60 protein-coding genes (2 of these 60 cut by a window edge) are annotated in these 57,671 nt (G+C 35.3%); 33 read left to right on the forward strand and 27 right to left on the reverse strand.

The features are described 5' to 3' along the window. Positions 1–725: the 5' portion of an alkaline phosphatase PhoX gene (locus tag ACJJVJ_RS14425; RefSeq protein WP_405371124.1), read on the reverse strand. 742 nt of this gene lie to the left of the window's left edge; the window shows 725 of its 1,467 coding nt (coding positions 1–725); it begins with the start codon at positions 723–725; its stop codon lies beyond the left edge, outside the window. Between the two features lie 263 nt (positions 726–988). Between ACJJVJ_RS14425 and ACJJVJ_RS14430 the strand changes: the two genes are divergently transcribed. The 4 genes from ACJJVJ_RS14430 to ACJJVJ_RS14445 all read left to right on the forward strand — a co-directional run bounded on the left by ACJJVJ_RS14430 (position 989) and on the right by ACJJVJ_RS14445 (position 5,038). Further along, a complete protein-coding gene (locus ACJJVJ_RS14430) occupies positions 989–1,789 on the forward strand; it encodes an MBL fold metallo-hydrolase (RefSeq protein ID WP_405371125.1) in 801 nt (266 codons plus the stop codon). Positions 1,790–2,134: 345 nt separating this feature from the next. Then, positions 2,135–2,842, forward strand: a complete 708-nt coding sequence (locus ACJJVJ_RS14435) for a DUF547 domain-containing protein (protein ID WP_405371126.1) — start codon at positions 2,135–2,137, stop codon at positions 2,840–2,842. Positions 2,843–2,846: 4 nt separating this feature from the next. After that, entirely contained in the window at positions 2,847–3,761 is a 915-nt protein-coding gene (locus ACJJVJ_RS14440; RefSeq protein ID WP_405371127.1) for a hypothetical protein, read from the forward strand. An 11-nt stretch (positions 3,762–3,772) separates the two neighbouring features. Next, the gene (locus ACJJVJ_RS14445; RefSeq protein ID WP_405371128.1) at positions 3,773–5,038 is read left to right on the forward strand and encodes an outer membrane protein assembly factor; all 1,266 of its coding nucleotides are present in this window, start codon (positions 3,773–3,775) and stop codon (positions 5,036–5,038) included. A gap of 53 nt (positions 5,039–5,091) precedes the next feature. Here the strand turns inward: ACJJVJ_RS14445 and ACJJVJ_RS14450 are convergent, their stop codons facing one another. The 5 genes from ACJJVJ_RS14450 to trmD all read right to left on the reverse strand — a co-directional run bounded on the left by ACJJVJ_RS14450 (position 5,092) and on the right by trmD (position 9,851). Beyond that, on the reverse strand, positions 5,092–5,496 hold the full coding sequence (locus tag ACJJVJ_RS14450) for a DUF2306 domain-containing protein (RefSeq protein WP_405371129.1): 405 nt from the start codon (positions 5,494–5,496) through the stop codon (positions 5,092–5,094). Between the two features lie 173 nt (positions 5,497–5,669). After that, on the reverse strand, positions 5,670–7,889 hold the full coding sequence (locus ACJJVJ_RS14455) for an NADP-dependent isocitrate dehydrogenase (protein WP_405371130.1): 2,220 nt from the start codon (positions 7,887–7,889) through the stop codon (positions 5,670–5,672). 386 nt (positions 7,890–8,275) lie between these two features. Further along, complete coding sequence (rplS, locus tag ACJJVJ_RS14460; RefSeq protein WP_104516642.1) at positions 8,276–8,629, reverse strand: 50S ribosomal protein L19; 354 nt, start codon at positions 8,627–8,629, stop codon at positions 8,276–8,278. Between the two features lie 131 nt (positions 8,630–8,760). Continuing rightward, positions 8,761–9,123 carry a T9SS type A sorting domain-containing protein gene (locus ACJJVJ_RS14465; protein WP_405371131.1) on the reverse strand — a complete coding sequence of 121 codons (363 nt, stop codon included), beginning with the start codon at positions 9,121–9,123 and terminating at the stop codon, positions 8,761–8,763. A gap of 47 nt (positions 9,124–9,170) precedes the next feature. After that, a complete protein-coding gene (trmD, locus tag ACJJVJ_RS14470; RefSeq protein ID WP_348116903.1) occupies positions 9,171–9,851 on the reverse strand; it encodes a tRNA (guanosine(37)-N1)-methyltransferase TrmD in 681 nt (226 codons plus the stop codon). A 180-nt stretch (positions 9,852–10,031) separates the two neighbouring features. Between trmD and ACJJVJ_RS14475 the strand changes: the two genes are divergently transcribed. The 11 genes from ACJJVJ_RS14475 to ACJJVJ_RS14525 all read left to right on the forward strand — a co-directional run bounded on the left by ACJJVJ_RS14475 (position 10,032) and on the right by ACJJVJ_RS14525 (position 18,741). After that, positions 10,032–10,391: a BlaI/MecI/CopY family transcriptional regulator gene (locus ACJJVJ_RS14475; RefSeq protein ID WP_405371132.1), complete on the forward strand. Its 360-nt coding sequence runs from the start codon at positions 10,032–10,034 to the stop codon at positions 10,389–10,391. A 1-nt stretch (position 10,392) separates the two neighbouring features. Continuing rightward, complete coding sequence (locus tag ACJJVJ_RS14480) at positions 10,393–12,816, forward strand: M56 family metallopeptidase (protein WP_405371133.1); 2,424 nt, start codon at positions 10,393–10,395, stop codon at positions 12,814–12,816. A 103-nt stretch (positions 12,817–12,919) separates the two neighbouring features. Beyond that, the gene (locus tag ACJJVJ_RS14485) at positions 12,920–13,072 is read left to right on the forward strand and encodes an SsrA-binding protein (RefSeq protein ID WP_104516637.1); all 153 of its coding nucleotides are present in this window, start codon (positions 12,920–12,922) and stop codon (positions 13,070–13,072) included. Beyond that, on the forward strand, positions 13,072–13,908 hold the full coding sequence (locus ACJJVJ_RS14490; protein ID WP_405371134.1) for an ABC transporter substrate-binding protein: 837 nt from the start codon (positions 13,072–13,074) through the stop codon (positions 13,906–13,908). The genes ACJJVJ_RS14485 and ACJJVJ_RS14490 overlap by 1 nt, the downstream gene beginning before the upstream one ends. A gap of 69 nt (positions 13,909–13,977) precedes the next feature. Beyond that, the gene (locus ACJJVJ_RS14495; RefSeq protein WP_104516635.1) at positions 13,978–14,589 is read left to right on the forward strand and encodes a LemA family protein; all 612 of its coding nucleotides are present in this window, start codon (positions 13,978–13,980) and stop codon (positions 14,587–14,589) included. 2 nt (positions 14,590–14,591) lie between these two features. Next, on the forward strand, positions 14,592–15,029 hold the full coding sequence (locus tag ACJJVJ_RS14500; RefSeq protein ID WP_104516634.1) for a TPM domain-containing protein: 438 nt from the start codon (positions 14,592–14,594) through the stop codon (positions 15,027–15,029). Then, entirely contained in the window at positions 15,029–15,817 is a 789-nt protein-coding gene (locus tag ACJJVJ_RS14505; protein WP_405371135.1) for a TPM domain-containing protein, read from the forward strand. Before ACJJVJ_RS14500 ends, ACJJVJ_RS14505 begins: the two co-directional genes overlap by 1 nt. A 144-nt stretch (positions 15,818–15,961) precedes the next feature. Beyond that, positions 15,962–16,141 (forward strand): CAL67264 family membrane protein, encoded by a 180-nt coding sequence (locus tag ACJJVJ_RS14510; RefSeq protein WP_104516632.1) that lies wholly within the window; start codon positions 15,962–15,964, stop codon positions 16,139–16,141. Continuing rightward, positions 16,142–16,561, forward strand: coding sequence for a hypothetical protein (locus tag ACJJVJ_RS14515; RefSeq protein WP_104516631.1), 420 nt, complete (start codon positions 16,142–16,144; stop codon positions 16,559–16,561). Continuing rightward, the gene (gene ettA / locus ACJJVJ_RS14520) at positions 16,548–18,239 is read left to right on the forward strand and encodes an energy-dependent translational throttle protein EttA (protein WP_104516630.1); all 1,692 of its coding nucleotides are present in this window, start codon (positions 16,548–16,550) and stop codon (positions 18,237–18,239) included. Before ACJJVJ_RS14515 ends, ettA begins: the two co-directional genes overlap by 14 nt. Before the next feature lie 136 nt (positions 18,240–18,375). Continuing rightward, complete coding sequence (locus ACJJVJ_RS14525; protein ID WP_405371136.1) at positions 18,376–18,741, forward strand: hypothetical protein; 366 nt, start codon at positions 18,376–18,378, stop codon at positions 18,739–18,741. Between the two features lie 69 nt (positions 18,742–18,810). On the opposite strand, the gene ACJJVJ_RS14530 is transcribed toward ACJJVJ_RS14525, so the two are convergent. Beyond that, on the reverse strand, positions 18,811–19,611 hold the full coding sequence (locus ACJJVJ_RS14530; RefSeq protein ID WP_405371138.1) for a zinc-dependent peptidase: 801 nt from the start codon (positions 19,609–19,611) through the stop codon (positions 18,811–18,813). Positions 19,612–19,663: 52 nt separating this feature from the next. Further along, positions 19,664–20,395 (reverse strand): Bax inhibitor-1 family protein, encoded by a 732-nt coding sequence (locus ACJJVJ_RS14535; RefSeq protein ID WP_405371139.1) that lies wholly within the window; start codon positions 20,393–20,395, stop codon positions 19,664–19,666. 111 nt (positions 20,396–20,506) lie between these two features. Here ACJJVJ_RS14535 and ACJJVJ_RS14540 point away from each other — a divergent pair, with 111 nt between their 5' ends. The 4 genes from ACJJVJ_RS14540 to ACJJVJ_RS14555 all read left to right on the forward strand — a co-directional run bounded on the left by ACJJVJ_RS14540 (position 20,507) and on the right by ACJJVJ_RS14555 (position 22,538). Then, positions 20,507–21,055, forward strand: a complete 549-nt coding sequence (locus tag ACJJVJ_RS14540; RefSeq protein WP_104516626.1) for an RNA polymerase sigma factor — start codon at positions 20,507–20,509, stop codon at positions 21,053–21,055. A 30-nt stretch (positions 21,056–21,085) separates the two neighbouring features. Further along, positions 21,086–21,601, forward strand: coding sequence for a hypothetical protein (locus tag ACJJVJ_RS14545; protein ID WP_405371140.1), 516 nt, complete (start codon positions 21,086–21,088; stop codon positions 21,599–21,601). Continuing rightward, positions 21,598–22,068 (forward strand): hypothetical protein, encoded by a 471-nt coding sequence (locus ACJJVJ_RS14550; protein ID WP_405371141.1) that lies wholly within the window; start codon positions 21,598–21,600, stop codon positions 22,066–22,068. Before ACJJVJ_RS14545 ends, ACJJVJ_RS14550 begins: the two co-directional genes overlap by 4 nt. 134 nt (positions 22,069–22,202) lie before the next feature. After that, the gene (locus ACJJVJ_RS14555; protein WP_405371142.1) at positions 22,203–22,538 is read left to right on the forward strand and encodes a hypothetical protein; all 336 of its coding nucleotides are present in this window, start codon (positions 22,203–22,205) and stop codon (positions 22,536–22,538) included. Between the two features lie 6 nt (positions 22,539–22,544). Here the strand turns inward: ACJJVJ_RS14555 and ACJJVJ_RS14560 are convergent, their stop codons facing one another. The 6 genes from ACJJVJ_RS14560 to alaS form a co-directional block, all read right to left on the reverse strand. Then, complete coding sequence (locus ACJJVJ_RS14560) at positions 22,545–23,168, reverse strand: DUF4230 domain-containing protein (RefSeq protein WP_405371143.1); 624 nt, start codon at positions 23,166–23,168, stop codon at positions 22,545–22,547. After that, positions 23,168–24,085: a GSCFA domain-containing protein gene (locus tag ACJJVJ_RS14565; RefSeq protein ID WP_405371144.1), complete on the reverse strand. Its 918-nt coding sequence runs from the start codon at positions 24,083–24,085 to the stop codon at positions 23,168–23,170. Before ACJJVJ_RS14565 ends, ACJJVJ_RS14560 begins: the two co-directional genes overlap by 1 nt. 47 nt (positions 24,086–24,132) lie before the next feature. After that, positions 24,133–24,411: a hypothetical protein gene (locus ACJJVJ_RS14570; RefSeq protein ID WP_405371145.1), complete on the reverse strand. Its 279-nt coding sequence runs from the start codon at positions 24,409–24,411 to the stop codon at positions 24,133–24,135. Positions 24,412–24,422: 11 nt separating this feature from the next. After that, on the reverse strand, positions 24,423–24,716 hold the full coding sequence (locus tag ACJJVJ_RS14575; protein WP_405371146.1) for a hypothetical protein: 294 nt from the start codon (positions 24,714–24,716) through the stop codon (positions 24,423–24,425). Between the two features lie 89 nt (positions 24,717–24,805). Further along, a complete protein-coding gene (locus ACJJVJ_RS14580) occupies positions 24,806–25,327 on the reverse strand; it encodes a YcxB family protein (protein WP_405371147.1) in 522 nt (173 codons plus the stop codon). A gap of 21 nt (positions 25,328–25,348) precedes the next feature. Then, positions 25,349–27,970, reverse strand: a complete 2,622-nt coding sequence (alaS, locus tag ACJJVJ_RS14585) for an alanine--tRNA ligase (protein ID WP_405371148.1) — start codon at positions 27,968–27,970, stop codon at positions 25,349–25,351. Between the two features lie 154 nt (positions 27,971–28,124). On the opposite strand from alaS, the gene ACJJVJ_RS14590 reads away from it, so the two are divergent. The 5 genes from ACJJVJ_RS14590 to ACJJVJ_RS14610 all read left to right on the forward strand — a co-directional run bounded on the left by ACJJVJ_RS14590 (position 28,125) and on the right by ACJJVJ_RS14610 (position 33,358). Beyond that, positions 28,125–29,105 carry a M23 family metallopeptidase gene (locus tag ACJJVJ_RS14590; RefSeq protein ID WP_405371149.1) on the forward strand — a complete coding sequence of 327 codons (981 nt, stop codon included), beginning with the start codon at positions 28,125–28,127 and terminating at the stop codon, positions 29,103–29,105. Between the two features lie 35 nt (positions 29,106–29,140). Continuing rightward, the gene (locus ACJJVJ_RS14595) at positions 29,141–29,467 is read left to right on the forward strand and encodes a MerR family transcriptional regulator (RefSeq protein WP_104516615.1); all 327 of its coding nucleotides are present in this window, start codon (positions 29,141–29,143) and stop codon (positions 29,465–29,467) included. 84 nt (positions 29,468–29,551) lie between these two features. After that, entirely contained in the window at positions 29,552–30,925 is a 1,374-nt protein-coding gene (locus ACJJVJ_RS14600) for an O-antigen ligase family protein (protein ID WP_405371150.1), read from the forward strand. Then, positions 30,925–31,938, forward strand: coding sequence for a glycosyltransferase family 4 protein (locus ACJJVJ_RS14605; RefSeq protein ID WP_405371151.1), 1,014 nt, complete (start codon positions 30,925–30,927; stop codon positions 31,936–31,938). Before ACJJVJ_RS14600 ends, ACJJVJ_RS14605 begins: the two co-directional genes overlap by 1 nt. 58 nt (positions 31,939–31,996) lie before the next feature. Further along, positions 31,997–33,358: a sugar transferase gene (locus ACJJVJ_RS14610; protein WP_405371152.1), complete on the forward strand. Its 1,362-nt coding sequence runs from the start codon at positions 31,997–31,999 to the stop codon at positions 33,356–33,358. Here ACJJVJ_RS14610 and lnt read toward each other — a convergent pair whose 3' ends face one another. Together lnt and ACJJVJ_RS14620 are read right to left on the reverse strand one after the other, a co-directional pair. Further along, positions 33,359–34,984 (reverse strand): apolipoprotein N-acyltransferase, encoded by a 1,626-nt coding sequence (gene lnt / locus ACJJVJ_RS14615; protein ID WP_405371153.1) that lies wholly within the window; start codon positions 34,982–34,984, stop codon positions 33,359–33,361. It abuts the gene before it with no gap. A 69-nt stretch (positions 34,985–35,053) separates the two neighbouring features. Continuing rightward, positions 35,054–36,124: a PorV/PorQ family protein gene (locus ACJJVJ_RS14620; protein ID WP_405371155.1), complete on the reverse strand. Its 1,071-nt coding sequence runs from the start codon at positions 36,122–36,124 to the stop codon at positions 35,054–35,056. A 117-nt stretch (positions 36,125–36,241) separates the two neighbouring features. On the opposite strand from ACJJVJ_RS14620, the gene ACJJVJ_RS14625 reads away from it, so the two are divergent. Continuing rightward, entirely contained in the window at positions 36,242–36,994 is a 753-nt protein-coding gene (locus ACJJVJ_RS14625; protein WP_405371157.1) for a CDP-alcohol phosphatidyltransferase family protein, read from the forward strand. Positions 36,995–37,279: 285 nt separating this feature from the next. On the opposite strand, the gene lptB is transcribed toward ACJJVJ_RS14625, so the two are convergent. Continuing rightward, positions 37,280–38,026, reverse strand: coding sequence for an LPS export ABC transporter ATP-binding protein (gene lptB / locus ACJJVJ_RS14630; RefSeq protein ID WP_104516607.1), 747 nt, complete (start codon positions 38,024–38,026; stop codon positions 37,280–37,282). Between the two features lie 142 nt (positions 38,027–38,168). Here lptB and ACJJVJ_RS14635 point away from each other — a divergent pair, with 142 nt between their 5' ends. From ACJJVJ_RS14635 to ACJJVJ_RS14660, 6 genes are all read left to right on the forward strand, one after another. Beyond that, entirely contained in the window at positions 38,169–38,396 is a 228-nt protein-coding gene (locus ACJJVJ_RS14635) for a hypothetical protein (protein WP_104516606.1), read from the forward strand. Continuing rightward, a complete protein-coding gene (locus ACJJVJ_RS14640; RefSeq protein ID WP_405371159.1) occupies positions 38,397–38,975 on the forward strand; it encodes a phosphatase PAP2 family protein in 579 nt (192 codons plus the stop codon). Between the two features lie 6 nt (positions 38,976–38,981). Next, entirely contained in the window at positions 38,982–39,431 is a 450-nt protein-coding gene (locus ACJJVJ_RS14645) for an OsmC family protein (RefSeq protein WP_104516604.1), read from the forward strand. 94 nt (positions 39,432–39,525) lie between these two features. Then, positions 39,526–40,383: a YHYH protein gene (locus ACJJVJ_RS14650; protein ID WP_405371161.1), complete on the forward strand. Its 858-nt coding sequence runs from the start codon at positions 39,526–39,528 to the stop codon at positions 40,381–40,383. Between the two features lie 52 nt (positions 40,384–40,435). Next, positions 40,436–40,957, forward strand: coding sequence for a toxin-antitoxin system YwqK family antitoxin (locus ACJJVJ_RS14655; protein ID WP_405371163.1), 522 nt, complete (start codon positions 40,436–40,438; stop codon positions 40,955–40,957). Further along, positions 40,866–41,609 (forward strand): SCO family protein, encoded by a 744-nt coding sequence (locus ACJJVJ_RS14660; protein WP_405371165.1) that lies wholly within the window; start codon positions 40,866–40,868, stop codon positions 41,607–41,609. Before ACJJVJ_RS14655 ends, ACJJVJ_RS14660 begins: the two co-directional genes overlap by 92 nt. 76 nt (positions 41,610–41,685) lie before the next feature. On the opposite strand, the gene ACJJVJ_RS14665 is transcribed toward ACJJVJ_RS14660, so the two are convergent. The 6 genes from ACJJVJ_RS14665 to meaB form a co-directional block, all read right to left on the reverse strand. Beyond that, on the reverse strand, positions 41,686–43,986 hold the full coding sequence (locus ACJJVJ_RS14665) for an acyl-CoA dehydrogenase (RefSeq protein WP_405371167.1): 2,301 nt from the start codon (positions 43,984–43,986) through the stop codon (positions 41,686–41,688). Positions 43,987–44,623: 637 nt separating this feature from the next. Beyond that, positions 44,624–46,477: a M1 family metallopeptidase gene (locus ACJJVJ_RS14670; protein ID WP_405371169.1), complete on the reverse strand. Its 1,854-nt coding sequence runs from the start codon at positions 46,475–46,477 to the stop codon at positions 44,624–44,626. Positions 46,478–46,551: 74 nt separating this feature from the next. After that, positions 46,552–48,123 (reverse strand): RNA-directed DNA polymerase, encoded by a 1,572-nt coding sequence (locus ACJJVJ_RS14675; protein ID WP_405371171.1) that lies wholly within the window; start codon positions 48,121–48,123, stop codon positions 46,552–46,554. 182 nt (positions 48,124–48,305) lie between these two features. Further along, on the reverse strand, positions 48,306–48,503 hold the full coding sequence (locus tag ACJJVJ_RS14680) for a hypothetical protein (RefSeq protein WP_405371173.1): 198 nt from the start codon (positions 48,501–48,503) through the stop codon (positions 48,306–48,308). Continuing rightward, the gene (locus ACJJVJ_RS14685; protein WP_405371174.1) at positions 48,500–49,018 is read right to left on the reverse strand and encodes a hypothetical protein; all 519 of its coding nucleotides are present in this window, start codon (positions 49,016–49,018) and stop codon (positions 48,500–48,502) included. Before ACJJVJ_RS14685 ends, ACJJVJ_RS14680 begins: the two co-directional genes overlap by 4 nt. Positions 49,019–49,036: 18 nt before the next feature. Then, a complete protein-coding gene (meaB, locus tag ACJJVJ_RS14690; RefSeq protein WP_405371176.1) occupies positions 49,037–50,047 on the reverse strand; it encodes a methylmalonyl Co-A mutase-associated GTPase MeaB in 1,011 nt (336 codons plus the stop codon). A 224-nt stretch (positions 50,048–50,271) separates the two neighbouring features. Here meaB and ACJJVJ_RS14695 point away from each other — a divergent pair, with 224 nt between their 5' ends. Then, the gene (locus ACJJVJ_RS14695; protein ID WP_405371177.1) at positions 50,272–50,862 is read left to right on the forward strand and encodes an HD domain-containing protein; all 591 of its coding nucleotides are present in this window, start codon (positions 50,272–50,274) and stop codon (positions 50,860–50,862) included. Positions 50,863–50,961: 99 nt separating this feature from the next. On the opposite strand, the gene ACJJVJ_RS14700 is transcribed toward ACJJVJ_RS14695, so the two are convergent. From ACJJVJ_RS14700 to ACJJVJ_RS14710, 3 genes are all read right to left on the reverse strand, one after another. After that, on the reverse strand, positions 50,962–51,378 hold the full coding sequence (locus ACJJVJ_RS14700; protein ID WP_405371179.1) for a hypothetical protein: 417 nt from the start codon (positions 51,376–51,378) through the stop codon (positions 50,962–50,964). Positions 51,379–51,661: 283 nt separating this feature from the next. Further along, positions 51,662–52,012, reverse strand: a complete 351-nt coding sequence (locus ACJJVJ_RS14705) for an endonuclease domain-containing protein (protein ID WP_405371181.1) — start codon at positions 52,010–52,012, stop codon at positions 51,662–51,664. Positions 52,013–53,187: 1,175 nt separating this feature from the next. Continuing rightward, positions 53,188–53,559 (reverse strand): endonuclease domain-containing protein, encoded by a 372-nt coding sequence (locus tag ACJJVJ_RS14710; RefSeq protein ID WP_405371183.1) that lies wholly within the window; start codon positions 53,557–53,559, stop codon positions 53,188–53,190. Positions 53,560–54,398: 839 nt separating this feature from the next. Here ACJJVJ_RS14710 and ACJJVJ_RS14715 point away from each other — a divergent pair. Continuing rightward, entirely contained in the window at positions 54,399–54,800 is a 402-nt protein-coding gene (locus tag ACJJVJ_RS14715) for a DoxX family protein (protein WP_405371185.1), read from the forward strand. A gap of 101 nt (positions 54,801–54,901) precedes the next feature. Here the strand turns inward: ACJJVJ_RS14715 and secA are convergent, their stop codons facing one another. Beyond that, a protein-coding gene (gene secA, locus ACJJVJ_RS14720) for a preprotein translocase subunit SecA (protein WP_104516767.1) crosses the window boundary here: on the reverse strand, positions 54,902–57,671 show its 3' portion. 599 nt of this gene lie beyond the right edge of the window; only the last 2,770 of its 3,369 coding nucleotides appear in the window; the start codon falls outside the window, past its right edge — the gene reads right to left on this strand; it ends in the stop codon at positions 54,902–54,904.

The raw sequence follows: 57,671 nt of genomic DNA on the forward strand, positions 1-57,671 counted from the left end.
ACTTTTAAACCATAAACACTACCATTGTATAAATCACCACGATCACCTACATACATACCTAACTGTCCAGATGGTGTGTTGTTATCTGAGTGGTCATCACCTATAAATACTACAGTTTTATCATCATAAGCATCTTTACCTATTGCTACTGCGTTTTCTGTACTCCACTGTCCCATTGCGGTAAGCATTTCTGGAAACATTCTAGAAGAAGTGTGTTTAGTGATTTCAGTTGCAAAAACACCTTTTGATGCGCCACCCCATTCTCCACCAGAAAGGTAAAGAGGACCGAAACCATGCTCATCTACTGTAATTAAAGAACCAGAGCATTGTGCTGTAGAACCTGTTGCTTCTTCATTTAATATATATTCTCCAGCAACTGGTTTAAATGTGTTATCTAATGTTATACGTGCTATAGAATAGTCAGCTTCTATATTGTTAATTAGAGTGTAGTCTTGCTGGTCTGCATTATAAATTAATCCTAGACCGTCTGCCATAGAACCGTAAACAAATTCTGGAGTTTCTGTTAGTTGATCTTCACTGGAAAGTATAGGGTAAACATTTACAGAAGAAAAATCTGAAGTAGTTTTTAAGAAATTAGGTGTAATTGAGTGTGCTCTTAATTCTACGTTTTCAGCTTGTGGATTGATAGCTTGATTATCGTCATCATTACATGCTGTTAGTCCTATTATTCCTGCAGCAGCAAAAAGTAAAGATTTTGTTTTCATTTTATTAGTTGTTTTTTAGTTGGCCAAATTTATTTTTAACTGATTTAAAACATGAGAACTCAAGATGAAGCTTGTTTTACAAATTTGTTATCGATCGCCCTGTTTAAAGTTATAGAATGGTTATTCATTTTAATTTAAGGTTTATAGAATGTGTTTATCTTACTTAATCTTAAAGTGTTAGTTGTTGAATCAATCATTTTAGTTTTTTTTATGTAAAACCAATTGTACTGTTCTTAAATTTGATTTACTTAAAAAAAGAAACGATGAAAAAAGTATGGATCACATTAACAGCTGTTTCTATAATGGCAATCTCTTGTAAAGAAAACAAGGAAGAAACAATTATAGAAGACGCAACTTCTACGATGGAGCAAGTAGATATGAAGGATGCTGTTAAGACTAATGATGTAAAAGTGACACCTGTATCACACGCTACATTTGTACTGGACTGGAATGGGCAAATTATTTATATAGACCCAATAGGTGGCGCTGCTGCCTTTGAAGGAATGCCTGCCGCAGACCTTGTTCTAGTAACAGATATACATGGAGATCATCTCAATGCAGAAACTCTAGCGGCAGTAAGAACTGACGGTACAGAGCTAGTTGTGCCTAGCGCTGTAAATGAAAAGATTAAAGAAGATCAGGTTGCATTTGTACTTAATAATGGTGATACTACTACGGTTAATGAATTAACTATAGAAGCGATACCTATGTATAACCTTACTGAAGGTCGATTAGATAAACATGTAAAAGGTAGAGGTAATGGATATGTGCTAGAGAAAAACGGATACCGTATCTATATATCTGGCGATACGGAAGATATTCCAGAAATGAGAGCTTTGAAAAATATAGACAAAGCTTTTGTATGTATGAATTTACCATACACTATGGACATAGATCAGGCGGCAAATGCTGTTTTAGAATTTCAGCCTAAAGAAGTAGTGCCATATCACTACCGCGGTACAGACGGTTTTCAAGATGTAGAAAAATTTAAACAAATGATTAATGATACCAACAGTGATATAGAGGTAACTCTTCTAGACTGGTATCCTGCAGCTACAGAATAGTTTAGGATTTTTAAGCTTTAAAATAAAAGGGAAATGCTCTAGTGGTGTTTCCCTTTTTTTTATGTCTTAATATGTGATATTGATAGTGTTGTTCTCGCTTTCGCGAAAGCGTGTATCTTAAAATTACATAGTCATAAACCATTAAACGGGAAAAATATAGCATCGTAAAGGCATAATATGTCAAATAGCAACCGGTATATGAAACTATGTTTGCAGTGTAATCTAACGTTATAAGTAAGGTGGTAACTAACTGTTATACTCTTGTGATAATACTTGAAGTTTAAATGATAACTTAAAGAACGCTAATTATAACAAACAAGTCTAATTTTGATAAAAATTAAAAACATGAAAAATCAACTATATAGTTTCTTAATAATACTGCTCATAGCAAGTACGGGAACCGCACAGAATTTAAGTTCTTTTCACAATAAACTAGATTCCTTTTTAGGGAAACATGTAAAAAGTGGTAAAGTAGATTATAGCGCTATACATGCTGATAGAAGTGAATTAGATCAATTAGTTTCTTTATCTCAGGAGATAAGAGTTAAGACATCTAGTGCGAGTGATTTTCAAGCATTCTGGATTAATGCTTATAATCTACATGTAATAAAAGGTCTGGTAGATAATTATCCTATTTCTTCGCCACTAGATAAGTCTGGTTTTTTTGATAAGACAAAGTACTCCATCGCTGGTGAGAACATTACTTTAAATGATATTGAGAATAAGATGCTGCGTGCAAAATTTAAGGATGCAAGATTTCATTTTGTATTAGTTTGTGGCGCTGTAGGTTGTCCACCTCTAATATCTAAGGCTTATTTGCCGGCTACACTAAATGCACAATTAGAGCAACAGACTAAGCTTGCAATTAATAACGATAAATTTATAAAGCCAGGTAAGAAAGTAGCAGTATCTCAAATATTTGAATGGTACAAGGCAGACTTTGAGCAAGATGGCAAAACTCTAGATTTTATAAATAAGTATAGAAAAGAGCCTTTTGCCGCTAAAACAAAAATCACATATTACCCATATAACTGGAAAATCAATAAAAAATAAAACCATGAAAATTCAAACAACCAACTTATGGCTGCTTGCAGCATTTGTAATTTCTTTATGTGTAAATGTACAGGCACAAGAGAGTAGTGAAGAAGAAGGGTCTGTAATACAGACACTAACACCATCAAAGTTGATAGGTAAAGGACAATATGATATAAAGTGGTTCAATAACCTTTATACTCAGACAGAAAGTACCTTCAGTGATGGGAGAGAAGCAAGACAGACATTTTTTACTTCTACTCTAGAGGCATATACCGGAGTAGGTAATAATAAGAAATGGAATGTAGGTGTAATTCTAGAATTGCGTAGTAATGTAATAAGAGATAAATGGCCGTTAGAAACTTTACGTTTTCAGAATATAGAAGGTGAGCGAGCATCTGGTCTTACTGCATTTGCACCTTCTGTAAAATTCGTTCCTTTTGAATCTATAAATAATTTTTCTATTCAGAGTTCTGTGTTTATACCGCTCGTTAAAGATGAGGTAAAGGATGGTGTTTTTCTAGCTCAGAAAAGTTTCCGTATTCAGAATAGATTTTTCTACGATTACACTTTCCCAAGTAAAGACTGGCAAATATTTGCTGAGTTGAATTCTGAATTCAGCTTAGGTAAAGATGCAGAGTTTAATAGCGATGGCGTACAAGTAGATGGTAGTTTTGCAAATAATAGTTTAAACTTAACACCAGGTATATTCTTGAGTTATTTCCCGTCTTCTAAATTTACTATTCTCGCACTAGCACAACACTCACAACGTATCGATTTAGGAAATAATTTTGAACAGGATTTTACGGCATTAGGTGGTGGTATTAAATATCAATTAACTAAAGAGCTTAATGTAGAGACACTTTATACTAACTTTGTAAGAGGTAATAATACAGGACTAGGAGAGACTTTTAATTTAGGTTTGCGACTTGTACTTTAAAAATAGAAACATTGTTTCATAAAGAATTTAAGACATTTATCACTCTAGCGATGCTAGTGGTAAGTGTCTTTTCTTATAGTCAGACTATCCAAGAAATAGTAATACAGGATAATAAAAAGACTAAAACACCTTATATAAAATCTATCATTAATTTAAAGATAGGACAGCAACTAGATAGCACACTATTAGAAAATGATATTATAAGATTAAAACGTGAAGCTGGGATTGCACATGCTTATTATCAAGTGCATAAAGTAGATAGTGATTATAAAATAGTTTACGGTGTACAAGAGAATTTTACCATTATCCCATATTTTAATTTTTATACCACAGATGAAGATGAGGTAGCTTACCGATTAGGTGTTACCGAGTTCAATACATTTGGCAAAGGTGTAGCCGTAGGTATTTTTTATCAAAAAGACATCTTTGATTCTTATGGTCTTAATATAAGAGCACCTTATTTAATTAATAAAAAGTGGGGATTATCCTTTATGGCGCAATCGCTCACAACTGAAGAGCCTGTTTTTTTTAATAATCAGGTAGCGCAGTATAAATATAATAATGTCTCTTTTACCGCTGGTGTTTTACATCAGTTAAGTTTAAATCATCGTGCCGAAATAGCGTTGAGCACCTTTACTGAGAAATACACTTATTTAAGTGGTGCCACATCTACTGCGGTCCCACAAAACTTAGAGGTAAGTAAATTTTTAGCTAAGTTAATTTATGAATACAATGGTGTAAATAGTTACTACCAGTATCATGAAGGATTTAAGAGTCTCTTTAATTTACAATATGTAGATAGTTCTGATAGTGCGTTGCCTAGTTTTACTATATGGCGAAATGATTTCACCTATTTTCATAGAATAGGAGAGCGTGGTAACTGGGCAAATCGTTTAAGAGTAGGTTTTTCTACTAATGACGATTCTCCTTTTGCGCCATTTGCGGTAGATAATAATTTGAATATACGCGGTGTCGGTAATACCATCGATAGAGGTACGGCGGCTATAGTTTTAAATACAGAATACCGTCATTCTTTTATAGATAAGGACTGGTTTGTACTGCAAGGAAATGCCTTTGTAGATGCTGGGACGTGGAGAAATCCAGGAGGAGAATTAACCGATTTTGGTGAGTCTCAAAACATAAGAGTATATCCAGGTATAGGTTTGCGTTTTATTCATAAACGTATCTTCAATACTATTTTTAGAATAGATTATGGTGTAGGAGTCACGCCTGACGCTACGCAGGGTTTTGTCTTTGGGATAGGGCAGTATTTTTAATAGGATAATGATGTTTATTCCGCTTTCGCGAAAGCGAGATCCACAAAATCATACTACCCAAAAAAGGCTTCGTACATAAAACGACCAGGTATGAATGTAAAGCCGCCTGCTATGATTAATGCACCTATGTAAAGAAAAACCATTTTTAATTTATGCTTTTTAACCTGTCCTTTTCTAATTGCGATGTAGGCAGTAGGAACCGACCATAGAGTAAGAAGGCTGAATAAGTGAATGTAACCAAAGTGGTTTAAGAATTGCGGTCCTACCATGGCAGGCATAAGAAGAGAAACTATCGCGGTTACCATCATAGAGATCATGTAATACTTACCTAAATTTCTGTGCCAGGTAGTCCCTTTACTGAATAGTAGAAGGTAGGCGCCTATAAATACACATGGGATTACCGTGATTAAATGTATGTACATTAAAGTGTAATATAACGTGGTGTAGTGGTTTTCCATGTTGGTAGATTTTTTATCAAATATAAATGTATGGAGTAGCTTTGATATTTAATAATTACCTGACTTGTATAAATAGATTACTGAATTGTCATATCGAGAGATAAAAAAAATCCTCAAGCAAAGCTTGAGGATTTTTAAAACTGATAATTAAAAAAGCTTTTATACTTTTATAATTAGTCTATGATAGCATTTAATGTAGCACTAGGTCTCATTGCAGCTTCTTCTTTTTCTGAATTAGGTAAGTAATAACCACCTATGTCCATAGGTTTTCCTTGTACAGCGATTAACTCACTTGTAATCGTTTCTTCATTCTCAACAAGTTTATTTGCAAGAGGAGAGAATTGTGCAGCAAGTTCTTCGTCTAGATCTTGGTCTGCTAGTTCTTGTGCCCAGTAAGTTGCAAGGTAATAATGAGAACCTCTATTATCTAGCTCGTTTACTTTACGAGATGGAGATTTTCTATTAGTTAAGAATTTTTCAGTGGCTCTATCTAGTGCGTCAGCAATAATTTGTGCTTTTTCATTTTTATTAGAAATAGCAAGGTGTTCTAAAGAAACCGCTAGTGCAAGAAATTCTCCTAAAGAATCCCAACGTAAGTGATTTTCTTGTTCAAACTGCTGTACGTGCTTAGGAGCACTACCACCAGCACCAGTTTCAAAAAGACCACCACCATTCATTAATGGTACGATAGAAAGCATTTTTGCACTAGTACCTACTTCTAGAATAGGGAATAAATCTGTATTATAATCTCTTAATACATTACCAGTTACAGAGATTGTGTTTTCACCATCTTTCATTCTTCTTAAAGTACGCTCTGTTGCTTTAATAGGAGATGCGATAGTTATGTCTAGTCCTTCTGTATCGTGATCTTTAAGATAAAGATTTACTTTTTTAATGATTTCAGCATCGTGAGCTCTATTTTCATCTAACCAGAAAATAGCAGGATCATTAGTCGCGCGAGCTCTAGAAACAGCTAGCTTTACCCAGTCTTGTATAGGTGCGTCCTTAGTCTGGCATGCTCTCCATATATCTCCAGCCTCTACATCGTGCTCTAGGTATACAGTACCATCTGCGTCTACTACTTGTACTTTACCACCGTAACCTATTTCAAACGTCTTATCATGAGAACCGTATTCTTCAGCTTTTTGAGCCATAAGCCCTACGTTAGGTACTGTTCCCATAGTTACAGGGTCAAATGCACCGTTCTTTTTACAAAATTCGATAGTTGCGTCATAAATACCAGCATAAGAGCTATCTGGAATAACGGCTTTAGTATCTTGAGACTTACCTTCTTTATTCCACATCTGACCAGAGTTTCTAATCATTGCTGGCATAGAAGCATCAATAATTACATCACTAGGTACGTGTAGGTTAGTAATACCATGGTCACTATTTACCATAGCAAGAGATGGTCTGTGTTCTAATACTTTACGTATTTCGTCTTGAATCTCTTCTCTTTCTAATTCAGGTAATTCATGAAGTTTACTTAATAGATCACCAAATCCATTATTTACGTCAACTCCTAATTTATTGAATACTGTAGCATATTTTTCAAACAACGGCTTGAAGAATACTTTTACTGCGTGACCAAAGATGATAGGGTCAGAGACCTTCATCATAGTTGCTTTCATGTGTAGAGAGAAAAGTATATCTTTCTCTAAAGAGTCATCTATTTGTTCTTCTAGAAATTCTATTAAAGCATCTTTACTCATAAAGGTACCATCTAGAATCTCGCCTTCTAATAATTCAAGGCCTTCTTTAAGTACGTGAGTTCTGTTTGCTTTATCTACCAATTGTATATTTACAGTAGTAGCTTTGCTAGTTGTAAAACTTTTTTCATTGTGTGCAAAATCCCCTGCTGTCATAGTAGAAACATGAGATTTAGAATCACTACTCCAGGCACCCATAGAGTGTGGATTATTTCTTGCGTATTGCTTCACTGGCTTAGGAGCGCGACGGTCAGAGTTTCCTTCACGTAATACTGGATTTACCGCACTACCTTTTATTTTATCATAACGAGACTTAGCATCTTTCTCCTCGTCAGTTTGTGGATCTTCAGGATAGTTAGGAATATCATATCCTTTTGCCTGCAGTTCTTCTATAGCATCGTTAAGTTGAGGTACCGATGCAGATATGTTAGGCAATTTGATAACATTAGCATCAGGTTGCTTAACTAGGTCACCTAATTCTGCTAGAGCGTTATCGTGTTTTTGATCTTCCTTTAATCTTTCTGGGAAAACAGCAAGTATTCTACCAGCAAGTGAGATATCTCTAGTCTCAATATCAATTCCTGCAGGAGCGATAAATTTTTTAATGATAGGTAAGAAAGAAGCAGTTGCTAGTGCTGGTGCTTCATCTGTTTTTGTATATATGATCTTAGGTTGATCTGCCATGTTGTATAGGGTTAAGGTTAAAAATTAATGTAGCATATTCAATCGTTTGCGATGTAAATATGCGGTACACAAATATAAGGTTTTGACTAGGTTTTTAAAACAGATTTAGCTTATCCTTAGCATAGTAAACTGGATTGCGAAATTGATAAATTAAATACCTTTATTTTATTAATTTGAAAATAAGAGCGGTTTAATTCTATATATATTATCGATGTGTGATTATATAGGTTTTTTACCGTGAGAATAAATTAAATAGATGGTTTGTTTTAGAGTATAACAGCATCTTGCCACAGTTAAAATTGGCGATAAGATTTCTATATTTGAATTTATTACACAAAAAAAAGCTGCCCGATGTGGACAGCTTTTTAATATATATGGTAGAAAGATTACTTTCTGCGCGCTTCTTTGATACGTGCTTTCTTTCCAGTAAGTTCTCTGAAGTAGAAGATACGCTTTCTACGTACAGCTCCATACTTGTTCACTTCGATTTTCTGAATAGCTGGTAAGTTTAATGGGAAGATACGCTCTACACCTATGTTACCAGACATTTTTCTAATTGTAAAAGTTTTTGTAGCTCCAGTACCTCTTAATTGAAGAACAACTCCACGGAAGAACTGAGTACGACTTTTTTCACCTTCTTTAATCTCATAGTATACAGTGATAGTATCTCCAGCTGAGAATTTAGGTAAATCTTTTTTTTCTACGAATTCGTCTTGTACGAATTTTATTAACTTTTCCATGTAAATAGGAATTAATTAGATTGAGTAATGAATAACATGCACGATTATCGTCAGAGGTTAATTTTTACGAGCTGCAAAAATACAAACTTGTTATAAACTGACAAATAAAAACAAGAGTTTTTAAATATCAATTATCGTATGATCAGCTTTTTCACAAAGTTAGAAGAAGAAGTACTCACTCTTAAGAAGTATATACCAGCAGTAAGCTTAGATACATCAAAGGTTTGTACATCGCTGTTTACACCTCTTTTTGCATTATATACTTGTTTTCCTAGAGAGTTAATTATAGTAAGAGTAATATCATTACTTTGAGCACTAGTAAAAGTTATTTTTAAATAGCCATCCTTTACAGGATTAGTAAGAACGGTTAATTTTTCTTTTTCCTTATCTGTTTTCACAGTAATAGTAGAGTCATTACTGTCTTTTTGCAAAGTAGCAGTGCTCTGTGATAACGTAAAAACGCTTAATAAAATAAAGAGTAAAATTCTATTCATAATAATATTGTATCGTAAAGTTAAAACTTTTTAACCGATTTTTGATACTAATCCTCATTTAAAAGGTCAGGTCTTCGTTCACGTGTTCTTTCAAAGGCTTTTTCTTCTCTCCATTCTTCTATCGCTTTTAAATGACCGCTTAATAAAATATCCGGCACTTTATGTCCTTTATAATCGGCAGGACGCGTGTAAACCGGTGGAGCAAGTAAACCATCTTGAAAACTATCGGTTAATGCACTAGTCTCATCACTAATCACGCCAGGAATTAATCTTATCAATGCATCGCATAAAACGGCTGCACCTAACTCACCACCAGACAGTACATAATCACCTATAGAAATCTCTCTGGTAATATAAAGATCTCTCACACGTTGATCGATTCCTTTATAATGACCACAAATAATCATGATGTTCTCTTTAAGGGATAAATGGTTTGCCATTCCTTGATTAAGAGTCACACCATCTGGTGTCATATAGATAACCTCGTCATATTCACGACCTTCTTTAAGCTCATGTATTAATTTATCCAGTGGCTCAATCATCATTACCATACCAGCGCCACCACCATATTGATAGTCGTCTACTTGATTGTATTTATTAAGTCCGTATTTTCTTAAATCATGCATGTGCACTTCTACAAGACCTTTTTCTATACCACGTTTTAAAATGGATGCTTCAAAGGGACTTCTTATTAATTCTGGTAATACGGTTATAATGTCTATGCGCACGATACTTGATTTTAATGCAAAGTTAAAGGAATTGTAAGTTGTTAAAAGAAAAATAAACAGTCAATAACAACAATTAACTATGCGATTAGTTTAATAACTACATAAATAGTTTGATAACTATAACAATAGTTATATGTTTGTTTCATCAATAAAAGTAGTTTCAAAGTAAATCATATAGAAATGGAAAAATTAACGCAAAAAGAAGAAGAGGTAATGCAGGCGCTTTGGCATCTAGAAAAAGCCTTTGTAAAAGAAATAGTACCTCATTTAAAAGGGACTAATCATTATAATACGGTTTCTACTATTGTGCGCAAGCTAGAAGAGAAGAAGTATGTGGGTTATGAGGCATTCGGTAAAACACATCGTTATTTTCCAGTGATAAAAAAAGATGACTATCGCAACAAGTTTGTAAATAATGCCATGACTAGTTACTTTAACGACTCTTATAAAAACATGGTTTCCTTTTTTGCTAAAGAAGAGAAAATAAGCGCGACAGAGTTGAGAGAGATTTTAGAAATGATAGAATCTAAAGAAAAATAAGATGGAAACAGCTATAGAATATCTTTTAAAAAGCGCTGGAGTACTTAGCATATTTGTACTTGTTTATCATTTCTTACTACGCAGGCTTACATTTTTTAACGCAAACAGATGGTTTTTACTGGCAGGTATAGCAGCAAGTATATTGTTTCCGCTAGTAGAAATTACCCAAACCGTTTATGTAGAGCAACCAGAACAAGTGGTCTATTTGCCCCAACAACTAGCGACACCTATGGCATCTGTTTTACAGCAGCCTACTGTAGAAGAAACTGCAGTAGCCTTTGACTATGCCATGCTATTCTTTTATCTATACGTCGCTATTTCTATATTTTTTATAGGTAAAATGATAGTAGAATTAAGTTCTCTGCGCAGCTTAATAAGCTCTGGTGATAAAAAGAGATCTGGTAAGTTTGTTATAGTTACGCTTTCGCGAAAGCTGACACCTTTCAGTTTCTTTAACTATATATGTTACTCTACGTCAGACCAGCAATCGCCAGAACTAGATTTAATTCTAGAACACGAGAAAGTCCACGCTAGAGAGTGGCATTCTATAGATTTAATTGCGTCGCATCTTTTTAAAGCCCTATTCTGGATCAATCCACTAGTGTGGTTGTTAAAGAGACAGATAGGTGAAAACCTAGAATTTATTGCCGACTCAAAAGCCAAAGTTAAAAACACTACAGGAATAAGCTACGAGCGCACTTTATTAAGTGCTGCTGCAAGTCATATGCAACCAGCACTGGCTAATAATTTTTTCACACCATTCATCAAAAAACGAATTGTTATGTTACAAAAAGAAGCGTCTGCCAACTGGAATGCCTATAAATATGCGTTGATACTACCAGTTATCGTACTTTTTCTCTACAGTTTTAATGTGGTGGAAGAAATAGAGTATGTTAAAAATGAAAATGCTCTACAAATGGATTCTGTCACAAATAATAATGATGAATCCTCTATTATTGATACAATTGAAAATGCAACAACTACTTCAGAAGAAGAGATAGGAATAGCACAAGAACTGTGGAGTGAAGATCCTATTATAGATTTTGACCACACCATAAACTTCTCAATAGAACCTACTTCTACAAAAGAATATCTTGATGAAAAGAAGACTTATTTAAAGAAAGAATACAATGTAGATTTTAATTACAGTAAGTTAAAAATCAAAAGAGGGAAAATAGTAAGAATCAAGATTTCTATAGATGACAATAACGGTTACAAAGGTTCTCAGGAATACAGTGCTACAAGTGGTATAAAATCCATTTGTGTAAAAGGAGAGATTGAGGGAGATTCTAAGTCGTGGAGTATGGGAGACTGTACAGGTGTAGCAAATAAAAACTCTTATTCTACCATTACCTCATCTTACACGTATACATCAGATTCTGATTCTTTAGTGAAAAGTGGTGACAGCTTAATAACAATAGCACAAATGGAAGAGCTGATTGCTCGAGAAGAAGCAAGGAATGCAGTTATTTTTTCAATGATGGAATCTACTAATGGCAAAAATATAGATAGCTTGTTAAACAGTGATTCATTTCAGTTTAATGATATAGATTCTCTTAAGAATATGATACAAGCACGATTGAAAAACGTTCATTTGGACTCTTTAAATGTTATCTATTTTGATTCTCCAAAAACTGTGCACACGAGTAAGAACGGTGTTTCTACTACTATAACAAAAAACGTCAGTATTGAAAAGTTAGATCTAGGTGAAAATTCAGCTTTAATGATAGTTAATGGAAAAGAGACCAATGCAGAAATTGCAAATCTTATCGACCCTAAGCTTATTGAGAGTGTTTCTGTTCTTAAAAATAAAGAAGCTACTTCTCTTTATGGTGAGAAAGCAACAAATGGTGTCGTTCTTATTACCACTAAAAATGCTGATATGGATAATCGTCAAGCCTTGATAATGTCTAAAAAACAAGAAATGCTTCAAAAACGCGAAGAAATGAAAGCTGGCTATGCTGCTCGTAGAGATTCCTTAATAAGTATAAGGACAGAAGTTAAAGAAGGAAGAAGGTCACAATACCAGCAAAGAAGAGATTCTTTAATTAATAAAAAGACAGAAATCAAAGAAGCGAGACGTGCAGAATTGCTGGAAAAGATAGGTTCTAAAAGAGTAAGTAGAGTTGGGTATGGAGATACAAATGTTGTTTATGTTTACCCAAGCGATAATATCGAATCAGAATTCCACTTTGATGATATGTCAGAAGAGCGTTTTGAAAAGCTGAGAGAAAGACTTGAAGATGCTGGGCATACTTTTAAACTAAAAACACATCGCATGAAAAACGATCGCTTAGTGAAATTAAAGTTTGATATCGATGGTTCTCAATATGCATATCAATCTACTGCTGGCTATAAAGAATTAAAAATTGTCTTTAAAGAAGGATCAGACTCGCCATCTATAAGCATGGTGCCGTTTAAGTAATTAAAACTTCATTTGGATTACCTGTAAAACCCATTCTAGCCTTTAGAATGGGTTTTACTATTTAATACTTAAGTAAAGGCTTACAAAACCTTACATTTGGTGTATGAAGAAAGATGTGTTCAAAATACTAGCTCGATTAAATAAAGCGGTTTTACCCAGCTTTACAAAAAAGCGATTAGATCTAGCTAAAGCAAGTAAATTGCAAATGGCAATTTTTGGATACAAATTATGGGTAACTAAAAATGCACTAGATTAATGTTTTGTAAAATACCAGATCAATTAGGTAGAATGATCGAGTTAGATCAGCTACCACAACGTATTATATCACTAGTACCATCTCAGACAGAATTACTTATAGACTTAGGTCTAGCAGACAGGCTGGTAGGTGTGACTCGTTACTGCATACACCCAGCAGGATTAATAGATGAGAAAACCGTAGTAGGTGGAACTAAAAAAATAGTAGAATCTCGCATTATAGAATTACAGCCAGATCTTATTATTTGTAATAGAGAAGAAAATAATCAGAAGATCGTTGAATTTTGTGATCACATAGCACCTACCTATGTTTCTGACATTGACACTCTAGAACAAGCTCTAGAGATGATAGCAGATGTAGGAGAAATAACAGGAACTAAGTTTAAAGCAAAATCCCTGATACGCAATATTTCTAGCGCATTTAAAACATTGCCTAAGCCAGAAGTAAATCATAAAGCTCTTTACCTTATCTGGAAAAAGCCATACATGGCAGTCGGTACAGGTACATTTATTAATGACATGCTGGCAAGAGCAGGTTTTTCTAATGCGGCTCAAGAACTTACCAGATATCCAGAACTTGATATGGAGGCGATGATTAAGTTACAGCCAGATGCTGTTTTCTTATCTTCAGAACCTTATCCATTTACTACAGACGATATTGCTGAGATGAAACTAGCCTTTCTAACAGCACCGTCTCAAGACCTTATAAAACCTAACGTTACACCAGATTTTAAGGTGGTAGATGGTGAGTTGTTCTCTTGGTACGGTTCTAGACTGTTAAAAACGCCAGAGTATTTACAAAGTTTACAACCTAAAAATACTGACTTAACTATTTAAGAAAAACAGATTTCTAATTTTCATGTAACTTTGATTTTAGAATTAACAAAAGAATTAAAAAATATATAGATGCAAAAAATAGGTGGTGGATTAGGTCTAGCTGGAATAATACTAGGATTAATAGTTATTTATGGTATTTACTGGTACAATAGTGCAGTAAGTTTAAGTGAAGGTGTAGGCGGCGCATGGGCAAATGTAGAGAGTAGTTATCAACGTCGTAACGACTTAATTCCTAACATTGTTTCTACAGCTAAGAAATATGCAGAGTTTGAGCAGGAAACTTTAATAGGTGTTATAGAAGCAAGAGCTAAAGCTACTCAAGTAGCTATAGATGTAGACGCAACTAATCTTACTGAAGAAAACCTTGCGGCATTCTCACAGGCGCAGAGTCAGGTAAGTTCTGGTTTAGGAAGATTACTTGCTACTTATGAGAACTATCCAGATTTAAAAGCAAATGAAAATTTCTTTGAATTGATCAATGAATTAGAGCGCACAGAAAACCGCATTAACGTAGAGCGCAATCGCTATAATGGCGCTGTAGGATCTTATAATATTCACATTAAAAAATTCCCTGGTAATTTACTAGCAGGCATTTTTGATTTTAATCCTTCAGGATTCTATCAGGCAGACGCAGGTTCAGAAAAAGCTCCAGATGTAGGTGACTTATTTGGCGACGATTAATCATGTCAGTTAAAGTAGAAGATTTCCTTACAGCATCACAAGAAAAAGCAATAGTAGATGCCATACGTAAAGCAGAGTCGCTAACTAGTGGTGAGATACGTGTGCATCTAGAATCGCACTGTGATGAGCCTATCACTCGCGCACAAGAATTGTTTCATTTATTAAAAATGGATAATACTAAAGAAGAGAATGGAATTCTTTTCTATGTAGCCGTGGATGATAAGAAATTTGCCCTCATAGGTGATAAAGGAATACACGCTAGAGTAGGTGATGACTTCTGGACGTCTGTTAGAGATGTTGTATTGTCTCGCTTTCGCGAAAGCGAATTCCAAAACGGACTTGTTCAAGGAATAGAGCTCGTGGGTGAAAAACTTGCGACCTATTTTCCATGGGATGTAAATGATGTTAATGAATTGCCTGACGAAATATCTGTAAGTTAATGAGGTATTTATTCCAAATCTTAATCGTATTCATAGGATTTTCAAATCTTGCTTTTGGACAATTCACCATTCCAGCAAAGCCAGGTAGCAGTTCACAAACACCATATGTTTATGATGCTGGCCAGGTGCTTACACCTGTTCAAAGAACATCTCTCAATAATAAACTGAAACGCTATGCAGACACCACATCTACTCAACTAGTTTTTGCAACCATAAAATCATCAAATGGTGAAGAGCTAGATCGTTTAGGCGCTAGATGGGGACAAGAATGGGGTATAGGTCAGAAAGGAAAGGATAATGGTATATTACTCATTCTAGCTATAAATGATAGACAGGTAGATATCAATACAGGTTATGGTATAGAATCTATAATGTCAGATAGAGATGCAGAGCGTATAGTAAATAGAGTTTTAATTCCTAATTTTAAGAATAGCAATTATTACAACGGTTTAAACCTAGGTGCAGACGCTATTTTTGAAACCCTACAAGGCGAGTTTCAAGGTACAGCTGGCAGTGGACAACCATTTCCATGGAGTGTTTTGTTAATATTTGCAGTGTTTTTATTTTTCATTATTATGAATGTTAAAAACAAAGGAAATGACAATAATGGAGGTAGAGGTGGTTCTGGTGGTTCATTACTCGACATTATTATTTTAAGTAATATGGGGCGCGGCGGTTTTGGCGGCGGTAGCTTCGGTGGTGGTTCTTCAGGTGGCTTTGGCGGTGGTGGTTTTGGCGGCTTCGGCGGCGGTGGTTTTGGCGGCGGTGGTGCTGGTGGTAGCTGGTAAATTTATTTTACATCTACATTTCTAATAAAACCTCAAAACAAGTTTAAGGTATTTCTATCTATCCATATAAAGTACCGTTTAACGATTGCTTAAAAGGCCTAAAGCTTTAGTTTACTGTGTATATTTGCAAACTAATTTTGAACTATGGCATTGAACAAGAATGGGGTATTAGGTTGGGCTACGTTAGTCATGATAATTATAGGAATAGGTTTAATAGCATTAGGCGCATACCGTTATACAGATGTAGGATTTGGTTTTGCAGCAATAGGACTAGGTTTCTTTGCAATAGCCTGGGTTTTTAATGCACTTAAAGGTAGAGTGTAGGTGAGAGAAGTTATTCATTTTAAAGATTTAAACACCTTGCGTCATAAAGTTATATTAGGGCTAGCCTTTATAATGCTTATTTGCGCTGCGGTATTCTTCTTTAATGACTTAAGAATGTACAGTTCTATAACAGCACTTATAGCAGTAACTTTATTTTACTTTCTTAATTTTGATGGTTTTACCACACGCAATTCTGTTTCTTACAGTCTTAAATCGATTACGGTAAAATTAATAGGTAGAAAAACTTTTGGTTTTACCTTTAAAGAATTAGAACAACTGGATCTTTCTGAAAAAGGTCTTTATATTAAATCTAAAGGGATGGATGCGGTTACGCTTTCGCGAAAGCGATATCAAGACAATTCCTTAACCCAATTACATAAAATATTACAAGAAAAAAGCACATCAAATGAGCGACGATAAACAAGTAATTTTTTCCATGTCAGGTCTTTCAAAGACCTATCAAAGTACTGGAAAACAAGTTTTAAAAAATATTCACCTTAGTTTTTTCTATGGTGCAAAAATAGGTATTCTAGGACTGAACGGTTCTGGTAAATCTACACTGATGAAGATTATCGCTGGGATAGAAAAGAACTATCAAGGTGATATTAATTTCTTGCCAGGTTATAATGTAGGTTATCTAGAACAAGAACCACAACTAGACGAGACTAAAACCGTAATGGAAATAGTACGTGAAGGTGTGGCAGAGACTGTTGCTGTACTAGATGAGTATAATAAAATCAACGACGACTTCGGTCTAGAAGAGGTTTATACTGATGCAGATAAAATGGAGAAACTGATGAATCGTCAGGCTGTTCTTCAAGATAAAATAGATGCATTAAACGCATGGGAACTAGATACTAAACTAGAAATAGCCATGGATGCATTGCGTACTCCACCTGGAGATGCAGAAATTAAAAACCTGTCTGGTGGTGAACGACGTCGTGTAGCACTTTGTAGATTATTATTACAACAACCAGAAATTCTATTACTGGATGAGCCTACTAACCACCTTGATGCAGAATCTGTATTATGGTTAGAACAACACCTTGCTCAATATAAAGGAACTGTAATTGCGGTAACTCACGATAGATATTTCTTAGATAACGTAGCAGGATGGATTCTAGAACTGGACCGTGGAGAAGGTATTCCATGGAAAGGGAATTATTCTAGCTGGTTAGAGCAAAAAGGAGACCGTCTTGCAAAAGAAGAAAAGTCAGAGTCTAAAAGACAAAAAACTCTTAAACGAGAACTGGACTGGGTGCGTCAGGGAGCTAAAGGTCGCCAGACGAAACAAAAAGCACGTCTAAGTAATTATGATAAGCTTTTAAATGAAGATCAAAAAGTTAAAGAAGAAAAGCTAGAGATCTATATTCCTAATGGACCACGTTTAGGTACAAATGTTATTGAGGCAAATGGAGTGAGTAAAGCCTTTGGCGATAAATTGCTTTATGAAGACTTGAACTTTGTATTACCACAAAATGGTATAGTAGGTATTATAGGACCTAACGGTGCTGGTAAAACGACCATTTTCAAAATGATCATGGATCAAGAACAACCAGACAAAGGTTCTTTTACTGTAGGAGAAACAGTACAACTGGCTTATGTAGATCAATCGCACTCTAATATAGATGCAAATAAATCTATTTGGGAAAACTTTTCTGATGGTCAGGACATGATCATGATGGGTGGTAAAATGGTTAATTCTAGAGCATATTTAAGTCGTTTTAATTTCTCAGGTAGTGAGCAAAACAAAAAGGTAGCAACGCTTTCTGGTGGAGAGCGCAACCGTTTACACCTAGCCATGACGCTTAAAGAAGAAGGAAATGTTTTACTTCTTGATGAGCCTACAAACGATCTAGATGTAAACACTTTGAGAGCACTAGAAGAAGGTCTTGATAACTTTGCTGGTTGTGCAGTAATTATATCGCATGATAGATGGTTCTTAGATAGAGTTTGTACGCATATCATTGCATTTGAAGGAGATTCTCAAATCTATTCTTTTGAAGGTAGTTTTACAGAATATGAAGAGAATAAGAAAAAACGTTTAGGTGATCACGCTCCTAAAAGAATACGTTACAAGAAATTAACTAGAGACTAGTTCTTTTCTTAGTTGTTATATAACTACCCCAAAGGTTTTTAAAACCTTTGGGGTTTTTTAATGCGACTATTTGACATTAATATTAAACTAGATTCTCTATTAATAAGTTAGATTTACTCCTTAAATAGTTTAAATAATGGTTGATAAGTATACCGATATATCTGTGCAGATAGAACATTATGCAAAAGAAATTTCTGAAAAGAGAATGGATTTTTCAAAATTGCGTAGGATACTAAAAGAACAAGGGACAGATCAAAAAGATATTGCACACATAGTTAAAAGAGTAGATAAAAGAGCTATACGTCTAGATCAATTAAAAGGCCTGCATAGTAGAGGTAAAGCATTATTTTATGGAGGTATAGTAGCTGTTGTCCTAGGTTTATTATTACCAGTTGCATCTCTGTTATTAAGTAGCGGTCTGAGTATATGGTTTATTAGTACACCTATTATAGCAGGTCTAGGCGCTATCTTTTTAGGTCGTAATGATATGCGTCGATATTAGGTGATCTTTTATAAATAGAGTAAGTCTACTCGGTCGATTTTTTTACAATCTTGATATTTTAAATGCCTATTAAGAAATAATCCATTCTTCTTCATAAAGAAGTGCCTTAGTTAGATGACTATACATTAATGGAAATTGTTCTTTAAAATCTTTATTAGATTCAAAGTAGTACTCTATAAGAACAGCCATGAATTCGTACTGATTTGTAAAAGCATAATCCCTAAAAAACTTTGTGTTGTCTAGTTTGCTGCGCACTGCCGGCTTCATGAGTTCTCTAAGAATATTGCGTGTAAATTTTTTAAAACGTAAAGCATCTATCTCACTACTGCGCTCACTTTCTATATGAAGTACGTGTGTAAATTCATGCAGGCCTAAGTGCAGGTTATCATTTACGATATCCATTCCTTCTTTAAAATCGGGCCATGAAAAAGCTAGAACCTTTGCTATAGGATTGTATTCACCTTTATGGTATTCTTGTGTAGCAGGACTTTTAAACGGTTCTGGAAAAAGTAATAAAGTATTTAACCTGGGAAAAAGATAATTGCGCCTACCGAAGGTTAAACGACATGCAACACAAGCTACTAAAACCACTTGTTCATCAGTTACCGTGTCTTGATACCTGTGTTTAAAATCTTTCTGTTTTATAAAGGTGGCCACCCTATGTTCAAATTGCCTTTTATATTTTTCAGAGAGATGGATGTAAAAAGGATATGTTTCTAGGACTCGCTTTCGCGAAAGCGGTAACCGTGCATTGCTCCATAACTGTCTGTACCATATAAAGTCGCGCTTTCTTTGAAGAACACGTAGACTTAAATGAATTATTACTAGAACTAGCCCTATTATCATACCAGCTATGACATAAGGTCCCATCCATAATGTTTCACTATTAGGATTTGCCTGTAGCGATATGAGGTGTAAGAAATTAATCGCGAGACATAAAAATTCTTAAGATGTACCAAAAAAGTAACATCAAAGAAGAGAATAAACCTAAGGCTGCACCTACGTACTGATCTGTGTGGTATTTATGTACCAGATTAGATGTCTGATAAAGTATTGAACCAGCAGCAAGAAGTACCATAGCACCGCTAAAGAAAAGTCCTAAATCAAATCCGAAAATCATTCCTGCGATAATTAATCCTATTGCGATAATAAAACCTACAGATAAAATACTTTTAAGGAATGAAAAGTCTTTTTTAGTAATTAAAACTACAGCGCTTAACGCTACAAAAAGAGCCAATGTAAGGATGGCTGCCTGACTTAATAAATTGCTTTCTCCACCTTGTAGAGCTGCCTGATATTGCAATGCAATAGCTATTAGCGGTAGGAATATAACAGCCTCTGCAACTACAAATAATAACAGGCCTAGATACTGTTGCGTACGGTCATGTGATTTATGCGCCATCTTTTCTGCATAAGAGGTAGCCATCATAAATGCACCTAATACTAGCAACCATGTCCAGCCCTGTGTTAGACTAAACATAAAATTAACTAGGGGTTCTATGCGCAATAAAATTGCTTCTATAATCACAAATAGTAATGTAGCGATAGCAACATGTCCATAGGTCTTTTTATAAAAAAGGGCTCTTGCCTCGTCATTCACTATAGATAGTGGCTGGAAAGAGGTGTCGTAATGTGGTGTGTGGTCTCGATTCATAGTTATATTAAAACGTGAAGATAATTATTATGTTTTATCCTAATGTTAATGAATGATTTAAATTATTTTTATAGTTGTTAAACCTTTACACTTTGCGCGAGTCTTAGATATATGAGTAAAACACCAGACCAAGAAATAATTTCTTTGATCCTTAATGAGGCTACGGCTAATAAAGGGTTCAGACTGCTGGTATCTCAATACCAAGAACAGTTATACTGGCAGGTGAGAAAAATGGTAGTAGTCCATGATGACGCTGACGATGTGTTGCAAAATGTGTTTATTAAAATCTTTAAAGGAGTAAAAAACTTTAAAGGTGATAGTAAATTATCTACATGGATGTTTAGGATAGCCTATAATGAAAGCATGACTTTTTTAACTAAGAAAGGAAAGACTTTACAAATATCTTCTCAAGAACTGCAAGATCATTTAACTGAAAAACTAGAGGCAGATGTTTATTTTACTAGCGACGAGATAGAACTAGCTCTTAAAAAAGCACTTGCACAATTACCAGATAGACAGCGAGAGGTATTTAACTATAGATACTACGACGATCTTAAATTTAAAGATATTGCGACGATACTGGATTTAAGTGAAGGTGCTGTAAAAAGTACGTACCACATAGCAGCAAAGAAAGTGGAACAATTTATTAAAGTGAATTAAACTAATTGACTTAAACACAGTCATAAGGATATGAAAAACAATAATCAACATACACAAGCAGGGTTTAAAGTGCCAGAAGGTTACTTTGATTCACTTACAGATCGTGTGTTAGAAAACACACAAAAAGACGAGATCGTAGAACACGCTGGTTTTAGTGTTCCTAAAGATTATTTTTCTACTCTTGAAGATCGTATTTTAAAAGAAGTTCAAGAAGATAAAAAAGAGGTGAAAGTTGTAACTCTTCAAACTTCAAAAAATAATACATGGTTATACCCATTGTTAGCAATGGCAGCTATATTTATAGGTTTTGTAACTATTAATGGTCTGTTTACTACAGACGAAGTTACTTTTGCAGACCTTAACGATCAAGAGTTGAGAGATTATATAGTAGACGTTAATTTTTTACAAGATGAAGAGTCTGTAGAGATATTATATGCAGATAATAGCATACTTAACGATACTGAAATAGAACAAGAATTTACAGATAACGAGTTGTTAGACTACCTTATGGAAGACGCAACATTAGATCAAATTATAAGAGAATGAAAAATTTAATAATAGTATTCGTACTGCTTTTTTCCTTTGTGGTAAAAGCACAAGGCCCAGAAGGAGGTCGTGATAATCACAGCAATAAAGAAATGCATGATAAGATTAAGAGTCTTGCCATAGCACACATTAATAAGGAGTTAAATCTATCTTCTGAAGAAGCAGAAAAATTCTGGCCTTTATATAATGAGGTAAAAGATGAACGCTCTCGTCTAGAAAAAGTAAAGAAAAATCTTATCAAAAAACTAGAAGGAGAATTTGATACCATGACAGAGAAGCAAGCAGTTGCTTATGTGGATGAGATGGTTCAGTTAGATCAAAAAATAGGTGCTACTAATTTAGATTACAAGCACAATGAAATAATACAAGTAATAGGCGCAAAGCGATTTCTTAAATTAAAAAAGGCCGAATTAGATTTCAGGCGTAAAATGATTAGAGAATACAAAGAGCGCAGACGTAATAAATAATTTGGTTTGGTTAGTTTAGAAAATCCCTTTCTGTTAATTCAGAAAGGGATTTTCGCTTTTGGGACCTATTTTATGCAATTCTAATTTTGATAAAAAATAACAACTCTTTATTTTTAACGCATAAAACTATACCTATGAAAAGAGTTCTTATCATTCTTTGTATTGCATTATTTGCTAGTTGCAACACAACACCATCAGATTCTCAAACTGATACACAAGATCCTATAAAAAGCAGTGAAACGTACCAGTTATATGTACAGGCATACAACAATTATGCAGCGTGTAAACAAGAACGCCCGCAATTAACTACAGACTTTATGGATAAGAAAATTACTCAAGAAGAGTTTTCTACCGCATTAGAGAGCAATGGTAAGTTGTGTAATATTAAAAAAGAGATCTATAATAAATATTACCAGTTACTAGAAGCAGAATTTGATAAAGCTGCAGAGGCTTATGAGATCAAAGAATAATACGATCTAGAATAAGATAGTATTCATTTCTTTTGTGCTGTTAATTTCTGTGTCATTGTAGACCATTTTCCAGCCCATAGAACTGCTCAATATATAAATATTGCTCAATTCAGTTAATAATCTGTTTTGAGCATTTTTTATAACTTCATCTTTTAGAATATCTTCTTTAAGTTGAGTCTCTATCTGTCTGTTTATCTTATTGATATCCTTAGCTTCAAATTTATTTAAGATACCGTCATCCATTTTAAAATAATCTAAATGGGGATTAACCTTAATTTCTGGTTGAGGTATGTAAGTAATAAAAATAGTTTTTGATTCAGGATCTAGTTCATGTTTTAACTTCTTAAGGTCATATGATATTTGAGCCTCGGCATTTGAAATTATTATCGCGCTTTTTTGACTTCTAAAAAAGTCCCAACCATAGGATTTTGTACCTTCATAGGTAAATACCTTAGCATATTTCATTTCTGTGACCACCAGTTTACTCGTATTCTTAATCTCCTTTTGTATCAGTGCCGTTTGTGCTAGTAATAACTCACGATCTTTATTTCTATCTAGCAATCTAGAGCCCAAATAAAATATAGAAACCGCTATTAAACCACTTATGATGTATTTAAATATGTCTTTCATTATAATTTTATATCAGGATATTGCGCACTTATTTTAGCATGCATCTGTTGCATTTGCAGTTGATGTGCCTCTGTATCTGTAGCACGATGTTGAGATAGTTTTCTATATTTCTCTACCGCTTTTTGTTGTGTTAGGGTGTTGTTATTAAGTCTGCTTTCGCGAAAGCGAGACCATATAAAATCCACACCTATTTCATTAAGATGTACCATATCACGAGCATAGAATCTATAGTCTCTCAACTCGTCCATAGCAATTTCATAAGCAGGGAAATAAGTGGCGTTAGTTAAATCGACCTGAGTCTGTATCGCGTCGTGCAATCTCGATTTACTACGTGTGTTTTCTATAAAACCGTCTTTAATATGACGCACTGGCGATAGGGTGTAGGTGATGTTTATTTCTGGATTTACCTTCTTTACCGATTCCTGAATACTCGTTAGATCCTTATTTATGGTTTCTGTATCGAGCAGTTCTTTAATAAACAATTGTTGCGGTTGTTTATGACAGTTGGCAACTATTATATCTTTTTCTATATGACGATAAACCCACGCAGTACCTAGAGTTATAAATAGATGAGAAGCCTGTTTTAAATCTGTTTCTAGTTTTTTTAAAGCGGTGTTTAATTGATCTAATAGTAGATTTTGATCTTTGTTATTAAGATCAGAATGCACTAGATAAGAATAATCACCTTCTATATCTTCTCGTGTAAACGGATTATGGTGAATAGCTCGATTTACTAGAACTCTTAAACTAGTAGAATTAAAAATAATCCCAAAAGGATTTATACTCGTATCAAAGCCATAATAGGATAGCTTAGAACCTATGTTCTCGGTAAAACAGCTGCCTAGTAGAACCACTTTAGAGTTGTAATCTATAGGGCTAGATAGTTTTAAAACAGGAACAGGTGTGCTAAGTTTCATGGGGTATTAAGATCAATTCATTCAAAGGTACGATCTTAATTTAAGGTTTAAACAAATGTAAATAGATAGAGTTTTATAAGTCCATATATCAAAATAGGGACTAATACTATGGTAAGGAGTAGTACTATAAGTGTTTTCTTTTTCTCTGCTTTTACCTGCAATTGAAAGGCATCTTTTGCGGCCTGTATTTGTTCTTGTGAAAAGTCTTTTTTATTAATATTTCCTTTGTAGATGCCAGTGTCAGCATCTAGTCCTTTAAATTTAGACCTAGATTTTAACTGTTTTGCATTAGTTTTTATGGCTGTAATAAATGCTAGCGATCCCATATTCTATAATTTTAAAAGTCAAACATGAATAGAAATAAATAACCTAGATAAAAGCACACTGGTGTTAGGATTATGGTTAAGATCCAGATGATTTTGTGTTTTATTCTACTTTTTTGTAATTTCTGTTGGTATAGTTCTTTGGCAGCTGCTACTTCTTGTGGAGTAAAAACCTTGCATGTGCCAGCTGTCTTATACAAAGATGCAGTAGCAAAACGTGCGTCATGTATACGGTCTGCTCTACGCTGGTCGCCCTTTGCACGTATGCGGTCTATTTTATCTAGTAAATGTTTAGTGGCTACTCCCATATAATATTAGTAGCTTTTAATGAAGAAATGTTACAGTCTGTGACGTGAAATAACAAATGGTCCATTTAAATTTAAATAGACCATTTGTTTTATAGGTTGTTGTTTACCTGAGCTTTATTAAGAATTTGTTTCAAGGTTTTTATTTTTTCAGAACTCACAAACCTCATAGGAATAGAAGCGCAAAGTTGTTTAGAAAAATATATATCTAACATTTCTTTTTGTTGAATAATTTTATGGATAGCGCTCCAATCTTTTCTTCCTTCTGAAGAGGCAGACTTTCCAAAATAACCGTTCTCATCCATAACGACCTTTACGTCTTGCTGAAAGTCTGCGGTATTATCGTATACTTTTTTAAACTGATACCTTAAATACAGAACAATCAGAATGGGCACAATAATAAGTGGTAAAACACTAATCATTATCGAGATGAAACCTTGCTCAGGAGCCACATTTTGCCCTGGACTAATAAGTGGTACAATAAATTTGAATGATAGTAAGAGTATTATAAAAAAACCGAAAATTATGATATTTCTTGGTTTTAAGAGCATGCGCATCCTATGATTAACAAACTCCTTTTTTTCAACTCTATAATTTATCTCTACTTCTTTCATTTTGTAATAATAAAAAGAAAATTAGATCAACCCTTCAGCAGCAACAAGTGCCGCATCTATTCCAGCAGCATTTTTACCACCAGCAGTGGCAAAATGAGACTGGCCACCGCCACCACCTTGAATATGTTTACCTAGTTCTCTAACTATTTTACCAGCGTCTAGTGATTTTTCTTCTACTAGATTCTTACTTAGGATTACGGTTAGGGTTGCTTTATCTCCGTTTGCTGCTCCTATGATTAAGAAAAGATTTTCCATTTCTTTCTCGATATTAAAAGCAAGCTCTTTAACAGACTTTGCATCTAGATCAGTTTTTGTAGCGATAAAGTTCACTCCATTAATGCTTTTTGCACTTGCTATTAAATCACCTTTTAGGTTTCCAGCTTTTGCTTTAAGAAGTTGCTCTATTTCTTTTTTCAAAGAAGCATTTTCATCTTGTAGCGCAGCAATAGATTCTGCTGGGTTTTTAGTAGGGTTCTTTAAAACGGCTTTAATTTCTTCAAAGCTTTTTGATTGCTCTGTAAAGAAATCTTTTACTGCGTCGCTAGTAATTGCCTCTATACGTCGTATTCCAGATGCAACAGCACTTTCACTAGTGATTTTAAAATGCCAGATGTCTCCAGTGTTTTTTACATGAGTACCACCACAAAGTTCGTTACTCTCACCGAATTTAATGGTACGAACTACGTCACCATATTTCTCGCCAAATAATCCTATAGCACCATCTTCCATTGCCTGGTCATATGTGTTATCGCGATTTTCTTCTAGAGATAATTGTTCTCTAATACGTGCGTTTACAAAGTTTTCTATTTCTACTAGTTCTTCTGCACTTACTTTAGAGAAGTGTGAGAAGTCAAATCTTAAACTAGCACTTCTTACCATAGAACCTTTTTGCTCTACATGAGTACCTAATATCTTACGCATCGCCTGGTGCAGTAGGTGAGTAGCTGTATGATTTGCAGCAGTACGTGCGCGTTGCTTTGCATCTACCACTACTTTATGAGTACCACCTATTTCTTTAGGTAGGTTCTTAGTTAAATGTACGGTCTGGCCGTTTTCTTTTTTAGTATCTACTATGTACACTGTGTCACCACTAGCACTTTCTAGATAACCTTTGTCACCAGTCTGTCCACCACTTTCTCCATAAAACGGAGTCATGTTAAATACTATTTGGTATAATTCGCCATCTTTTTTACTCGTCACCTTACGGTATTGAGATATACGCACATCTGCCTCTAGTTTATCATAACCTATAAACTCTTGTGTATCGTCATCTACTAGAACAGTCCAGTCACTAGTTTCTGTCGCGCTAGCTTTACGAGAGTCGTCTTGTTGTTTTTTAAGAGCAATGGCAAATCCTTCTTCGTCCATTTCTAGACCTTGCTCGCTTAATATAAGACGAGTCAGTTCTTTAGGAAAACCATAAGTATCATTAAGCTCAAATGCTTTTTTACCATCTAGGGTTTTAGAACCAGCAGACTTCATGCCCGAGATCATAGAATCTAGAAGAGTAAGTCCATTTTCTAGTGTTCTTAAAAAAGAAGCTTCTTCTTCTTTAATGACATTAAGAATTAAGTTCTTTTGAGATTTAAGCTCTGGGAACGCATCACCCATTTGCTTAGAAAGTGTATTTACTAACTGGTAAATAAAAGGTTCTTTTTTACCTAGGTAAGTAAATCCATAACGTATCGCACGACGCAATATCATACGTATTACATAACCAGCACCATTGTTAGAAGGTAGTTGTCCGTCTGCAATAGAGAATGAAACAGCTCTCAAATGGTCTGCAATTACACGTATTGCGATATCTTCTTGAGTTGTTTTTCCATAAGTATGTCCAGTTATGGTTTCTATTTCTCTAATAAGAGGTGTAAAAACATCTGTATCATAATTAGACTGTACATTTTGTAATACCATAGCAAGACGCTCAAATCCCATACCGGTATCCACATGTTGGTTAGGTAGATTTTTAAGAGAACTGTCTGCCATGCGGTTGTATTGCATGAAAACTAGATTCCAGATTTCTACCACCTGTGGGTGATCCATATTAACAAGAGTAGCGCCATCTACTGCTGCCTTTTCTTCTTTACTTCTTATGTCTACGTGTATTTCAGAACATGGTCCACAAGGTCCTTGTGCGCCCATTTCCCAAAAGTTATCTGCTTTATTACCGTTAAGAATACGGTCTTCGTCTATGAGTTCTTTCCAGTAATCATAAGCTTCTGTATCACGTTCTAGGCCTTCACTTTTATCACCTTCAAAAATGGTTACATAAAGGCAGTCTTTATCGATACCATAAACTTCAGTCAGTAATTCCCACGCCCATGAAATCGCATCTTTCTTAAAGTAATCGCCAAAACTCCAGTTACCCAGCATCTCAAACATCGTGTGGTGATAAGTATCCACACCTACTTCTTCTAGATCGTTATGTTTACCACTTACACGCAAGCACTTTTGAGAATCTGTAATACGGTTATTTTTAGGATCAGAATTTCCTAAGAAGTATTCTTTAAATTGATTCATACCAGCGTTAGTAAACATCAGGGTAGGATCATTTTTGATCACCATGGGTGCACTTGGAACGATTTGGTGTTTTTTGTTTTCAAAAAACTCAAGAAATGTTTGGCGTATTTGTTTTGACTTCATTCTGGCTATACTAGCGGTTAATTCAATTTTCTTATTTTTGCTATACGTGATAAAGTAGGTTATGATCTCGCTTTCGCGAAAGCGGAATAATTACTAACTTTTTTCTACTTATTTTTATCTCGTAGAGTGTCACAAAAATAGCATAATAAACCATATGTCAAAGGTCAAGTATTACTACGATTCTGAAACGCTTTCTTACCGTAAGGTAGAGACTAAGAAAAGGAGGTTTTTTTTCCGCAGCTTGCTGTTTTTAGTAGTGAGTTTTTGTTTCGGTTTGGGATGTTTTTTCTTTGCTGATGCTTTCTTAGAATCTCCAGAATTAAAAAAATCACGCGATAAAATAGAATATCTAGAACTGCAACTAGATGATGTACAGGATGATGTGGTTAGACTGTCTACAGTTATTGAAAATATAGAAGATCGTGATAATAATATTTATCGCATTTACTTTGACGCAAATCCTATTCCTGCAGAGCAGCGTCAGGCAGGTTTTGGTGGGGTGAATCGTTATAAGGAATATGAGGGAGAACCTAGTGCAAAAAAGATAATTGCGTTAAGAGAATCTATAGATAGACTTAAAAAAAGAACAGCAATACAGTCACAATCTCTAGAAGAAATAGCAGTTCTAGCAGAAGATAAAGAGAAATTACTAGCATCTATACCTGCTATACAACCGGTGCGTAATCAAGATTTAACTCGTATGGCGAGTGGTTATGGTTACCGTACAGATCCTTTTAATAAGACTAGAAAATTTCACTTTGGGATGGATTTTACAGCGCCACGAGGGACACCAGTATTTGCAACAGGAGATGGTGTGGTAGAAAGAGCAGATGCTAATAGCTCTGGTTATGGTAATCATATAAGGATAGACCACGGTTTTGGTTATGTATCGCTTTATGCGCATTTAAGAAGGTCCAAACCTTATAATGTGCGTCCGGGACAAAAGGTGAAACGTGGTGATATTATAGGTTATGTAGGTAGTACCGGTAGGTCACAAGCGCCACATTTACATTATGAGGTGTTTAAGGACAAAGAACGTATTAACCCTATCAACTTTTATTATGGTAATCTAACACCAGATGAGTTCAATGCGTTGCTACAAAAATCGCAACAAGAAAATATTTCTCTAGATTAATATGAAAGTATATTTAAACACGTTATAAGCATATCATGCATATAGAACTTCCAGAAAAATTATACTACTCCATGGGAGAAGTAACCAAAGCATTTCAAGTAAATGCATCTTTGGTGCGTTTTTGGGAAAAAGAATTTGACGTTTTAAAGCCTAAAAAAAATTCAAGAGGTAATCGCAAGTTTTCTAAAACGGATATAGAAAACCTTAAAACCATCTATCATCTAGTAAAAGAAAAAGGTTTTACACTAGATGGTGCTCAAGATTATATGAAAAATCATAAAAATGAGCTTAATACCTTTGAAATAATAAGCAAACTAGAACATGTTAAAGCCGAGTTGCTTAAAATTAAAGCACAGTTATAATCTAGATTTACCAAAAATAATAAGCCTTATTTTTATTACAGTAAATTTGCGTTTTGTGATGACACTTAATTCCTCCCATTTTTAATGATCAAGTTTGAGAAACTGCCTTATCCGTTTATAATAGCAGGCCATATTCTGATCACGATCTTTATGATCGCTTTTCCATTTTTAATTAAGGTGTTTTTTTATGGAGCAATTATATATTTTATACTAAGACTATTTACGAGTGCAGATAAGAACATGGAGGTTATACTGGCCTGTTGTTATCTATCCTGCTTAGAGGTTTTCTTGCGTATGAATAGTGCGCTGTTTTTCTATGAGATGATTAAATATCTAGTGATAGCCTTTATGCTGGCTGGAATATTGCTGCGTGGTTTTTCACTGAAATCGATTCCCTTTGTGTTCTACTTACTGCTGTTGGTCCCCAGTATCGTGGTTGCATCACAAAATATACCTATATCAGAGTCTTTAAGAAAAGCTGTAGCTTTTAATTTAAGTGGTCCGGTAACGCTAGGTATAGTCGCTATTTACTGTTTCCAGCGTAGAATAAGTACTGATAGACTAGACGAGATTTTAAAATTGAGTGTAGGGCCTATAGTCATGCTCATGTTTTATCTATTTGTGGTGACACCAGATATACGTGACGTGATTACAGATACGGCTTCTAACTTTGCAGCTTCTGGTGGTTATGGGCCTAATCAGGTCGCAACAGCATTAGGTATAGGTATGTTTATTTGCTTTGTACGTTTTTTACGTATTAAAAATATGTGGTATAATATCATGGATATTACTTTATTATTAGGAATGACATATAGAGGTTGGGTTACCTTTTCACGTGGTGGAGTTATTACGGCGTTCTTAATGATTATAGCCGTTATAGGGACCTTATTTATTTTAAAAAGATCTGAGTTTAGGATTTCATTTTTACCCAAGTTAGCGGTAATAGGTTTAGGGCTATTACTAGCATGGGGTTTTACTTCTCTTGTAACTAATGGTCTTATAGATAAACGATATGCAAATGAAGATGCGGCAGGAAGAGCTAAGTCTGATTTATCTACAGGAAGGGCAAAATTAATATCGATAGAAATTGAGGCTTTTTTAGAGAATCCTATTGCAGGTATAGGAGCAGGTCAGGTAAAATACTATAGGGCAAAAAAAGATGGTATTCTGGCCGCATCTCATAACGAGACCAGTAGATTACTTTCTGAGCATGGCAGTATAGGTATACTGTCTTTACTGGTTTTAATATTTACACCACTCATATTCCGGCTTTCACATAAAGGAAATATCTATTTTTATGCGTTCCTGATTTTCTGGATTGCTACTATTAATCACAGTGCGATGCGTATTGCAGCCCCTGCTTTTTTCTATGGATTATCACTACTTTATGTGTTTAAACCTAAGGTTAAGAAAAAACAAAAAACAGAATTAGAATCTCCCATTATTGCAGTAGCTTAATGAAGAATATCCTCTACATAGGTAACAAACTAGCGCAACAAGGTGCAACAGCTACAACTATAGATACCTTAGGGCCATTGTTACAAAAAGAAGGTTATCAGGTAAGGTATGCCTCTTCTGTAAAAAACATAAGCAAACGCATGTTGCACATGATGCGCATGACCTACTTAAATAGAAAATGGGCAGACGTGGTGTTAATTGATACGTATAGTACTAAGAACTTTTGGTATGCAATCACTATCTCGCGTATTTGTAAGTCCTTAAATATTAAGTACATTCCTATATTACATGGAGGTAATTTACCTAGTAGGATAGAGAAAAATCCTAAAGCCATTAAACATTTTCTTGATAACGCTTATAAAGTAATAAGTCCAAGTGATTTTTTAAGTTCAGCATTTATAAATGCAGGGTTTAATAATATTATTAAGATCAATAACTTTATTGAAATAGAAAATTATCCTTTTATAGAAAGATCAATAACAGAGCCTAAATTACTTTGGGTACGTTCATTTGCCGAAATTTATAATCCGCAAATGGCGGTACTGGTTTTAAAAGAACTTAAAGAAAAATATCCTACAGCTAGTCTAACTATGGTTGGTCCAGATAAAGATGGTAGCCAAGTGGCATGTAAAAGACTGGCTAATAGTCTAGATATAAAAGTGACTTTTACAGGATTATTATCTAAAAAACAATGGGTAGAATTAAGTAAATCACAGAACATATTTATCAATACGACGCATTTTGACAACTTACCGGTAAGTTTAATAGAAGCTATGGCATTAGGTTTACCTATCATATCCACTAATGTAGGTGGTATTTCTTATCTTATTGATAATGGAATTACTGGTAAATTAATTCCGGATAATGATGTTAATGCGATGGTGAAATCGGTAGATGAGTTGATAACAAGTCCGTTAGAGTGTGACACCATCATTAAAACAGCAAAAAAGTACGCTCATCAATTTTCATGGAGTGAAGTAAGTAAAGATTGGAGAGCATTGCTAGACGTATAAAAATGTATATTTACATGCTTAAAGCTTAACCAAAGTGTCAAAACCTATTCATTTTGAAATGTCTGAACGCAAAATACTGTTGCGTTTTATTGATGTTATAGTGGTTTTATGTGCTTTGTATTTATTAGGAATCATTTTTCAATTTGATTATTTTTTGATCAATGAGCGACAGTGGATGTGGTCTGTGATTCTCGCAGGTTATTTATTGTTTTTTGCTACAGTATTTGAAATGTATAACCTTCAAAGAGCCAGTCGTATTACTGGTACTCTAAGAAGTGCTGTAAGTACAGGATCGGTAACATCGTTAGTGTATTTACTGACACCGTTTTTTACACCGGTACTACCAGAAAATAGAATACAGATTTTATACTTCTATCTAGCAGTTACCTTACCATTGCTTTTATGGAGAGCTGTTTATATAAAGTTATTTGCTAGTTCTAGATTTAACAAGAATATCATAATCATTGCAGACTCCAGTGATGCAGCATTGGTAGCTCAAACTTTGCAAGACGTAGATCCTAATTATAAGATAAGCGGCTTTATAAATACAGGTCCAGCAATAGAGCAAGGTCATATAGTAGGAGTTAAATCTATAGGTATAAAAGATGCTCACGAGTTATTACATGATCAGTCCGTTACAGAGATAGTCGTGGCTAGTAATGAGGTAGAAGGAATAACTTCTAATCTTTATAAATGGCTTATTGAACTAGTAGAAAACGGCTATTCTGTTAGAGAATACACTCAAGTGTATGAAGAAATGACAGATAGAGTACCTGTACAATATGTAGGTAAAGATTTTTATAGGTACTTTCCATTTGCACGTAATAATCAAAATAGACTGTATTTAGTATATCATCGTTTATTTGATTTAGTAGCTTCTGTTTTAGGTATCCTTATAGGTATAGCATTAGTTCCATTTGTTTTTTTAGGGAATTTAATAGGCAATAGAGGTCCTTTATTTTATACACAAGAAAGAGTAGGTCTTAATAGAAAACTATTCAAGATTATTAAATTCAGAACAATGGTTACCGATGCAGAAAAATCTGGAGCACAGTTTGCGGTAGTTAATGATGCGCGTATTACAAAGTTCGGTAAGTTTTTGAGAGCAACACGTATTGATGAATTTCCTCAATTTTTAAACATCCTAAAAGGGGATATGAGTGTTATAGGCCCTAGACCAGAAAGAGAGATATTTGTAGAACAACTGTCAGAAAAAATTCCTTTTTATGAAACGCGCCATGTCGTAAAACCAGGTTTAACAGGTTGGGCACAGGTAAAGACTAAGTATGGTGTTACTGACGAAGATCACTTAAGAAAACTGCAGTACGATCTATTTTATATCAAAAAACGCAGTGTGTTTTTAGATATAAGAATAATAGTAAAAACACTAAGTACAGTAATCTTCTTTAAAGGTCAGTAGTTATTTTCGCTTCATTTTTCCTCTTCTAAAAATACTGAAGAGAAGTACAAACAATCCCATTACTGTGGCTATTCTAGCAATATAATCTCCATGAGTGGTGTAAAATGTGAGCTCTGTTTTAGGCAGTAAAGTTCCCTTTAAAACACCTTGCTCTTCATAACCTAGTGATTGTTTAATAGCACCACGATCATCTATTATAGCGCTTATACCTGTGTTTGCACTACGTGCTATCCATCTTCTATTTTCTATCGCTCGCAATCTAGCCAGGCTTAAATGTTGTTTGTGTCCTTGTGTATCATTCCACCAGGCATCATTAGTAATAATGGCTAAAATTTGTGCGCCATTTTTCACATAATCAGTTACGTACTCTCCATAAACAGACTCGTAGCATATTACCGGAGCAACCACGGTAGAATCGATAGCCGTAAATACAGTTCTATCTTCTTGAGTAGTCTTAGTAGAAACGGTACCGCCTAAATCTAGCATAGCGTCACCTAAAATAGGTTGCAGTATACTCTTGTAGGGGAAATTTTCAACACCTACGACTAGTTTTGATTTATTATACAATCCTAAAGACCCACTAGCAGATAGAAACATAGCGCTGTTGTAACTATTGTAAAGTGTTCTCCCATCTCTAAATAAATTAGTCTGATCGGTCGCTCTACGTTTATCTGTAAACACTTCATCTATAGAAATACCACCTAGATAATTGGTATTAGGGTAATCGTATAATTCTTGTCTTACGGAAAGTACTGTAGGGTGGAATTTAAGTTGAGTGAGGTTATTCAGCCGTACGTCATCTGCTAATACGGTTTCTGGTGTAATAATTAGATCGGTAAACTCATCCATTTCTGGTTTTGCCAGACTCATGATAGTTTGAATAATACTATCATTAGTGAGGTAATATTTCTCCTCATATGGATCAATATTAGGTTGTACGATCACGACATTTGTACCTCCACCTTTTTGAAAGGGTATGATATCTATGACTAGGGCCTGTGAAATAAGTATAGGAATTATGACTATAGCTGTAAGTCCTAGAGAGCGTTTGATAATGAATTTGCGCTTTGTGGTAAGTCCGCTTTCGCGAAAGCGTAACAGAGCAACAAAAACAAATATATTAACCAGCCATATCCATAAAGAACCACCAAAGGTACCAGTATACTCATACCACTGAATCCAAGATGTAGTCTCGCTAAAACCGTTACCTAAATTGAGCCAAGGCCATGAAAAATCCCAGTCCAAATGCAATCTCTCAAAACTGATCCATAAACAGGCGAGAAAGGTAAGTGCTGCGCCTTGTGTTGCTTTTCTAGCTAGGTAATGATAACCTAAGAAAACCAGACTCATTAACGCTGTATTTACTAAAACAGCAAACCACATACCAAATGGCGTGGAGAAATACAACCAGTAGGTTGTTGCGATATTCCAAATGAAAAAAGTAAGATAGGAGTGTAAGAATACTTTTCCAGCGATTTTTTTACCGTCGCTTAAACGCAATTTACGTTCTGAAATAAGTAATGGCACAAATGCGACAAATAATAGCCCTGCAAACCCATAAGTAGGCCATCCTAACCATAATAGAATTCCTGATAAAATGGCTAGTAATATGCTGGTAAGTTTCATGTATAAATTAATCTGTTGCTAAGTTAAGGTCTTTGCATATAATTAAAAATCGAATAGGAAGTTAATCTCTTACTTACTGAAAACAGATAGGTCGATATTTACTGAAAAGACATTAGAATACAACGCCTCGCTAGAATCTCCTATATCGGTAAGTGCATAGTCTACTGCGATTCCTTTGTACTTAAAACCTATACCTATATTAGGTTGAAAGGTGACACTGTCGTTACCGTCTAGTTGTTGCACGTTTTGAAAATTACCTACTCCTGCACGTACAAATACTAAGTCGGTAAATCCATATTCTAGACCTAGCGCTGGTGTAGCACTTACGGCACTGCTAGAAATAATATCGTTAGTTTGTATAAATCGCATGTTCAGATCAACCTCGGCAGTAAGAACGTGGTCGTAGTGAAATGTAAATGTTCTCGCTAGACCTAATTGTAATTTAGGTAATGTAATCTCGGTAGTTTCTGGTAATTCCTGATTCTGATTTTCTACAGCACCGCTTATTTCGGCAAACTTCTCTTCATCAATAGCCCATGTGTTGTAGGTAGTTGTAATGTCGCGTGCCATAAAACCTACCTGCCAGTCGCCACGTTTAAATTGTAACCCTACATCAAATCCAAAACCCCATGAGCTTGCAAATTCACCTATGACACGGCGTATAACTTTGGCATTTGCTCCATAAGAAAAACCATCTAGTTTTGACTCTCTAGCATAGGAGAATGTAAAAGCCCAGTCTGCGGTAGAAAAGGTAGAAATACGATCGTAGTTTATATTTCCTTGATCGTCTATAAGCTGTGTGGTATTTAAAATATCATCTACAGAAAATCGTATGACAGAAAAGCCAAATGCGCTCTGATCATCTATAGGCATGGCATATGCTCCATAATTAAATTGAGCAATGTTTGCAAAGTAGCTCGAGTGCATTAAGGATAGTTCTTGCTCTTCCATTCTTATCAATCCAGCAGGATTCCAGTAAACAGAATTTACATTATCTGTACTAGCCACGACAGCATTACTCATTCCTAGAGCTGCGGCATCTACTCCTATATTTAAAAATTCGTTAGAATAGGCTCTAGATGTTTGCGCATGAGCACATACAGAACATAAAGCAAATAGTAAAAAGTAATAATTTTTCAAGTACAAATTTTAGTAAGTCACAAATATCTTAGTTTCTGAGTTAATAACTATGATAATCTGTGGATATTGCCTCAAAAGTAGGCAAAACACATCAGTAAAAAACTGCATATTTGTATCATGAAGAATTGGGTACCTAATATTATTACATTATTGAATCTGCTTTGTGGATGTATAGGAGCTATTTATGCGTTTAATGACCAGCTTATTCTGGCTGGAATTTTTGTAGCAGCTGGAATATTTTTTGACTTTTTTGATGGTCTTGCCGCGAGATTGCTCCACGTTTCTAGCGAGCTAGGTAAACAACTGGACTCTCTTGCAGACATGGTTACCAGTGGTCTTGTACCAGGAATAGTCATGTATCAAATGTTGAGCGATGCTGTAGGATATAACCTGACAAATACGATAACAAGTTTTGAGGCAGCACCACCAGAGCAGTGGTATGCACATCCATTTGTGCCAGTAATAGGTTTTTTAATCACTTTAGGTAGTTGTTACCGACTGGCCAAATTTAATATAGATACCAGACAGACCGATTCTTTTATAGGAGTACCGACACCGGCAAATGCGATTTTGATTATTTCATTAGGTATTATCGCACAAGATTATAACGCTGGCTGGGTTACAGAGGCGCTTACTAATCCCTATATTTTAACGGTTATAACACTGTTAAGTGTTTATATTCTCAATGCAGAATTGCCTCTATTTGCTTTAAAGTTTAAAAGCTTCGGCTGGAAAGGAAATGAAATACGCTGGATCTTTATCGCTTTGTGTATTACATTAATAGCAACACTTCAAATTTATGCAGTGCCTTGCGTTATCGTGATTTATATCTTGATGAGTGTAGTGAATAATATGATGAAGCGCAGCTAAATGGAGTTATATCTACCATTTATATTTCTAGGTCTTGCGTTTATCGTAATGTTTATTCACGTACGATGGTTGAAATGGTTTCGAGAGAAACAACCAAATAAGATCATTTTAAAGACCAAAATCATGAAAGATTATGGTTTAATTTTAATGCTTATCATGGGTGCGGCGATAAGCTTTATCCATATTTATTGTTGATTATTTCAGAGCTAAATGTTTATGGGAGTTTACAACAGTATTTTGCTCGGGATGTTTTTTAAAATAATTTATCAAAAGTAGATATAAATTCTACTCAAAAATCTTCTTCTTTCTCAACTCAAAATTCTGTCCTAAATAAACTCGACGTACGACTTCATCTTCAGCAAGTTCTTCTGGAGAACCGTGTTTTAAGATCTTACCTTCAAACATTAAGTACGTACGGTCAGTAATAGCGAGCGTTTCTTGCACGTTATGGTCAGTAATAAGAATACCTATATTTTTCTTAGTCAGTTGTGCAACTATTCTCTGTATGTCTTCTACCGCAACTGGGTCTACACCTGCAAACGGCTCATCTAGTAATATAAAAGTAGGGTCTGTTGCTAGCGCGCGAGCTATTTCTGTACGGCGTCGCTCACCACCACTTAATAAATCACCATTTCTATTGCGACGGTCTTGCAAACTAAATTCTTCTAGAAGTTTTTCACAACGTTCTTTTTGTTCTTTCTTAGAAAGGTCAGTCAGTTGTAATACACCTAGTATATTTTCTTCTACGGTTAATTTTCTAAAGATAGAAGCCTCTTGTGCTAGATAACCTATACCATTTTGCGCACGTTTGTACATAGGGTATTGTGTGATTTTTTTATCGTCCAGCCACACGTCACCACCAGTAGGCTTTACCAGTCCTACTGTCATGTAAAAAGAAGTGGTTTTACCAGCACCGTTAGGTCCTAATAATCCTACTATTTCTCCTTGATTCACTTCATAAGACACGCCCTTAACTACCGGACGACCTTTATAGGATTTCTGTAAATTATCAGCTCTTAGTTTCTTTCGCATGGAACAAATTTAGTTTTTTCAATTCTATATAGTGAATTCTATATTCAGAATTTATTAGATTGCATCATTAAATAAGGTAAAGCTGGTTTTAAAAGAGATTATTCGATACTAAAACGATATTTTTACCTAATAAAAACAACTAATGGAACTTCCTAGATTTCTTATGGGCGATAACGTTCATTATCCTGAAGATATTTTTGTCATTCACCTAGATTACCCAAGATTTATCATCAACCTTAAAGATGATGAGGTAGAGTTTCTAGAAGAGGTGACTAAAGAAGATGCTGAGGAGCTAGAAGAAGAAACTAAAAATCTTATCGAAGAAGCGAGCAGATTTTATGATGAGCAAATGGAACTTTACGAAAAGTAAATGGAAGATATCAAACAATTAGACTGGGACGCGACACTTTTTCTTAACGACTGGGGTAATGATGCTGTAGATTTATTCTTTAACATTATCACTCATAAGCTGTACGCGATTCCTTTATATCTCTTTGTTTTATATATTTTATATAAGAAACTAGGTACTCGCAATCTAGTTATTGCATTAATAGCTATAGCGTTACTAATAACCTGTAGCGATCAACTAGCTAGTTTCTTTAAAGACAGCATGGAAAGATTCCGCCCTTTTAGAGAGCCAGCATTAGAAGGACTTATTTCTAAAGTAGGTAAGAGTGGCGGTACTTATGGGTTTTATAGTGGTCATGCCAGCAGCGCCGTTGCGCTAGCCACATTCTTGTGGTTTCTATTAAAGAGAAAACATAAAACGATAGGTATCGTTATGATCGTCTGGTCAGTATTAGTAGCCTATAGCCGTGTCTACCTAGGGGTTCACTATTTAGGAGATGTGCTTATGGGCGCGTTTATGGGGCTTATTCTAGGTTTAATTTTTGTCTGGTTGTACGCTTTCGCGAAAGCGAGATACGGAATATCTACAACGATAATTTAAAAATAGATGAAAAAGGAATTTCATTTTGAAGTCCATACCCAATGGCAAAAAAATCAATTTGTTAATCCTAAAACTCATACTTCTACAATTGATGGAAAGGAGAGTATAAACGTCAGCGCCGCTAGAGAATTTAAAGGCGAGCCAGATAAACGTAATCCAGAAGATTTACTACTTAGCGCACTTTCTTCCTGTCATATGATGTCTTACTTCTATGTATGCCAGCAGGAAGGGATAGAAATTATGGGCTATAAAGACACAGCAAATGGAATACTCGAGTTACATCCTGATGCTAGTGGCGGTTTTAAAACAGTCCAGTTAAATCCTGTAGTTACTATTAAAAATAGCGATCAAAAATCTCTAGCGATAAGCTTGCATGAAAAAGCACACCAACTTTGTTTTATTGCAAATTCTATTAATTTTAAGATTAAAATAACTGTTAAGATTAATATTTTATAATTTATTTAAGAATTAATTAAACCTTTATGTATTTTGTAAGTCTAATTGTTTAATGACGTACGGGAAGTACCTCTTTCACTTAAAATTATTGACTATGAAATTACTTTCAAAAAAAATAATGTTGAACCTACTAGTACTAGGGTTAACTTCAGGAGCTCTATTAACTTCATGTGGGTCTGACGACGATGCGTCATCAGGCACTCCTACAGATGATGACGGTGGTGTTGCCACTACAGAATTACACGCTGCCTTTGCAGACTTTGATTCTAATAATGTGACAGCGATGGTAAGTGGTTCTAATTTTGTTATAGAAACTAACGGTTTGCCTAATCATACTTCTCCATACTGGTCTAATACAAACACACGTTCTTTAACAGGTCCAGATGGAAACGTGGTAGTAACTGGGCCAGCGGCTACAGATCACGTATTATATGTAGACCCTACTGTAACTAGTGAGGCAGAAATGGCACCTGGTAATATTGACGATTTTAATGGCTCTTACACATTAACAGTTCCTGCATCTCCAGCGTTAGCTTCTAGTTCATCTGCTACAGGATTAGGTGCTATAGGAATTGCTGTAAGTGGTTCTGTTATTTATAATGATGAAGAAGGTCCTAATGTACCTCTTGATAATGCAGTAGGTTCTCTAGATTATACAGCTGCACACACAGGTCCACAGAGTTATCATTACCATTTAGAACCTAAGGCTTTTTCTGATGATGATGATGCGTTGATAGGTATTATATCTGATGGTTTCTTTATCTACGGGAGAAAATGTAACTCTACAGGTACATATCCTACAGATCTTGATGCGTCTGGCGGTCATACATCTACAACGCAGCACGCAACTACTGCAGAGTATCATTACCACATTCAAAACGAGTTATATTTAAGTCAGTATTACATCATATTCCCAGGAGATTATCAAGGTACAGCAAATAACATACAGTAGTATATTCTTATTTATTATCGCTTTAACGATAGGTTGTAAAAATGATTCTCAAATGGAGAATTCAATACAGCTGGTAGAAGTGGATAAAAAGGAATTGACTTTAAAACCTAATGAAGGGCTTCTTCTTTTTAAAGAGCAGCCCTTTACAGGATATGCGGTGCAACATTATAATAATGATGTCATGGCAGAGAAGATCGCCTACCTTAATGGTAAACGTAATGGAATTTATAAAAAGTGGTTTGAAACAGGATTGCTCAGTTTTGAATCTAATTATAAAGACGGTTTACAAGATGGAACCACTAGATCGTGGTGGAGCAATGGGAATTTAAGATCTGTAGCTTTATTTGAAAATGGTATAGCACAAGGTAAACAGACCCAGTATTACAAGTCTGGTTCTATTTTTAAAGAAATGAATCTACTTAATGGACGTGAAGATGGTATGCAAACCGCTTATCGCGAAAACGGAAAAATCTACAATAATTATGAAGCAAAAAATGGCAGAATCTTTGGTCTTAAAAGAGCAACTCTTTGCTTTAACCTCGAGAACCAGTCTGTGGTGTCTGATACTTTGTAGTGTTTTATTTATTTCTAGTTGTAAAACAGAACCTGAAAAAACAACGACATTAAGAATACAAAAAAATGAAAGTAGAGTAGAGGCACTGCCATATTATGGTGAGGCTAGTTTTACTCCACAATGGTTTTCTAGTGATAGCGATTCTCTAAAAGATTTTCATAAAATCCCTGATTTTGAGTTGACTAATCAAAATGGGCAAATCGTTACTAATAAGACCTTTGATAATAAAATCTATATCACAGATTTCTTTTTTACAGTATGCCCAGGTATATGTCCTAAAATGGCCGAAAATATGACTCGCATTCAAGAAGAGTTTTTACAAAGTGACGATGTTATGCTACTTTCTCATTCTGTAACTCCAGATTTTGATACACCAGAGGTTTTACAAAAATATGCGGAAAGAAAAAAGGTGAATCCTAATAAATGGCATCTAGTCACTGGAGATAAGGAAGTCATTTATAATCTAGGAAGAAATGAATACTTTGTAGAAGAAGATCTGGGAGAAATAAAAAGTAATGATGATTTTTTACATACAGAGAACTTTATTCTAGTAGATAAAAACCGACATATACGAGGTATTTATAATGGTCTAAATACCACATCTATAAACCATCTTATAGCAGATGTAAAGACATTACAAAACGAACAATAATCTTTAATTACTTATTATATAATCCATCTTTAAGAACAAGATTTAATACTCGTTTTTAAAGATGGATTTTTAGATTTTAATAAAACTTCAAAGCTGTTTTTGTCATGTGTCTAGGTATATCAAAGGCATCAACTAACTGCTGACTTTCTTCTTTTAACTCTTTACAAAGCTTTGCAACAAGCTTATTTATGGCCAACGACTTTGATCCTGATATGTAATCATGTTCTAAGTACCAGCCTTTATTTTTTTCAATTAGGTGTAAAGCATATAGGTTTTTAAGTGATGTCAGTACTTCTTTAACACTATCGTCCTTTTGTTCATCAATAGTAACAATAAATCGTTCTAGAACAACTCGATCTATATAGGCGCTCGCCATATCAATTAAATGTACTTGAACATCTAGAAAGGCATCATAACTATCCATTCCATTTTTAATTTTCTTACTTAATCGCATAGCAAGTGTGCGTAATGAGAACTCTTCTCGATACGTAAAGGCATCGATCTGAAAATCGTCGCTTAATAAATGATCTTCAGACGTGTCTCTAGTCACGAGAGGATTCAACTCACTTAAATTAGTGGAAGCAATACTAGATATATATTTGAGAGTATCCCACCAGTCCATTTTACCAAATTGCTTTTTAAAATAGGTCAAACGACTTTTAGCTGTTAGTTGTAACAACACGGTATTATCTCCTTCAAATGTGGTAAATATGTCTGTATCTGCTTTAAGTAGATCAAAATACATTTCACTTAAATAGCCTTTTCCTCCACAAGATTCTCTACATATCTGTATAGTTTCTGTAGTGTTCCATGTGCTCAGTGCTTTTAATCCTGCTGCAAGTGCTTCTACTTGCTGGCTATCTGCTTCTTTATTATTTGAATAATCATTTAATAAGAAATCATGAGCAAAGTCATAAGCAAAGACATTTGCAATTAACGGCATCAATTTCTTTTGATGTGTAGGATAATCCATAACAGATTGCTCTTCTTTTCCTGGTGGTCCGAATTGTTTGCGTTCTAGTGCAAAATAAACAGCCATATTCAAAGCTTTTTTTGCAGCAGATTGTCCTGCAATAGGGACACAAAGTCTACCACCCACTAGAGTTCCTAGCATGGTAAAGAAACGTTTTGAAGAACTGCTTATAGGGCTGGTGTATTTACCGTCTTCGTCCACATCACCAAATTTATTCAGCAAATTTTCTTTTGGAATTTTTACAGCATTGAAATGTAACGTACCATTATCCACACCATTTAATCCCATCTTATGACCATTATCACCTATTGTAATATTATCTAAGGTATTTCCTTTACTATCTCTAATAGGCACTAGAAAAGCATGAATACCATGCTCTTCTTCATTCACTATAAGTTGAGCAAACACGGTTGCCATTTGAGCATGCATGCCAGCATTACCTATGTATGTTTTTCTATCGTATTGTGATGGAGTATTAATGATAAAGGTCTTATCATCTGGTTGATAAATAGCTGTGGTCTGTAATGCTTTTACATTACTACCATGGTGCATTTCAGTCATGGCAAAACAACCTGGTAATGCCATCGTACCTATATCTTTTAAATACTTATCATGATGGATTTTAGTACCTAAAGATTCTACACTACCACCGAATAATCCAAAATGAACTCCAAACTTGATTGTTAGACTCAAATCATACTTAGATACCTCTTCAAAAACAGCAGCGTATTTTGGCATAGAACCAGATCCACCATAAGCTGGCGGATAGGCTAGGTTTCCTAAACCTGCGTTTGCTAGTTCTTTACACCATTTTAGTACTTTTTCTTTGCGCGTTTTTAAATCGTCGTCATAACTTTCTATAGCTTCTTTATGAGGGTCAAGAATACTTTGGACACTAGATTTAATGTCCGGATAACCATGTTGTAAAAGAGCTTTTAAAGGTTTAGAATATGCCTTTTCAGATAAGTTTTCTGTAGGTAAGTATGTTGATGTGACAGGATCGTTTTCATAAACAGATCGTATTGCTTCACGACTTACTATTCCTAGATAATCTTCTATTAAATGGAGCGATTCTTTAGTTTCATCATTTACCCAATCCTCTGTATCTTCCTTCTTTGCAAGTTGTGCACCAATGGAAAATAAATCTGATTTTTCAGATGGATTTAAAAGATCTGCATTTTGTTTTATGTAGTTTTTCCAATAAGCCAGTACTCTAGCAGATGGTGGATTTTGAGGATTCAACCATTTACAAACCATATCTTTGGTTTCTGGTTTTATGGTTTTGTTCTCATTAATCTTTTTATTGATAAAATTTATTTCGGTCTCTTCCAGAACACCATCAGCCCAGGCGATATATAATAAAGGTAAGAATGGTAATAAGGGATCTTGTATGGAAACTGACATGCTTTTTATTTTTAAATTATCAATGCGATTTAAGAATGATAAAAGATACTTTAAAAATTAATTATGAACCAACATTTAACGTATTCTATGAATTGAGTTCTTTCTTCACCTATGGAAAGGAGCTTATAAATATGAAGTATATCTGATGCTCCTTGCCTTAGTCCCTGATAATTTGCTTGAGCAAATTTCTGGGATAGGCGAGGACAGATTGGCCTCGCGGCAGCAGCCGTGATGCAATCAGGAGTGGTTGAAGGATGCTTGTATAAAGAAAAGCTTAGATTTAATTACGACAACGTGTCAACCTATCCGACCAAAACTCGCTACCGCTTGTTTTGCCCACCTTTCCTCATCTGAGGAAAGGAGCTTTTAAATGTTAAGAATGTAATTGGCTCCTCGCCTTAGTCCCTGATAATTTGCTTGAGCAAATTTCTGGGATAGGTGAGGACAGATTGGCCTCGCGGCAGCAGCCGTGATGCAATCAGGAGTGGTTGAAGGATGCTTGTGTAAAGAAAAGCTTAGATTTAATTACCAACACCATATCAACCTATCCGACCAAAACTCGCTACCGCTTGTTTTGCCCACCTTTCCTCAAAATAGAAAATGAGCTGTTAGAATAAACAGTGAATTTGGAAATGAACTATTTGTACCCCAACATCTCATCCACTGTATTTGCGGTCACACTGTGATAGTTGCCTCTAGCGGTTTTGTAAATTTCTAGGGCTTCGTCTATTCTGTCCGCTTTCGCGAAAGCGTTAAAAAGTGTAGTAACATACCAACGTCTTCCTACTGTATTCAAGAATTCTGAAATTTTAGAATCAACATTATTACCATCATAACCGTTTAAAATAGACTGCTCAAACCATACCATACTGATATATGAATTGCTAGAGTTGGTAAAATCAAAGGTGTCGTCCAGTTGTTTCATTTGCTCTAAAGTTATTCCTGGAGGAAAATTGCGTACAAAATGCACCCATTCTTGTGGTGTCCAGTTTTGTGTTACGGCAGTGTCTATTTTATTTGTTTCTAAGAACTGCTCTAGTGTAATTTCTACATTAGAAAACGCATCAGACTCTATGATTGCTGCATTTTCTGGCACACCAGGCTGGTAAATCCATTCCTCAGTATTGAAAGTAACGTTGTTTTTCTCCAGTAAATTCTCGTTGAGGTAAACGATAAAATCCTCAGTATTTGTGGTAGAAAAAGCATTCTTTTTAAAATATGCTTTTAAGAATGCATCCATTTTTTCACGTCCTACTTTTTCTTCTAGCGTGCGTAAAAACAGATAGCCTTTATCATATGCGATGCTGTTCATTCCATCATCTGGATTGCGGCCTTTTAGATCTAGTTTTAACTTTGTGTCATTAGGTGACTCACTCAATGCTTCTAACTCGTCTTCAAGATCCTGACGACCTATTAATGCAAGCATATTTGCTCGGTCTTTTCCGTAAAGCGCTTCCATAATTCTAGTTTCAAAATAAACGGTAAAACCTTCATTGAGCCAGAAGTCATTCCATGTCGCGTTGGTCACTAAATTACCTGACCAAGAATGAGCCAACTCATGTGCTACAAGAGAAGTCAAGCTTTTATCTCCTGCAATAACTGTAGGCGTAGCAAAGGTTAATCGCGGATTTTCCATACCACCGAAAGGAAAACTAGGTGGCAACACAATCACATCAAACTGTTCCCAATCATAAGCACCGTATAAATTCTCTGCTGCACCGACCATTTTTTCCATATCAGAAAACTCTTCGTGCACCTTGTCCAGCATTGATTTCTCAGCATAAACACCAGTACGTTTGCTTATCGCTTTGTATTCAATATCACCAACGGCAAGAGCGATGAGGTATGCCGGAATAGGTTGTTCCATCTTGAATTTGTAAACGCCATCTGCTGTTTTCTCTTTAGGGTTTTCAGCACTCATAACTGCCATAAGCTGTGCAGGAACTTTTACAGTCGCATCATAAGTAATACGCACTTGCGGACTGTCCTGAATAGGAATCCATGTTCGAGTTAATATCGCCTGACCTTGTGTAAATAGAAACGGATTCGTCTTATCTGCAGTTTGTTGAGCGTTGAGCCATTGTAAGGCTTCTGTTTTCGCCGTGGTAGAGTAGGTGACAGCAATTTGTTTAGTGTCTTCTTTAATAGCAATGGTTATAGGTTGCCCTAATGATTCATCAAAATCACCTAAATCAAACTCTGTTTGTTCACCATTTTGAGTAACGCTTTCAATTTCTAAGAATTTACTATCTAGAATGATTTGCTCACTGCCATTATTCTCAATATCATAAGTCGCTGTTCCACTAATAACTTGTGTGTCAAAATCTACATTAATGTCTAAATCTAGATGTGTAATCACTACATCATTAGGTTGCGCGTAGGAATGGGATTCTTCTAGGTAGGTTTTTGTTGGTGTGTTTTCTTTATTGCTTTCTTGACAGCTTATTAGCGCATAAGTTATTAGAAAAAGAAATTTGAAATTATTTTTCATTTGGATGTTTTATAGATTGTGAAGAGGTAACAAAATCACGGGATTTAAGTAATAATGCAAATTATTAAATTGGGTTATTCAATAGGTTTGATCTTTCTTTTTTTCTTAGAAATAACAAATGATGCTACTGATTTATCTAAAATATTTCCTCTTGAGGACACTAATCCAGCCCAATGTTTTAGCTCGTCACTTGATAGTATAGTAGCTGAATAGAGTATGGCTCGTTTATCCCAAGGTCCTAAAACATCTAGGCCATCTTTATGATCCTTTATCCATGTTGTATCATTTAATCTTTTCGCAATTAGTGCCTGTTCTCTCACTCTTAAGATTTTTGAGTAATCAATTTTTAATTCTATTGAGTTGAAAACTGGATTTTGTAATAATGTATAAATCCAAATATTGACAAAAGGTAATTGAACTAATTCATCATCCAACATTTTTTGAATATTATCTCGATGAAATTTAGCAGAACTTTCATTCATTACTCTTTCTAGGTAAACAACTATCTCTCTTATAATTGGTAAAAGTATTCGGAAATTTTCAAACACTAGTGGTAAGATACTACGAACTTTATATTTGCCGGATTTTCTTAATAAATGACGCATTATACCTAAATCAAGTTGCTCAAATAAAAGGGCTTGTCCAAAAATTTCTTTATAAGTTTCAGATCTAACCTTAAATTTTTCACTTGATTCTAGGTCTTCGAATTCAGGTATTTCATACATATCGAATCCATATGGATCATAAAAAGTAGCTTCAGTTGAGTCAGCTAGATTTTGATGAATTGCTTCTTGTTCAATGCTTTCTTCATCTTCGAAATGATTTTCGATAAAGTTTTTATTACTTTTAATAAAAGTCTTCTCTGTTGAAAGAACTAATCTGTGATTTGAATATAAGTATTTTGTTAATTCATGAAGAAAAAAACTAGCTTCTTCAAAAGAATCGAAATAGATGTGCATGTCATCAACATACCTTGTGAATGTGGTCGTATTTGATATGATTTTCTTATCAATATCTGCCATAATAGCCTCAGCAACCAAAATGCTTGCAGCAGGTCCCACAGGCACACCTCTAGAAATATTTGAATTAAGAGCTGACAAAAAAATCTCAAGTACTTTAGGGGATTCTATTCCTGCCTCCTCAAGTACATTTGTTACTCTGTGCAAATAAATTTGATTGTAGAAATCAGTTATGTCACATACAAGGACGAAACCATTTTTATTATTCTTAGCTAACTCAAGAGATTTTGATTTAAACTTTGAAAAGCCATCCAAGTCTGTGCTGAAAAAAGAGCCGTATATGTCAGGTTCAATTCTATATGAACAAGCGATATTTTTATCATTCGGTATTCTATATTCTTCTATTTTACGGGCGAATTCATAGAGAATAGCAGTATATAGTAAAGTATCAATAGGATCAAGCTGGTGAACAACACGAAAGGTATAATTTTTTTTAGGAGCTAAACAAATGAAAGGGCTTTGTGGTGCGTAATCATCTAAATCAATATTCAGTAACTCATCTTTCACTTTTGTCCAGTTATGTTGGATAGCTTCAAATTCAAATAATCTAGGATAGAAATCTGAATCATAGAATTTACGTACATGCTTTAACGCCCATTCAATTGATGTTTCTTTAATCTTTTTCATCTTTAATTTGTTCCGATAACTAATAAATTATTTTTTTTTGATATTTCAGTCTTTCTATTTTGAAACCATTGTCTACTAACAAAACATCCTAATAAAATAGCTTACTATTTAGCAATCTATAATAGATTCGGTCTAATTTGCAAAATTTTAATCTTTTTTAGATTTTAATTTTAAACCAAGTATTATAAATTGTACGCATTGAATCTTCTGAAAAGTTTGAAAAGGATAATTGATGTAGATGTTAAAGCTATTCCTATACCAATTATTACACCTATACCAGGTTCGTTAAAAGAACAACCTAGTCCTAAACCTATTAAAATTAAACCAGTATTCATTGATATGATTCCTGTATATAAAAAGACCTCTTTTTTCAATTTCATATCATTGATTTTTTATGAATACTTACATATTTATTATAAAGTTCTTTTTTTTCTATATCCGAAATAACTCCGATTTCACTTTCTTTTTTGGCACCTTCCCATTCTAATTTAAGCAGGTATTGAGTAATTGTAATAAGCTCATTAATTTGTTCAGTTGATTGCTGATCAGCTTTTAGTAGAATTTGATCTATTAAACTGATTATTTTACTGTCCCAATAATCATCTTCTGGATTTAAATAGAGTCGAATGAGGTATCTTAAATTATTAGCTTCCTTGTGCAATTCCCAAACTTCATTGTATTCTAGCTTGTATATTTTATTTTCATAGCTATGGGCAAGTCCACAAAATCTAGAAATGCTTTCTCTTAGTTGTTGTATGTATTTAATCCTTGATGCAGTAACTGAATTTATAAAAGCCGTCTTACGTACATTTCTAAATGTTATTATAAGATTGGAAATACCTATTAAAAAGGTCAAGCCAATCCCGATCAACATCACAATTTCTGTTGTTGTCATATTTTTATTTTATATTAATTATATCAACAATTCCCCAGCCGCATCAAATGGGCTTTTCTTTTTACTCAAAACCTCTTGTTCGAGTTCAGTCAGTTTTGAAATCACTTCTGGGCGGTTGTAGAAGTTGGTTTTAATGGCGTCTTCTATGGTCTGGTGGAACCAGTAGAGTTCTTGCGCGTTGCGTTTATTGGTGAAGCTTAGGTTATTGGTAGCGTGCGTTTTGTAGTTGTCAATTTCTTCGATGACTTCAGTGATTCCTATGTTGTTTAATCCACTACAAGTCAATACTTGAGTAGGCCAGTTGTGATCTTTGCTAGGCATTAAATGAACGGCATTTTTGAATTCGCGTCTAGCGTGTTTTGCGGCTAGTTGGTTATCGCCATCGGCTTTATTGATGATTATTGCATCTGCCATTTCCATAATGCCTCGTTTGATGCCTTGTAAATCATCGCCGGCGCCTGCCAGTTTTAGGAGTAAAAAGAAATCGGTCATGGAGTGGACTGCGGTCTCGCTTTGTCCTACACCTACGGTTTCTACAATGATAAAATCATATCCTGCTGCCTCACATAAAATAATAGCCTCACGTGTTTTACGTGCCACGCCGCCTAATGTGGTTCCTGCTGGACTCGGTCTGATAAAGGCTTGGTCGCTTTTAACCAGTTCTTCCATTCTAGTTTTGTCGCCTAGAATACTGCCTCGTGATATGTTACTGGATGGATCTATGGCGAGCACGGCTACTTTCTTGCCGTGTTCTATGAGCTGTCTTCCCAGCGATTCTATAAAGGTAGATTTTCCCACGCCTGGCACACCGGTAATTCCTAATCTAAAGGAGTTTCCTGAGTAGGGTAGAGCTTGCTTAATTATTGCTTTCGCGAAAGCGGAATCACTACCAGCTGTACTCTCCACTAGAGTTATCGCACGACTCAATGCGCTTACCTGTCCTGAATGTAGGTCGTTAAAAAGGCGATTCACATTTACCGCTTCTTTCTTACGTTTTAAATTAGGATTGATATGAGAATTTTGAGACAAGTCGGTGGTGTTTAAAGGCTGATTGATTAACAAATTTAAGTGAAGTTATAAAATTAAATGACGCACTTTAATATTTCTATACAATACTTATAGGCACTTGAATATTACAGCGTAAATTCTTACGATAAAATCCACCATTTTAAATAATATATGACTTTAACAGCCGTTAAAATTGTGGTCTTATTATCCATAACTGACGAGGCTAATTTATAAAGTACATTTTTATGAATGATCAATTAATTGAAATAGTAAAAGAGTATTGTAAAAACCTTATTGAAAATAGTCATTGCAAAAACTATTCTTTTCATAACTGGTTGCATACTCGCAATGTCGCTCTTGCTTGCTCTCAAATTGCACAGCAAGAAGAAATGGATAATACCTCTAGAGAGTTACTGATTATCGCTGCCTATTTTCATGATACAGGTAACGCGATAACTATAGAAGGTCATGAAGAGTTGAGTTGCACATTTGCCGAGAGATTTCTTAAAAAGCATGATTATCCAGAAGATCAAATCCTTACCATAAAGAATTTAATTAAGGTGACTAAACTACCGCAGACTCCTCAAAATCACCTAGAAAAAATCATGTGTGATTCTGATTTAAGTCATTTAGGTAGTGTGAATTTTATGGATTTAAACAGCAGTTTACGAGCAGAGTGGCAGCACACGATGTCTTTAAATTTTACAGATCAAGAATGGTTAGATTTAAACCTGTCCTTTCTAGAAAATCATCATTTCTACACCCAATATGCACAGTCACAGTTTACTCCTAAGCTGGCTTGTAATATTTCTAAGTTGAAAGAAAAATTTGCTTGATCTAAGTAAATAGAATTTACAGATTTAAAAGAGTTTTTTAGATTCCGCTTTCGCGAAAGCGAGATAAGAACCGTCCTTTTCTTAATATGAGCTATGTTTTTATTTTTTAGCGAAATTTAGAGCGATTTTCCCACCTATAAATGCCATAGGAATGTAAGCCATTATTATGTCTAGCGCAGTAAACCATAGCGGTCCAGGCAACATTATGTTTATGGCAATACCACCCAATAAGAACAATATACCTATAACAAGAGCAAATTTCATTTTATGATTTGCCGCGATAAGTGCTGCAATGATAGCACCTACCAGGGTGCCTAATGCGTGTGCTAGAAATGGAAATATAAAATATTGAGCGTCTAGAGTAGGCATAATTTGTGCAAAATCCTCCATGTCGTTAGGATCTAAACCTTCTATAGGGTAGATGCTGTGACCTAAAGTAATGAAGCCCATGTTTACGGTGCTACCTATAAGCCAGCCGGCGATAACGGCTATTATATTTCTAAAAAGAGGTTTCATAATAGTTGGTTTGAGAATTTAAAAATAGCTCTTTTCTTCTTTATGGTTTATGATTCATTTCAAACATCGCATTGATCCTTTCCGACCAAAACTCGCTACCGCTCATTTTACCCACCTTTCCTTATCCAAGGAAAGGTGCTTTTAAGTATCTGGAGTTTCAATGGCTCCTCGCCTTAGAAAAGGCGAGGACAGATTGGTCTCGCGGCACCAGCCGTGATGCAATCAGGAGTGGTTGAAAAGTGATGGAAATCACTAACTAAGTTCATTCTAAACCACAATGCTTCTAAATATCTGATAGTACATGATCTAATTCTTCAAAGACATACTTATTTTCATACCTTAAAATAGTGAAACCCAAATTGGTTAAATCAGCATCTCTTTTTTCATCTTTCTGAAATTGATTAGGTTCATCATGATAATCACCATCTAACTCGATGATCAATTTAAATTTAGCACAATAGAAATCGATTATAAAATTTTTAATAGAATGTTGTCTTCTAAATTTTAAACCATGAAACTTTTGAGTTTTTAATTCAGTCCATAAAAATGCTTCAGCCGGTGTTAAGTTTTTACGCAAAGATTTACGATGATTTTTAAGATGTGGTAAATCATGAATAGGTTTCCTTTGCTTCATGATATGAATATAATAAAATCGTCGCGATTATTTCAAATATCGCGTCGATCCTTTCCGACCAAAACTCGCTACCGCTCATTTTGCCCACCTTTCCTTGTCTAAGGAAAGGAGCTTTTGAGTATCTGGTGTTTCAATGGCTCCTCGCCTTAGTCCCTGATAATTTGCTTGAGCAAATTTCTGGGATGTGCGAGGACAGATTGGTCTCGCGGCACCAGCCGTGATGCAATCAGGAGTGGTTGAAAAGTGCTTGTATTTAAAATGAGCTTAGAATCATTTCAAACACCGTGTCGATCCTTTCCGATCAAAATTCGCTACCGCTCATTTTGCCCACCTTTCCTTGTCTAAGGAAAGGAGCTTTTTAATGTCAAGAATATAGTAGGCTCCTCGCCTTAGAAAAGGCGAGGACAGATTGGTCTCGCGGCACCAGCCGTGATGCAATCAGGAGTGGTTGAAAAGTGCTTGTATTTAAAATGAGCTTAGAATCATTTCAAACACCGTGTCGATCCTTTCCGACGAAAACTCGCAATGACTCATTTTGCCCACCTTACCTTACCTAAGGAAAGGAGCTTTTGAGTATCTGGAGTTTCAATGGCTCCTCGCCTTAGTCCCTGATAATTTGCTTGAGCAAATTTCTGGGATGGGCGAGGACAGATTGGTCTCGCGGTACCAGCCGTGATGCAATCAGGAGTGGTTGAAAAGTGCTTGTATTTAGAAAGAACTTAGAATCATTTCAAACACCGTGTCGATCCTTTCCGACCAAAACTCGCTACCGCTCATTTTGCCCACCTTTCCTTATCCAAGGAAAGGAGCTTTTAAATGTCAAGAATATAATAGGCTCCTCGCCTTAGTCCCTGATAATTTGCTTGAGCAAATTTCTGGGATGGGCGAGGACAGATTGGTCTCGCGGCACCAGCCGTGATGCAATCAGGAGTGGTTGAAAAGTGCTGGTATTAAGAAAGGTCTTAGATTGATTTCAAACATCGCCTCAACCTTTCCGAGCAAAACTCGCAATGGCTCGTTTTACCCACCTTTCCTTATCCAAGGAAAGGAGCTTTTGAGTATCTTGAGTTTCAATGGCTCCTTGCCTTAGAAAAGGCGAGGACAGATTGGTCTCGCGGCACCAGCCGTGATGCAATCAGGAGTGGTTGAAAAATGATGGAAATCACTAACTAAGTTCATTCTAAACCACAATGCTTCTTAATATCTGATAGTACATGATCTAATTCTTCAAAGACATACTTATTTTCATACCTTAAAATAGTGAAACCCAAATTGGTTAAATCAGCATCTCTTTTTTCATCTTTCTGAAATTGATTAGGTTCATCATGATAATCACCATCTAACTCGATGATCAATTTAAATTTAGCACAATAGAAATCGATTATAAAATTTTTAATAGAATGTTGTCTTCTAAATTTTAAACCATGAAACTTTTGAGTTTTTAATTCAGTCCATAAAAATGCTTCAGCCGGTGTTAAGTTTTTACGCAAAGATTTACGATGATTTTTAAGATGTGGTAAATCATGAATAGGTTTCCTTTGCTTCATGATATGAATATAATAAAATCGTCGCGATTATTTCAAACATCGCGTCGATCCTTTCCGACTCTCGGCTATGCCGAGACCCACCTTTCCTTATCCAAGGAAAGGAGCTTTTGAGTATCTGGATTTTCAATGGCTCCTCGTCTTAGAAAAGGCGAGGACAGATTGGTCTCGCGGCACCAAGCGTGATGCAATCAGGAGTGGTTGAAAAGTGCTGGTATTAAGAAAGGTCTTAGATTCATTTCAAACATCGTGTCGATCCTTTCCGACCAAAACTCGCTACCGCTCATTTTGCCCTCCTTTCCTTACCTAAGGAAAGGAGCTTTTAAGTATTTTGAGTTTTAATTACTCCTCGCCTTAGTCCCTGATAATTTGCTTGAGCAAATTTCTGGGATGTGCGAGGACAGATTGGTCTCGCGGCACCAGCCGTGATGCAATCTCAGGAGTGGTTGAAAAGTGCTTGTATTTAGAAAGAACTTAGAATCATTTCAAACACCGTGTCGATCCTTTCCGACCAAAACTCGCTACCGCTCATTTTGCCCACCTTTCCTTGTCTAAGGAAAGGAGCTTTTTAATGTCAAGAATATAGTAGGCTCCTCGCCTTAGTCCCTGATAATTTGCTTGAGCAAATTTCTAGGATGTTTGAAGACAGAACGAACTGTTATAAAATCATACCATAATGTTAATGGTGAGGAGTTAAAAGCATTATTGTTTTAATTTTATGAATTGAAACACAGTTTTACAGATTGTCGGATAAGACCAAGCTTATTTCTTGTATGTTATAGAACAAGAAGATTTATTAGCTAGGATTAAATACAGGTATTGTTGCTGTTTAAATTTTAAATATGATGGAAAATAAAAACCTTGTTTACGTTTTAACTAGAATAACTATAGGAGTAAGTATGCTGGGCCATGGGCTGGTGCGCTTGCCTAAAATCGCAAAATTCAGTGAAGGAATGGTAAAGAAATTTGCCGACTCTATGTTGCCTGATTTTCTTGTTTCTCCTTTTGGGTATGCACTTACCGTTGCAGAGTTTGCTATAGGGATTTTATTAGTCCTAGGTTTATTTACTAAAAAAGCTTCAGTGGCTGGTATGGTGGTAATGATCTCTTTAATTTTTGGGAGCTGTCTGGTAGAAAACTGGGCGGTGATAAATTCGCAATTGATCCATGCAGCATTTTTTGCTTTTCTTATTTGGTTTTTACATTTAAACAGTTGGTCTTTAGATAATTTATTCAAGAAATAAACTGGTTAGATAACTTCAGTTTTCTTTACATAAAAAATGCCTCACTTTTCAGTAAGGCATTTTTTTGTTCTCGCTTTCGCGAAAGCGGAAATATATTCTAACTATGCTTTTTTATCTAAAACCCATTGTCCAGAATTGATTAAAGGTAACGCAGCTTTGTACTTTGCTTCTTTAGTTTCTCCTGTCATCACGTTTTTGATAATCACCTTATCATTACGACCTATTTTAGGTTGGTCGCGAGTGATAGTTTCTGTTACTTGAGGACGTTGTTGCTGTTGACTAGCGCCAGCGCCTACGGCTCTAGCTTTTGCAGCCTGCTCGTCACTATTAAGAACTTCTTCTTTTTGCGTACTCGTCTTTTCTGCTTGTTTCTGTCTTGCCTCGCTTATTGCTGCCGCATCTCTAGATGGTAAATCACCTTTAAACATGAAACCTATTACGTCCTTATTCACTTTGTCAATCATTACTTTGAATAATTCAAAAGCTTCAAACTTATAGATAAGTAAAGGGTCTTTTTGCTCGTGAACAGCTAGTTGTACACTCTGCTTTAACTCGTCCATTTTACGTAGGTGTGTTTTCCACGCTTCGTCTATAATGGCTAGAGTAATGTTTTTCTCAAAGTCAGTTACTAAAGAACGTCCTTCAGAATCATATGCTTCTTGTAAATTAGTTGCAACATTAAGAGTTTTAATACCGTCTGTAAATGGAACAGCGATGCGCTCATAGTTGCGCTCGTCATTTTCCATTACGTTCTTAATAACAGGATATACCTCTGCAGCAGTGCGCTCCATTTTTTGCTTATAGTGTTCATAAGCAGCATAGTATATAATATCTGTTATGGTCTTATCATCTTTGGCAGCAAACTCTTCTTCTGTAATAGGGCTGCTCATTGAGAAATAACGGATTAATTCAAACTCAAAGTTTTTAAAGTCTTGAGCTTGTTTATTACCGTTAGTAATGTTCTCTGATATATCATAAATCATGTTTGCGATATCTACCGCAAGACGATCACCGAATAATGCATTGTGACGTCGCTTGTAAATTACTTCACGTTGCGCATTCATTACATCATCATACTCTAATAATCTTTTACGAACACCGAAGGCATTTTCTTCTACCTTAGATTGTGCACGTTCAATAGATTTAGAGATCATAGAATGCTGAATTACTTCACCTTCTTTCATTCCTAATCTATCCATAGTCTTTGCCATACGCTCAGAACCAAATAGTCTCATTAAGTTATCTTCTAGAGATACATAGAATTGAGAACTTCCTGGATCACCCTGACGACCTGCACGACCACGTAACTGTCTGTCTACACGACGAGAGTCATGACGCTCTGTACCTATAATGGCAAGACCACCAGCTGCTTTTACCTCGTCTGATAATTTAATATCTGTACCACGACCGGCCATGTTTGTTGCAATAGTTATCTGTCCTGGGTTACCAGCCTCTGCAACGATGTCTGCTTCACGTTTGTGCTGCTTTGCATTCAATACGTTATGATCTATTCCTGCTCTTTGTAGTGTTCTACTAAGAAGCTCTGAAATATCTACAGAAGTGGTACCTATAAGTACTGGACGTCCAGCTGCTTTAAGTTTAGTTACTTCTTCTATAACTGCACCGTACTTTTCACGTTTAGTTTTATAAACAAGATCTTGTCTGTCATCACGTGCGATAGGTCTGTTAGTAGGAATTTCTACTACATCTAGTTTATAGATTTCCCAGAATTCACCAGCTTCAGTTACCGCAGTACCAGTCATACCAGATAACTTTCTATACATACGGAAGTAATTCTGTAAGGTAATAGTGGCAAAGGTTTGAGTAGCATCTTGAATTTTTACATTTTCTTTTGCTTCAATAGCTTGGTGCAATCCGTCGCTATAACGACGTCCTTCCATAGCACGACCAGTTTGCTCATCTACAATTTTTATATCCTGACCTTGTACGATATACTCTGTATCTTTTTCAAAAAGAGTATAGGCTTTAAGTAATTGGTTAAGGGTGTGAATACGCTCTGACTTAACAGAGAATTCACGGAAAAGATCTTCTTTCTTCTCAGCTTCTTCCTCTGCAGATAGGCCTGCATTCTCGATACGGTTAATTTCCATACCTACTTCTGGCATAACGAAGAAGTCAGGCTGGTCTTCACCAGATAAGAATTCTATACCTTTATCGGTAAGTTCTACTTGGTTGTTTTTTTCATCTATAACAAAGTAAAGTGCCTCATCAACTTTAGGCATTTCACGGTTGTTATCTTGCATGTAGAAATTCTCTGTTTTTTGAAGTAACGTTTTGATACCTTCTTCACTTAAGAATTTAATTAATGCTTTGTTTTTAGGTAATCCACGGAATACACGTAGTAATTGTTTACCACCTTCTTTTGCATCGCCGTCTGCAATAAGCTTTTTAGCTTGTGCAAGAGTTTGTACCAGTTCTTTTCTCTGTACATTAACGATGTTATCTACAGGAGCTTTTAATACATCATATTCTTGACGGTCACCTTGTGGTACTGGTCCAGAAATAATTAATGGGGTACGAGCGTCGTCTATAAGAACAGAATCGGTCTCATCAATAATTGCGTAGTTGTGCTTGCGTTGTACTAGATCTTTAGTCGCATGCGCCATGTTATCACGCAGGTAATCAAAACCGAACTCGTTGTTAGTACCATAAGTAATATCTGCAAGGTATGCCTGACGTCTTTCTTCGGAATTAGGTTTGTGATAATCGATACAGTCTATAGTAAGACCATGGAATTCAAATAGAGGTCCTATCCATGCACCATCACGTTTTGCTAGGTAATCATTTACAGTAACTACGTGTACACCATTACCGGTAAGTGCGTTAAGGTAAACAGGTAAGGTAGCAACA

Source organism: Nonlabens sp. Asnod2-A12, assembly GCF_045063745.1.
Lineage (GTDB): Bacteria > Bacteroidota > Bacteroidia > Flavobacteriales > Flavobacteriaceae > Nonlabens > Nonlabens xylanidelens.

Bases quoted from the DNA above. Each gene is read 5' to 3' on its own strand.
- ACJJVJ_RS14430 (WP_405371125.1), top strand. From the start codon at position 989: ATGAAAAAAGTATGGATCACATTAACAGCTGTTTCTATAATGGCAATC.
- ACJJVJ_RS14435 (WP_405371126.1), top strand. From the start codon at position 2,135: ATGAAAAATCAACTATATAGTTTCTTAATAATACTGCTCATAGCAAGT.
- ACJJVJ_RS14440 (WP_405371127.1), top strand. From the start codon at position 2,847: ATGAAAATTCAAACAACCAACTTATGGCTGCTTGCAGCATTTGTAATT.
- ACJJVJ_RS14450 (WP_405371129.1), bottom strand. From the start codon at position 5,496: ATGGAAAACCACTACACCACGTTATATTACACTTTAATGTACATACAT.
- ACJJVJ_RS14455 (WP_405371130.1), bottom strand. From the start codon at position 7,889: ATGGCAGATCAACCTAAGATCATATATACAAAAACAGATGAAGCACCA.
- rplS (WP_104516642.1), bottom strand. From the start codon at position 8,629: ATGGAAAAGTTAATAAAATTCGTACAAGACGAATTCGTAGAAAAAAAA.
- ACJJVJ_RS14465 (WP_405371131.1), bottom strand. From the start codon at position 9,123: ATGAATAGAATTTTACTCTTTATTTTATTAAGCGTTTTTACGTTATCA.
- ACJJVJ_RS14475 (WP_405371132.1), top strand. From the start codon at position 10,032: ATGGAAAAATTAACGCAAAAAGAAGAAGAGGTAATGCAGGCGCTTTGG.
- ACJJVJ_RS14480 (WP_405371133.1), top strand. From the start codon at position 10,393: ATGGAAACAGCTATAGAATATCTTTTAAAAAGCGCTGGAGTACTTAGC.
- ACJJVJ_RS14485 (WP_104516637.1), top strand. From the start codon at position 12,920: ATGAAGAAAGATGTGTTCAAAATACTAGCTCGATTAAATAAAGCGGTT.
- ACJJVJ_RS14490 (WP_405371134.1), top strand. From the start codon at position 13,072: ATGTTTTGTAAAATACCAGATCAATTAGGTAGAATGATCGAGTTAGAT.
- ACJJVJ_RS14495 (WP_104516635.1), top strand. From the start codon at position 13,978: ATGCAAAAAATAGGTGGTGGATTAGGTCTAGCTGGAATAATACTAGGA.
- ACJJVJ_RS14500 (WP_104516634.1), top strand. From the start codon at position 14,592: ATGTCAGTTAAAGTAGAAGATTTCCTTACAGCATCACAAGAAAAAGCA.
- ACJJVJ_RS14505 (WP_405371135.1), top strand. From the start codon at position 15,029: ATGAGGTATTTATTCCAAATCTTAATCGTATTCATAGGATTTTCAAAT.
- ACJJVJ_RS14510 (WP_104516632.1), top strand. From the start codon at position 15,962: ATGGCATTGAACAAGAATGGGGTATTAGGTTGGGCTACGTTAGTCATG.
- ettA (WP_104516630.1), top strand. From the start codon at position 16,548: ATGAGCGACGATAAACAAGTAATTTTTTCCATGTCAGGTCTTTCAAAG.
- ACJJVJ_RS14525 (WP_405371136.1), top strand. From the start codon at position 18,376: ATGGTTGATAAGTATACCGATATATCTGTGCAGATAGAACATTATGCA.
- ACJJVJ_RS14530 (WP_405371138.1), bottom strand. From the start codon at position 19,611: ATGGGACCTTATGTCATAGCTGGTATGATAATAGGGCTAGTTCTAGTA.
- ACJJVJ_RS14535 (WP_405371139.1), bottom strand. From the start codon at position 20,395: ATGAATCGAGACCACACACCACATTACGACACCTCTTTCCAGCCACTA.
- ACJJVJ_RS14540 (WP_104516626.1), top strand. From the start codon at position 20,507: ATGAGTAAAACACCAGACCAAGAAATAATTTCTTTGATCCTTAATGAG.
- ACJJVJ_RS14545 (WP_405371140.1), top strand. From the start codon at position 21,086: ATGAAAAACAATAATCAACATACACAAGCAGGGTTTAAAGTGCCAGAA.
- ACJJVJ_RS14550 (WP_405371141.1), top strand. From the start codon at position 21,598: ATGAAAAATTTAATAATAGTATTCGTACTGCTTTTTTCCTTTGTGGTA.
- ACJJVJ_RS14555 (WP_405371142.1), top strand. From the start codon at position 22,203: ATGAAAAGAGTTCTTATCATTCTTTGTATTGCATTATTTGCTAGTTGC.
- ACJJVJ_RS14560 (WP_405371143.1), bottom strand. From the start codon at position 23,168: ATGAAAGACATATTTAAATACATCATAAGTGGTTTAATAGCGGTTTCT.
- ACJJVJ_RS14565 (WP_405371144.1), bottom strand. From the start codon at position 24,085: ATGAAACTTAGCACACCTGTTCCTGTTTTAAAACTATCTAGCCCTATA.
- ACJJVJ_RS14570 (WP_405371145.1), bottom strand. From the start codon at position 24,411: ATGGGATCGCTAGCATTTATTACAGCCATAAAAACTAATGCAAAACAG.
- ACJJVJ_RS14575 (WP_405371146.1), bottom strand. From the start codon at position 24,716: ATGGGAGTAGCCACTAAACATTTACTAGATAAAATAGACCGCATACGT.
- ACJJVJ_RS14580 (WP_405371147.1), bottom strand. From the start codon at position 25,327: ATGAAAGAAGTAGAGATAAATTATAGAGTTGAAAAAAAGGAGTTTGTT.
- alaS (WP_405371148.1), bottom strand. From the start codon at position 27,970: ATGAAGTCAAAACAAATACGCCAAACATTTCTTGAGTTTTTTGAAAAC.
- ACJJVJ_RS14590 (WP_405371149.1), top strand. From the start codon at position 28,125: ATGTCAAAGGTCAAGTATTACTACGATTCTGAAACGCTTTCTTACCGT.
- ACJJVJ_RS14595 (WP_104516615.1), top strand. From the start codon at position 29,141: ATGCATATAGAACTTCCAGAAAAATTATACTACTCCATGGGAGAAGTA.
- ACJJVJ_RS14600 (WP_405371150.1), top strand. From the start codon at position 29,552: ATGATCAAGTTTGAGAAACTGCCTTATCCGTTTATAATAGCAGGCCAT.
- ACJJVJ_RS14605 (WP_405371151.1), top strand. From the start codon at position 30,925: ATGAAGAATATCCTCTACATAGGTAACAAACTAGCGCAACAAGGTGCA.
- ACJJVJ_RS14610 (WP_405371152.1), top strand. From the start codon at position 31,997: ATGTCTGAACGCAAAATACTGTTGCGTTTTATTGATGTTATAGTGGTT.
- lnt (WP_405371153.1), bottom strand. From the start codon at position 34,984: ATGAAACTTACCAGCATATTACTAGCCATTTTATCAGGAATTCTATTA.
- ACJJVJ_RS14625 (WP_405371157.1), top strand. From the start codon at position 36,242: ATGAAGAATTGGGTACCTAATATTATTACATTATTGAATCTGCTTTGT.
- lptB (WP_104516607.1), bottom strand. From the start codon at position 38,026: ATGCGAAAGAAACTAAGAGCTGATAATTTACAGAAATCCTATAAAGGT.
- ACJJVJ_RS14635 (WP_104516606.1), top strand. From the start codon at position 38,169: ATGGAACTTCCTAGATTTCTTATGGGCGATAACGTTCATTATCCTGAA.
- ACJJVJ_RS14640 (WP_405371159.1), top strand. From the start codon at position 38,397: ATGGAAGATATCAAACAATTAGACTGGGACGCGACACTTTTTCTTAAC.
- ACJJVJ_RS14645 (WP_104516604.1), top strand. From the start codon at position 38,982: ATGAAAAAGGAATTTCATTTTGAAGTCCATACCCAATGGCAAAAAAAT.
- ACJJVJ_RS14650 (WP_405371161.1), top strand. From the start codon at position 39,526: ATGAAATTACTTTCAAAAAAAATAATGTTGAACCTACTAGTACTAGGG.
- ACJJVJ_RS14655 (WP_405371163.1), top strand. From the start codon at position 40,436: ATGGAGAATTCAATACAGCTGGTAGAAGTGGATAAAAAGGAATTGACT.
- ACJJVJ_RS14660 (WP_405371165.1), top strand. From the start codon at position 40,866: ATGAAGCAAAAAATGGCAGAATCTTTGGTCTTAAAAGAGCAACTCTTT.
- ACJJVJ_RS14665 (WP_405371167.1), bottom strand. From the start codon at position 43,986: ATGTCAGTTTCCATACAAGATCCCTTATTACCATTCTTACCTTTATTA.
- ACJJVJ_RS14670 (WP_405371169.1), bottom strand. From the start codon at position 46,477: ATGAAAAATAATTTCAAATTTCTTTTTCTAATAACTTATGCGCTAATA.
- ACJJVJ_RS14675 (WP_405371171.1), bottom strand. From the start codon at position 48,123: ATGAAAAAGATTAAAGAAACATCAATTGAATGGGCGTTAAAGCATGTA.
- ACJJVJ_RS14680 (WP_405371173.1), bottom strand. From the start codon at position 48,503: ATGAAATTGAAAAAAGAGGTCTTTTTATATACAGGAATCATATCAATG.
- ACJJVJ_RS14685 (WP_405371174.1), bottom strand. From the start codon at position 49,018: ATGACAACAACAGAAATTGTGATGTTGATCGGGATTGGCTTGACCTTT.
- ACJJVJ_RS14695 (WP_405371177.1), top strand. From the start codon at position 50,272: ATGAATGATCAATTAATTGAAATAGTAAAAGAGTATTGTAAAAACCTT.
- ACJJVJ_RS14700 (WP_405371179.1), bottom strand. From the start codon at position 51,378: ATGAAACCTCTTTTTAGAAATATAATAGCCGTTATCGCCGGCTGGCTT.
- ACJJVJ_RS14705 (WP_405371181.1), bottom strand. From the start codon at position 52,012: ATGAAGCAAAGGAAACCTATTCATGATTTACCACATCTTAAAAATCAT.
- ACJJVJ_RS14710 (WP_405371183.1), bottom strand. From the start codon at position 53,559: ATGAAGCAAAGGAAACCTATTCATGATTTACCACATCTTAAAAATCAT.
- ACJJVJ_RS14715 (WP_405371185.1), top strand. From the start codon at position 54,399: ATGATGGAAAATAAAAACCTTGTTTACGTTTTAACTAGAATAACTATA.